The sequence below is a fragment of the Paenibacillus sp. FSL H7-0716 genome (assembly GCF_038002705.1).
GTDB lineage: Bacteria > Bacillota > Bacilli > Paenibacillales > Paenibacillaceae > Paenibacillus_AQ > Paenibacillus_AQ odorifer.
In genome coordinates this window covers 1-54,917 of sequence record NZ_JBBODA010000030.1, presented here as the reverse complement: position 1 = coordinate 54,917, position 54,917 = coordinate 1, and the positions used below count along the sequence as shown (strand labels likewise).

At 41.8% G+C, this 54,917-nt stretch carries 77 protein-coding genes (1 of these 77 running past the window's edge); 8 read left to right on the top strand and 69 right to left on the bottom strand.

Annotated elements, in window-relative coordinates; genetic code table 11:
* The 4 genes from plsX to MHH60_RS26570 form a co-directional block, all read right to left on the bottom strand.
* Positions 1-626, bottom strand: the 5' portion of a protein-coding gene (gene plsX, locus MHH60_RS26585; protein ID WP_076138633.1) for a phosphate acyltransferase PlsX. The gene continues 364 nt to the left of window position 1, outside the view; the window shows 626 of its 990 coding nt (coding positions 1-626); the start codon lies at positions 624-626; the stop codon falls past the left edge of the window.
* Complete coding sequence (fapR, locus tag MHH60_RS26580; protein ID WP_036686484.1) at positions 610-1,206, bottom strand: transcription factor FapR; 597 nt, start codon at positions 1,204-1,206, stop codon at positions 610-612. Before fapR ends, plsX begins: the two co-directional genes overlap by 17 nt.
* Before the next feature lie 358 nt (positions 1,207-1,564).
* Positions 1,565-1,738: a 50S ribosomal protein L32 gene (gene rpmF, locus MHH60_RS26575; RefSeq protein ID WP_019911234.1), complete on the bottom strand. Its 174-nt coding sequence runs from the start codon at positions 1,736-1,738 to the stop codon at positions 1,565-1,567.
* Positions 1,739-1,807: 69 nt separating this feature from the next.
* Positions 1,808-2,320: a YceD family protein gene (locus MHH60_RS26570; RefSeq protein ID WP_076138634.1), complete on the bottom strand. Its 513-nt coding sequence runs from the start codon at positions 2,318-2,320 to the stop codon at positions 1,808-1,810.
* Between the two features lie 209 nt (positions 2,321-2,529).
* Between MHH60_RS26570 and MHH60_RS26565 the strand changes: the two genes are divergently transcribed.
* Positions 2,530-3,768, top strand: a complete 1,239-nt coding sequence (locus MHH60_RS26565; protein WP_076138635.1) for a nucleotidyltransferase — start codon at positions 2,530-2,532, stop codon at positions 3,766-3,768.
* On the opposite strand, the gene MHH60_RS26560 is transcribed toward MHH60_RS26565, so the two are convergent.
* The gene (locus MHH60_RS26560) at positions 3,758-4,795 is read right to left on the bottom strand and encodes a SepM family pheromone-processing serine protease (protein ID WP_076138636.1); all 1,038 of its coding nucleotides are present in this window, start codon (positions 4,793-4,795) and stop codon (positions 3,758-3,760) included. The genes MHH60_RS26565 and MHH60_RS26560 overlap by 11 nt on opposite strands.
* Before the next feature lie 152 nt (positions 4,796-4,947).
* Between MHH60_RS26560 and MHH60_RS26555 the strand changes: the two genes are divergently transcribed.
* A complete protein-coding gene (locus tag MHH60_RS26555) occupies positions 4,948-6,174 on the top strand; it encodes a nucleoside recognition domain-containing protein (RefSeq protein WP_076138637.1) in 1,227 nt (408 codons plus the stop codon).
* On the opposite strand, the gene coaD is transcribed toward MHH60_RS26555, so the two are convergent.
* From coaD to MHH60_RS26540, 3 genes are all read right to left on the bottom strand, one after another.
* A complete protein-coding gene (gene coaD / locus MHH60_RS26550; protein ID WP_076138638.1) occupies positions 6,152-6,664 on the bottom strand; it encodes a pantetheine-phosphate adenylyltransferase in 513 nt (170 codons plus the stop codon). The two genes, MHH60_RS26555 and coaD, sit on opposite strands and share 23 nt — an antisense overlap.
* A complete protein-coding gene (gene rsmD, locus MHH60_RS26545; protein WP_076138639.1) occupies positions 6,648-7,256 on the bottom strand; it encodes a 16S rRNA (guanine(966)-N(2))-methyltransferase RsmD in 609 nt (202 codons plus the stop codon). Before rsmD ends, coaD begins: the two co-directional genes overlap by 17 nt.
* Before the next feature lie 411 nt (positions 7,257-7,667).
* Positions 7,668-7,907, bottom strand: a complete 240-nt coding sequence (locus MHH60_RS26540) for a hypothetical protein (protein WP_076138640.1) — start codon at positions 7,905-7,907, stop codon at positions 7,668-7,670.
* Positions 7,908-8,147: 240 nt separating this feature from the next.
* Between MHH60_RS26540 and MHH60_RS33365 the strand changes: the two genes are divergently transcribed.
* Positions 8,148-8,381 (top strand): helix-turn-helix domain-containing protein, encoded by a 234-nt coding sequence (locus tag MHH60_RS33365; RefSeq protein WP_076138641.1) that lies wholly within the window; start codon positions 8,148-8,150, stop codon positions 8,379-8,381.
* Between the two features lie 211 nt (positions 8,382-8,592).
* On the opposite strand, the gene MHH60_RS26535 is transcribed toward MHH60_RS33365, so the two are convergent.
* The 7 genes from MHH60_RS26535 to MHH60_RS26510 all read right to left on the bottom strand — a co-directional run bounded on the left by MHH60_RS26535 (position 8,593) and on the right by MHH60_RS26510 (position 11,218).
* Positions 8,593-9,000, bottom strand: coding sequence for a LytTR family transcriptional regulator DNA-binding domain-containing protein (locus tag MHH60_RS26535; RefSeq protein ID WP_081389184.1), 408 nt, complete (start codon positions 8,998-9,000; stop codon positions 8,593-8,595).
* 8 nt (positions 9,001-9,008) lie between these two features.
* Positions 9,009-9,152 (bottom strand): cyclic lactone autoinducer peptide, encoded by a 144-nt coding sequence (locus MHH60_RS26530; RefSeq protein WP_081389185.1) that lies wholly within the window; start codon positions 9,150-9,152, stop codon positions 9,009-9,011.
* Positions 9,149-9,676 (bottom strand): accessory gene regulator ArgB-like protein, encoded by a 528-nt coding sequence (locus MHH60_RS26525; RefSeq protein WP_076138642.1) that lies wholly within the window; start codon positions 9,674-9,676, stop codon positions 9,149-9,151. Before MHH60_RS26525 ends, MHH60_RS26530 begins: the two co-directional genes overlap by 4 nt.
* Positions 9,673-10,170, bottom strand: coding sequence for a hypothetical protein (locus tag MHH60_RS26520; RefSeq protein WP_143766791.1), 498 nt, complete (start codon positions 10,168-10,170; stop codon positions 9,673-9,675). The genes MHH60_RS26525 and MHH60_RS26520 overlap by 4 nt, the downstream gene beginning before the upstream one ends.
* 244 nt (positions 10,171-10,414) lie before the next feature.
* Entirely contained in the window at positions 10,415-10,660 is a 246-nt protein-coding gene (locus MHH60_RS33360; RefSeq protein ID WP_076138644.1) for a DUF7667 family protein, read from the bottom strand.
* Positions 10,661-10,779: 119 nt separating this feature from the next.
* Positions 10,780-10,980 (bottom strand): hypothetical protein, encoded by a 201-nt coding sequence (locus MHH60_RS26515; protein ID WP_076138645.1) that lies wholly within the window; start codon positions 10,978-10,980, stop codon positions 10,780-10,782.
* A gap of 34 nt (positions 10,981-11,014) precedes the next feature.
* Positions 11,015-11,218 (bottom strand): hypothetical protein, encoded by a 204-nt coding sequence (locus tag MHH60_RS26510; protein WP_076138646.1) that lies wholly within the window; start codon positions 11,216-11,218, stop codon positions 11,015-11,017.
* 158 nt (positions 11,219-11,376) lie between these two features.
* Between MHH60_RS26510 and MHH60_RS26505 the strand changes: the two genes are divergently transcribed.
* The 3 genes from MHH60_RS26505 (at position 11,377) to MHH60_RS26495 (ending at position 12,571) form a co-directional block, all read left to right on the top strand.
* Positions 11,377-11,544, top strand: coding sequence for a ribbon-helix-helix domain-containing protein (locus MHH60_RS26505; protein ID WP_076138647.1), 168 nt, complete (start codon positions 11,377-11,379; stop codon positions 11,542-11,544).
* Positions 11,545-11,648: 104 nt separating this feature from the next.
* Positions 11,649-12,062 carry a DUF6941 family protein gene (locus tag MHH60_RS26500; protein WP_076138648.1) on the top strand — a complete coding sequence of 138 codons (414 nt, stop codon included), beginning with the start codon at positions 11,649-11,651 and terminating at the stop codon, positions 12,060-12,062.
* A 2-nt stretch (positions 12,063-12,064) separates the two neighbouring features.
* A complete protein-coding gene (locus tag MHH60_RS26495) occupies positions 12,065-12,571 on the top strand; it encodes a hypothetical protein (protein ID WP_076138649.1) in 507 nt (168 codons plus the stop codon).
* Between the two features lie 260 nt (positions 12,572-12,831).
* On the opposite strand, the gene MHH60_RS26490 is transcribed toward MHH60_RS26495, so the two are convergent.
* Positions 12,832-13,758, bottom strand: a complete 927-nt coding sequence (locus MHH60_RS26490; protein ID WP_076104557.1) for a LysR family transcriptional regulator — start codon at positions 13,756-13,758, stop codon at positions 12,832-12,834.
* 129 nt (positions 13,759-13,887) lie between these two features.
* On the opposite strand from MHH60_RS26490, the gene MHH60_RS26485 reads away from it, so the two are divergent.
* A complete protein-coding gene (locus MHH60_RS26485; RefSeq protein WP_076104556.1) occupies positions 13,888-14,772 on the top strand; it encodes an alpha/beta hydrolase fold domain-containing protein in 885 nt (294 codons plus the stop codon).
* Positions 14,773-15,365: 593 nt separating this feature from the next.
* On the opposite strand, the gene MHH60_RS26480 is transcribed toward MHH60_RS26485, so the two are convergent.
* From MHH60_RS26480 to MHH60_RS26335, 30 genes are all read right to left on the bottom strand, one after another.
* Positions 15,366-15,812 (bottom strand): Panacea domain-containing protein, encoded by a 447-nt coding sequence (locus tag MHH60_RS26480; RefSeq protein ID WP_076104555.1) that lies wholly within the window; start codon positions 15,810-15,812, stop codon positions 15,366-15,368.
* A 63-nt stretch (positions 15,813-15,875) separates the two neighbouring features.
* Positions 15,876-17,768 (bottom strand): hypothetical protein, encoded by a 1,893-nt coding sequence (locus tag MHH60_RS26475; RefSeq protein WP_076104554.1) that lies wholly within the window; start codon positions 17,766-17,768, stop codon positions 15,876-15,878.
* 125 nt (positions 17,769-17,893) lie between these two features.
* Positions 17,894-18,244, bottom strand: a complete 351-nt coding sequence (locus MHH60_RS26470; protein WP_076104553.1) for a phage holin, LLH family — start codon at positions 18,242-18,244, stop codon at positions 17,894-17,896.
* Between the two features lie 2 nt (positions 18,245-18,246).
* On the bottom strand, positions 18,247-19,155 hold the full coding sequence (locus tag MHH60_RS26465) for a M15 family metallopeptidase (protein ID WP_341161176.1): 909 nt from the start codon (positions 19,153-19,155) through the stop codon (positions 18,247-18,249).
* On the bottom strand, positions 19,155-19,613 hold the full coding sequence (locus MHH60_RS26460; protein ID WP_076138787.1) for a phage holin family protein: 459 nt from the start codon (positions 19,611-19,613) through the stop codon (positions 19,155-19,157). The genes MHH60_RS26465 and MHH60_RS26460 overlap by 1 nt, the downstream gene beginning before the upstream one ends.
* Before the next feature lie 17 nt (positions 19,614-19,630).
* Complete coding sequence (locus MHH60_RS26455; RefSeq protein WP_076138788.1) at positions 19,631-19,843, bottom strand: hypothetical protein; 213 nt, start codon at positions 19,841-19,843, stop codon at positions 19,631-19,633.
* Between the two features lie 94 nt (positions 19,844-19,937).
* A complete protein-coding gene (locus tag MHH60_RS26450) occupies positions 19,938-20,381 on the bottom strand; it encodes a hypothetical protein (protein ID WP_076138789.1) in 444 nt (147 codons plus the stop codon).
* The gene (locus tag MHH60_RS26445) at positions 20,378-20,956 is read right to left on the bottom strand and encodes a hypothetical protein (protein WP_076138790.1); all 579 of its coding nucleotides are present in this window, start codon (positions 20,954-20,956) and stop codon (positions 20,378-20,380) included. The genes MHH60_RS26450 and MHH60_RS26445 overlap by 4 nt, the downstream gene beginning before the upstream one ends.
* Before the next feature lie 73 nt (positions 20,957-21,029).
* On the bottom strand, positions 21,030-23,237 hold the full coding sequence (locus MHH60_RS26440; protein WP_306082396.1) for a phage tail protein: 2,208 nt from the start codon (positions 23,235-23,237) through the stop codon (positions 21,030-21,032).
* 13 nt (positions 23,238-23,250) lie between these two features.
* Complete coding sequence (locus tag MHH60_RS26435) at positions 23,251-23,769, bottom strand: phage distal tail protein (protein WP_076138791.1); 519 nt, start codon at positions 23,767-23,769, stop codon at positions 23,251-23,253.
* A gap of 85 nt (positions 23,770-23,854) precedes the next feature.
* Positions 23,855-23,998, bottom strand: a complete 144-nt coding sequence (locus tag MHH60_RS26430; protein WP_162636801.1) for a hypothetical protein — start codon at positions 23,996-23,998, stop codon at positions 23,855-23,857.
* A 68-nt stretch (positions 23,999-24,066) separates the two neighbouring features.
* Positions 24,067-24,639, bottom strand: a complete 573-nt coding sequence (locus tag MHH60_RS26425) for a hypothetical protein (protein WP_076138792.1) — start codon at positions 24,637-24,639, stop codon at positions 24,067-24,069.
* 13 nt (positions 24,640-24,652) lie between these two features.
* Positions 24,653-27,436, bottom strand: a complete 2,784-nt coding sequence (locus MHH60_RS26420) for a hypothetical protein (RefSeq protein WP_076138793.1) — start codon at positions 27,434-27,436, stop codon at positions 24,653-24,655.
* Positions 27,437-27,465: 29 nt separating this feature from the next.
* On the bottom strand, positions 27,466-27,861 hold the full coding sequence (locus tag MHH60_RS26415; RefSeq protein ID WP_081389200.1) for a phage tail fiber protein: 396 nt from the start codon (positions 27,859-27,861) through the stop codon (positions 27,466-27,468).
* An 18-nt stretch (positions 27,862-27,879) separates the two neighbouring features.
* Positions 27,880-28,431, bottom strand: coding sequence for a phage tail domain-containing protein (locus tag MHH60_RS26410; protein WP_076138795.1), 552 nt, complete (start codon positions 28,429-28,431; stop codon positions 27,880-27,882).
* A complete protein-coding gene (locus MHH60_RS26405; RefSeq protein WP_179088970.1) occupies positions 28,432-33,636 on the bottom strand; it encodes a phage tail tape measure protein in 5,205 nt (1,734 codons plus the stop codon).
* Positions 33,637-33,732: 96 nt separating this feature from the next.
* Complete coding sequence (locus MHH60_RS26400; RefSeq protein WP_143766804.1) at positions 33,733-34,080, bottom strand: hypothetical protein; 348 nt, start codon at positions 34,078-34,080, stop codon at positions 33,733-33,735.
* On the bottom strand, positions 34,010-34,342 hold the full coding sequence (locus MHH60_RS26395) for a hypothetical protein (protein WP_256715254.1): 333 nt from the start codon (positions 34,340-34,342) through the stop codon (positions 34,010-34,012). Before MHH60_RS26395 ends, MHH60_RS26400 begins: the two co-directional genes overlap by 71 nt.
* Before the next feature lie 70 nt (positions 34,343-34,412).
* Positions 34,413-35,195, bottom strand: coding sequence for a hypothetical protein (locus tag MHH60_RS26390; protein WP_076138798.1), 783 nt, complete (start codon positions 35,193-35,195; stop codon positions 34,413-34,415).
* A 42-nt stretch (positions 35,196-35,237) separates the two neighbouring features.
* Complete coding sequence (locus tag MHH60_RS26385) at positions 35,238-35,426, bottom strand: hypothetical protein (protein ID WP_076138799.1); 189 nt, start codon at positions 35,424-35,426, stop codon at positions 35,238-35,240.
* Between the two features lie 73 nt (positions 35,427-35,499).
* Complete coding sequence (locus tag MHH60_RS26380) at positions 35,500-35,934, bottom strand: hypothetical protein (protein ID WP_076138800.1); 435 nt, start codon at positions 35,932-35,934, stop codon at positions 35,500-35,502.
* Positions 35,931-36,509, bottom strand: coding sequence for a hypothetical protein (locus MHH60_RS26375; protein WP_076138801.1), 579 nt, complete (start codon positions 36,507-36,509; stop codon positions 35,931-35,933). The genes MHH60_RS26380 and MHH60_RS26375 overlap by 4 nt, the downstream gene beginning before the upstream one ends.
* Complete coding sequence (locus tag MHH60_RS26370; RefSeq protein WP_076138802.1) at positions 36,506-37,075, bottom strand: hypothetical protein; 570 nt, start codon at positions 37,073-37,075, stop codon at positions 36,506-36,508. The genes MHH60_RS26375 and MHH60_RS26370 overlap by 4 nt, the downstream gene beginning before the upstream one ends.
* Positions 37,075-37,509 (bottom strand): hypothetical protein, encoded by a 435-nt coding sequence (locus tag MHH60_RS26365; RefSeq protein WP_076138803.1) that lies wholly within the window; start codon positions 37,507-37,509, stop codon positions 37,075-37,077. The genes MHH60_RS26370 and MHH60_RS26365 overlap by 1 nt, the downstream gene beginning before the upstream one ends.
* On the bottom strand, positions 37,499-37,888 hold the full coding sequence (locus tag MHH60_RS26360; RefSeq protein WP_076138804.1) for a hypothetical protein: 390 nt from the start codon (positions 37,886-37,888) through the stop codon (positions 37,499-37,501). The genes MHH60_RS26365 and MHH60_RS26360 overlap by 11 nt, the downstream gene beginning before the upstream one ends.
* Positions 37,889-37,902: 14 nt before the next feature.
* Positions 37,903-38,916, bottom strand: coding sequence for a major capsid protein (locus tag MHH60_RS26355; protein ID WP_076138805.1), 1,014 nt, complete (start codon positions 38,914-38,916; stop codon positions 37,903-37,905).
* Positions 38,917-38,931: 15 nt separating this feature from the next.
* Positions 38,932-39,312, bottom strand: coding sequence for a head decoration protein (locus MHH60_RS26350; protein WP_076138806.1), 381 nt, complete (start codon positions 39,310-39,312; stop codon positions 38,932-38,934).
* 1 nt (position 39,313) lies between these two features.
* Complete coding sequence (locus tag MHH60_RS26345) at positions 39,314-40,603, bottom strand: hypothetical protein (RefSeq protein ID WP_076138807.1); 1,290 nt, start codon at positions 40,601-40,603, stop codon at positions 39,314-39,316.
* Between the two features lie 75 nt (positions 40,604-40,678).
* Complete coding sequence (locus MHH60_RS26340) at positions 40,679-40,891, bottom strand: hypothetical protein (RefSeq protein WP_076138808.1); 213 nt, start codon at positions 40,889-40,891, stop codon at positions 40,679-40,681.
* 5 nt (positions 40,892-40,896) lie between these two features.
* Positions 40,897-42,357, bottom strand: a complete 1,461-nt coding sequence (locus MHH60_RS26335) for a hypothetical protein (protein WP_076138809.1) — start codon at positions 42,355-42,357, stop codon at positions 40,897-40,899.
* A 97-nt stretch (positions 42,358-42,454) separates the two neighbouring features.
* On the opposite strand from MHH60_RS26335, the gene MHH60_RS26330 reads away from it, so the two are divergent.
* Positions 42,455-42,691, top strand: a complete 237-nt coding sequence (locus MHH60_RS26330) for a DUF2188 domain-containing protein (RefSeq protein ID WP_076138810.1) — start codon at positions 42,455-42,457, stop codon at positions 42,689-42,691.
* Between the two features lie 153 nt (positions 42,692-42,844).
* Here MHH60_RS26330 and MHH60_RS26325 read toward each other — a convergent pair whose 3' ends face one another.
* The 23 genes from MHH60_RS26325 to MHH60_RS33355 form a co-directional block, all read right to left on the bottom strand.
* Positions 42,845-43,651, bottom strand: a complete 807-nt coding sequence (locus MHH60_RS26325) for a TRADD-N-associated membrane domain-containing protein (RefSeq protein WP_341161177.1) — start codon at positions 43,649-43,651, stop codon at positions 42,845-42,847.
* 222 nt (positions 43,652-43,873) lie between these two features.
* Entirely contained in the window at positions 43,874-44,341 is a 468-nt protein-coding gene (locus tag MHH60_RS26320) for a hypothetical protein (RefSeq protein WP_076138811.1), read from the bottom strand.
* A gap of 13 nt (positions 44,342-44,354) precedes the next feature.
* Entirely contained in the window at positions 44,355-46,166 is a 1,812-nt protein-coding gene (locus MHH60_RS26315; RefSeq protein WP_076138812.1) for a hypothetical protein, read from the bottom strand.
* A 2-nt stretch (positions 46,167-46,168) separates the two neighbouring features.
* On the bottom strand, positions 46,169-46,843 hold the full coding sequence (locus MHH60_RS26310; RefSeq protein WP_076138813.1) for a hypothetical protein: 675 nt from the start codon (positions 46,841-46,843) through the stop codon (positions 46,169-46,171).
* 237 nt (positions 46,844-47,080) lie between these two features.
* Positions 47,081-47,404: a hypothetical protein gene (locus MHH60_RS26305; protein ID WP_076138814.1), complete on the bottom strand. Its 324-nt coding sequence runs from the start codon at positions 47,402-47,404 to the stop codon at positions 47,081-47,083.
* Positions 47,405-47,565: 161 nt separating this feature from the next.
* Positions 47,566-47,952 (bottom strand): hypothetical protein, encoded by a 387-nt coding sequence (locus MHH60_RS26300; RefSeq protein WP_076138815.1) that lies wholly within the window; start codon positions 47,950-47,952, stop codon positions 47,566-47,568.
* A gap of 310 nt (positions 47,953-48,262) precedes the next feature.
* A complete protein-coding gene (locus tag MHH60_RS26295) occupies positions 48,263-48,427 on the bottom strand; it encodes a hypothetical protein (protein ID WP_179088971.1) in 165 nt (54 codons plus the stop codon).
* Between the two features lie 203 nt (positions 48,428-48,630).
* Entirely contained in the window at positions 48,631-48,801 is a 171-nt protein-coding gene (locus tag MHH60_RS26290; RefSeq protein WP_076138816.1) for a DUF3797 domain-containing protein, read from the bottom strand.
* Positions 48,802-49,553: 752 nt separating this feature from the next.
* A complete protein-coding gene (locus MHH60_RS26285; RefSeq protein ID WP_076138817.1) occupies positions 49,554-50,207 on the bottom strand; it encodes a hypothetical protein in 654 nt (217 codons plus the stop codon).
* Between the two features lie 24 nt (positions 50,208-50,231).
* On the bottom strand, positions 50,232-50,387 hold the full coding sequence (locus MHH60_RS26280) for a hypothetical protein (protein ID WP_179088972.1): 156 nt from the start codon (positions 50,385-50,387) through the stop codon (positions 50,232-50,234).
* Position 50,388: 1 nt separating this feature from the next.
* Positions 50,389-50,724: a hypothetical protein gene (locus tag MHH60_RS26275; RefSeq protein WP_076138818.1), complete on the bottom strand. Its 336-nt coding sequence runs from the start codon at positions 50,722-50,724 to the stop codon at positions 50,389-50,391.
* Between the two features lie 300 nt (positions 50,725-51,024).
* Positions 51,025-51,213 (bottom strand): hypothetical protein, encoded by a 189-nt coding sequence (locus tag MHH60_RS26270; protein WP_076138820.1) that lies wholly within the window; start codon positions 51,211-51,213, stop codon positions 51,025-51,027.
* A gap of 13 nt (positions 51,214-51,226) precedes the next feature.
* A complete protein-coding gene (locus MHH60_RS26265; RefSeq protein WP_076138821.1) occupies positions 51,227-51,406 on the bottom strand; it encodes a hypothetical protein in 180 nt (59 codons plus the stop codon).
* 14 nt (positions 51,407-51,420) lie between these two features.
* Positions 51,421-51,774, bottom strand: a complete 354-nt coding sequence (locus MHH60_RS26260) for a YopX family protein (RefSeq protein ID WP_076275290.1) — start codon at positions 51,772-51,774, stop codon at positions 51,421-51,423.
* Between the two features lie 272 nt (positions 51,775-52,046).
* Positions 52,047-52,424 (bottom strand): BC1872 family protein, encoded by a 378-nt coding sequence (locus tag MHH60_RS26255; RefSeq protein WP_076139101.1) that lies wholly within the window; start codon positions 52,422-52,424, stop codon positions 52,047-52,049.
* Positions 52,421-52,600, bottom strand: a complete 180-nt coding sequence (locus MHH60_RS26250) for a DUF3797 domain-containing protein (RefSeq protein ID WP_076139102.1) — start codon at positions 52,598-52,600, stop codon at positions 52,421-52,423. Before MHH60_RS26250 ends, MHH60_RS26255 begins: the two co-directional genes overlap by 4 nt.
* Positions 52,597-52,758, bottom strand: coding sequence for a hypothetical protein (locus MHH60_RS26245; RefSeq protein WP_179088995.1), 162 nt, complete (start codon positions 52,756-52,758; stop codon positions 52,597-52,599). The genes MHH60_RS26250 and MHH60_RS26245 overlap by 4 nt, the downstream gene beginning before the upstream one ends.
* A complete protein-coding gene (locus MHH60_RS26240; RefSeq protein ID WP_076139103.1) occupies positions 52,755-52,964 on the bottom strand; it encodes a hypothetical protein in 210 nt (69 codons plus the stop codon). The genes MHH60_RS26245 and MHH60_RS26240 overlap by 4 nt, the downstream gene beginning before the upstream one ends.
* Entirely contained in the window at positions 52,964-53,281 is a 318-nt protein-coding gene (locus MHH60_RS26235; protein WP_076139104.1) for a hypothetical protein, read from the bottom strand. Before MHH60_RS26235 ends, MHH60_RS26240 begins: the two co-directional genes overlap by 1 nt.
* Entirely contained in the window at positions 53,278-53,676 is a 399-nt protein-coding gene (locus MHH60_RS26230) for a hypothetical protein (RefSeq protein ID WP_076139105.1), read from the bottom strand. Before MHH60_RS26230 ends, MHH60_RS26235 begins: the two co-directional genes overlap by 4 nt.
* A gap of 385 nt (positions 53,677-54,061) precedes the next feature.
* Positions 54,062-54,493, bottom strand: coding sequence for a hypothetical protein (locus MHH60_RS26225; protein WP_076139106.1), 432 nt, complete (start codon positions 54,491-54,493; stop codon positions 54,062-54,064).
* Positions 54,486-54,755 (bottom strand): hypothetical protein, encoded by a 270-nt coding sequence (locus MHH60_RS26220; protein ID WP_076104504.1) that lies wholly within the window; start codon positions 54,753-54,755, stop codon positions 54,486-54,488. Before MHH60_RS26220 ends, MHH60_RS26225 begins: the two co-directional genes overlap by 8 nt.
* Positions 54,756-54,757: 2 nt before the next feature.
* Positions 54,758-54,917 (bottom strand): dUTP diphosphatase (locus MHH60_RS33355; RefSeq protein WP_445667988.1); only part of this gene is annotated, 160 nt, incomplete at its 5' end.

Genomic DNA, 54,917 nt, shown 5'->3' with positions numbered 1-54,917 from the left:
TCAACATTACCGATAAAATGAATGCCCGGCAAGTTCTCCAGCAGTGGATAGGCTTCTTTGGTCAGTTCGTTGCCTTTCCCAGGCTCCGTCCCTACATTTAGAAGTCCAACCCGCGGCTTAGCAATGCCATGCACTTTATTCCGATAAATGCTGCCCATCAGCGCATATTGCACCAGATGTTCAGGCTTCGCATCCATGTTAGCGCCAAGATCAAGCGCAAGCACGCCAACATCATCCAGCGTCGGAATCATAGGTGCCAGCGCTGGACGTTCAATCCCCTGCATACGGCCTACTACTAGTAACCCTGTAGTCATAAGCGCCCCCGTGTTACCTGACGAAATCATAGCATCTGCTTCGCCCTCACGCACCATACGTCCAGCTACAACCATGGATGAATCTTTTTTGCGGCGAACCGCCTTAACCGGCTCTTCATCAGAACCAATAACATCTCCTGCATGCCGCACACTCAGGTTGGATGGCTTGTCCTTCAGCAGTGGCTCTAGTCTGGCTTCGTCACCTACGAGCACAATCTGCGTATCTTTCCATTCCGCGGCCGCGGACAACGCCCCCTCGACATTACATTCAGGAGCGTTGTCCCCGCCCATGGCATCAATGGCGATCAGCACTACGGTTACCCCCTTCACTATACTCTTCATTAGCGGAACGATACACTATAAAGTGGCCTTGAAATACCAATTCTTCTCCGACATAGGTGAATACGTCCACCTCTGCTTTGCCGCCTCTGCCTGCAAGTGACCGCACTTGAGCTTTAGCAATGCACTTCTCACCAAGCAGAACCATACGAACAAACCGTATGTCGGCTGAAGCAGTCAAGGCAATTTCATCGTTAATCACAGCAACCGCAAGCGAGTTGGCTTGAGCAAACACGTAGTGGCCACGGGCGATCCCATTTCTGGAAAAGACATGATCCTCACGAATTTCAAAGATCGAAATCCCGCTCTTATCGAGCTGTAAATCCACAATATCTCCGATCACTTCATCCGCAGGCAAAGAACGCACCTGATCATAGGAATGCTCTGCCATTTGTTTCATTCTTTCACGCAGTTCTGGTATTCCCAGCTCCATCCGGTCTAACCGAATCGTCTGAATGCTCACCTTCAGCTGACGGGTCAACTCCCGATCAGTTACAAAAGGATTGCCTGCAATTATATGTAGCAGCTGTTGCTGACGTTCTTTCTTGGACATCCGCTCGATAGCGGCTCACCTCCTGGCACATGCCAAGCGTAAACGCCTTCGTCGCCCTAATAAGGACGGTAAGCGTTTAAGCGAGAAATATAAGACATAAAGTATAGGTGTATAACTTATACTTCCTTATATTTTAAAGAAAGCATCCGGCCGCTTGAATGGCCGCTGTTATATTAGGTCAAACAATCATAAACATTATTTAGAACCAGGTACTAATATGTAGTATAAAGCATGCCGCAGCAAAAATAAAGCATTGACTTCTGAGCGGAACATAAAGTATAGGTACAAACCTTATCTTTATTAGATTTGGACAAAAAAATAGTACCTCACCGAAGTGAAGTACTACTTATTTTTGAAACTATTGTTTGATGATTTCTCTTGCTTTGTAAGTTCCGCAAACTTTGCATACGTGGTGAGCTAGTTTCAACTCTCCGCATTGTTCACATTTCACCATGCCCGGCACAACCAACTTAAAGTGGGTGCGACGTTTGTCACGGCGTGTTTTAGACGTTCTACGTTGTGGTACTGCCATGTGTTCCACCTCCTCGTGATATTTCTGTCAGCCTGCTCCTCAGAGCAGGATGTGTTTTGTTGTAATGTTTCATTTGAAAAAGTCTTTCAACCCAGCGAGTCGAGGATCGATCACTGTGTTGTCGCAACTGCAGGTGCCTTCGTTCAAGTTCTGTCCGCATTTCTGACAAAGACCAAGACAGTCTGCCTTGCACAATACCGAATCCGGTAAGTGCAGTACGAAATTTTCTTCCACATACGGGATAAGATCCACAACCTCATCCTTGACGTAAATGAGTTCCTCATCTTCGTCATCATCTGGAAGAACTGGCTGCTTAAGCCACTTGAAAGTCTCAGCAAAAGGAATGTTCAAATCACTTTTGACCTCCGTGAGACAACGTGAACATAACATGTCCACATCTCCACTCAGTTTCCCCACCACGTTCACACAATCGGTTCCCGCGGGCAGCGCTTTAAGGTCTACTGAGAGCGGAGCAACAGTTAGAATATCCTTGCGCCCTTTGACTACCTCGCTGACATCCACAACATCGTGAATATGTAACGGTTCGTCGGCATTCGCTAATTTGCGAAAGTGAATCTGCATACTTATCACTCCCAAACAAACAAAATTTATTATACCTAGTATTCTATACCTTTGTCAACCATTTTCCCTTTATATTGTTTCAGAAAATGCGGTGAATTATGATATAACTATTAGTGTAAATCAAAAGATCAGCTTGTGCTAACAGTATCTCTAGAAATCTACCCTACTAAACTCAATAAATATACCTTACTTATCGGAGGGAAGCCACAGTGACAACGGTTGGAATCATCGCAGAATACAATCCCTTACATAACGGACACGTGCATCACTTCACGGAAGCCAAAAGACTTTCCGGCGCAGAGCGCACCATCATCGTCATGAGTGGTCCCTTTACCCAGCGCGGCGAGCCGGCGGCGGTAAGCAAGCAAGCCCGGACAGAGATGGCGCTGCATATGGGCGCCGACCTCGTCATTGAGCTGCCGGTGGCTTATGCCGTCCAGCCAGCCGAGTGGTTCGCGTTCGGAGCAGTTGCACTGCTGGAAGCGACCGGGGTCGTGGACAGCTTGTGCTTCGGCTCCGAAGCCGGCACTTTGGGCTCGCTGCTCCCGCTGGCCAGATATCTGGCTGAGGAAAGCAGCGAGCTTCAGAGTGAGATCCGCCGCCGCATGGCGCTCGGAGCGAGCTTCCCCGCCGCGTACAGCGCAGCGGCGGCGGTGGCCTTTGAAGGGACTCTCCCGGAAACGGAGAGTCCCGGAGATGCAGGCGAGCTGCTGCGCCAGCCGAATAACAGCCTTGGTCTGCATTATCTTATCGCCTTGCAGCGGCTGCATAGCAAGATAATGCCACTAACCGTTCCGCGCACAGCAGCAGGCTTCCATGACCCATTACAAGCCGACTCTTCTATTGCAAGTGCGACGGCCATCCGCAAGCTGCTGCAAGAAGGCGGATCTCCTGCTGCTTATATGCCGGATTATAGCGTGTCCATTTTGGAAAGAGAGCATGCAGCCGGAAGGGGCCCTCTGAGCTTGGAGAGCTTCAGTATCCCGCTTCGCCATCTGCTGACCACCCATACTGCTGCCGAGTTACGAACGATCCATGATATGAATGAAGGCTTGGAGAACCGAATACTGCGGCTTTTGCCTGAGTTGGAGCAATTCTCTGTTTCAGGCCTGCTTCACGCCCTTAAGAGCAAGCGCTACACGCATACACGGTTACAGCGTCTGCTGCTACATGTTCTGTTAAATCATTCTAAAAAAGAAATGACCCCTTCCATACTAGCAGAGGGGCCCGGATATATCCGCATTCTTGGTTTTAGAGAAAGTGGACGAGCACTGCTTAAAGAGATGAAACAAAAAGCTACGTTGCCCATCGTCACGCGCCCGTCCCTTTGTTCCCATCCGCAGCTTGAGCGAGATCTTCAAGCCGCTTCCGCTTTCACGGGAGCTTTTAAGGAACCCCGCAGACTGGATATGTACCGCGATTATTTGGAACCTCCGGTCATGGTTTGACCGGCAGTTCCTCCATATACTTCAGCGCCTCATCCAGCGTAGATACAGGCACCAGCTTCATAGATGTGCCGATTTTATCAGCTTTTGCTTTGGCTTCGTCATAATTCTTAACAGGCACGAAAAAAATCTCCGCCCCTTCTCGATCCGCAGCCACGATCTTGTGTTTCACTCCACCGATAGCACCTACCACACCCTCGGCGTTAATCGTACCCGTCCCTGCAACTCTATGGCCTTTAGTTAAATCACCAGAAGTAAGGCGATTGTAAATTTCCATAGTGAACATTAGCCCTGCTGAAGGTCCGCCAACATTTGTATCTACAAAGCTGACAGCTTTCCCTGCTTCTTTTGGTTTTACTTTTTGAACAGCGGCAATAGTGACTCCAAAGCCAGGTCGAACGGCAGCGCCCTCTTTATCCTTTATTTCAACCAGCGTCACTTGTTCTTTTACTTCCTTGCCATTTCTTTGCAAAACAACAGCGACTTGATCTCCGATTTTTTTAGAGGAGAGCAGTTTAGACAGTGCTTCAGGATCGGGCACTTTTTGTCCCTCTACGCTAATGATTTTATCACCCGGCAGAAATTGTCCTTTATTACTTTCTACAGGAACCGAAAAAACGTAGAGATAATCCACTACATCCTCATATGGAATTCCCGCCGCATGATAAGCGGCCTGAACAGAATAAGACTGTGAGCTATTCATATAAAAAACCTGCTCCGCAGCATATTCGTCTTCTGATTTATCCCCTAGCCGGGTTTCTTTTCGCACAACCTCTGAATTGGAATTAAAAGCAGAGGCGACCAATAAGGCCACATTAGCATAACTAGCAGACACCGTAGTCATCATAAACGTTCCTTCTTCAGCCGGATCGGCATTCTCCACCTTAATCATAGGGGCAACTTCAGATGCACTGCCTGGCTGATATACAATGTACGGGGTGTTCATAAAGACAAATACATACGCGATAACTACAAACGTAAACAGATAAGCTGTGGCGCGGAAACCCGGCCGATGCTTCAGTTGCTTCACTGCTCTTCCCTTCTTTCCCGCGGCACATTTAGGATATGAATGATCGAACTTCATTACCGCTTCGACTAGTGGTTTGGCATGATGGTTGTCTACTCTGCATAAATTGATAACACATCGTCCATGCCTTAAGTTATGAAGAGGTGATCTGAGAAATGAAAAATATTCAAATACGCCGACTAGCTACACGCTCCACACCATTTATACCCGGGATTATGGCAATCCTGACCGCCATTGCGATTATTATCTCACCGGAAAGCTCCTTTGAGGCTTCACTCCAAGGATTGAAGCTTTGGTGGACACTCGTATTCCCTGCCCTGCTTCCCTTCCTGATGCTGTCAGAAATGCTTACTGCTTCGGGCTTCGTTCATGGTTTTGGAGTACTTCTGGAGCCATTAATGAAAAAGGTCTTTCGTCTGCCTGGTGCCAGCGGCTGGACCTTGGCACTCGGAATCACAGCCGGATTCCCCGGTGGAGCTGGAGGGGTCATGCAGCTACATAAGCAGAACAGCATCTCTGACAAGGAAGCCGCCCGGCTTGCTGCACTTACACACTTCGCCAGCCCGGTAACCATGCTTATAGTAATTGGCATAGCTTTTCTACACAGTACTTCAGCAGGTTATTTTCTGCTGGCCATCCACTGGATCTCTGGACTTCTAGCCAGCTACACCGATGCTCTATTAAAGGGGCGGTCAGCGAACACGAAACCAGTTGATAAGATCTCCGCGGACACCAAACAATCTTCTTTATATAGTCGCGTTCAGCTTGCAGCAACAGATGCCAGAGCAAAAGACGGACGCAGCTTCGGCAAGCTTCTCGGCGAGTCCGTCGCTAATGCCGTGCAAAGTCTGATGGTCGTGGGCGGTTACATGATTATGTTCGCTGTAGTCATCAATATTATCACTACTGTGCTTCCCGCATTGCCAGCTGCTCTGCCTGCAAGCTTGCTGGAAATTCATTTAGGTGCCGACGCAATCAGCAAAGGGCTAGCAAGCATAGGAACAGGACCTTCTAGTATGCTTGGGATAGCTTTATTGTCTGCTGCACTGGGCTGGAGCGGACTCTGTGCGCAACTACAGGTGCTGACCATGCTCAAACAAGCCAGAGTCAGATTTCTACCCTACGCTACGGTTCGTCTGATGCATGGATTTTATGCTTTTCTGTTAACTTTATTGCTCTGGAAACCATTGCTGGCTATCCCTAAAGCTACTTTACCAGCACTTGCAGACTCACGCCCGACTCCAAGCGGGACCATTAATGTAACGGATATATGGAGCTCTTTCCCACAGCTGCTAAGTCTGCAAGCCCTTCTGCTCATCATCCTGTTGGGATTATCTGCTGGAACTTATCTGGTAAGTACTATTCGCCACCGGCTCGGTTAAATTTACGCTTCATCGCTTGTTCAACCTCAGGCGTCACAAAATCAGTCACATTCCCGCCGAAATGGGCGATTTCTTTAACAACACTGGAACTTAAGTAGGAATATTTCGGATTAGTCATCATAAAAATCGTTTCCGCATCGGGATCCAGGCTATGGTTGATCGATGCGTTTTGCAGCTCATATTCAAAGTCTGTAACGGTACGGATACCCCGAACAATGACCTGAGCATCTTTTTGGCGAACATAATTCACTAACAGATCACGGAAGCTGTCAATTTCCACATTGGGAATATCAGCAGTCGCCTGTCTTAATAGCTCTGTCCGTTCATCAACAGTAAACAGCGGGTTTTTACTCAAATTATTAAGCACCGTTACAATCAAACGGTCGAATTGCTTGGATGCGCGCCGAATAATATCCATATGTCCCATAGTCACGGGATCAAAGGTACCTGGATAAATGGCAACACGTTCTTTTCTAATTTGCTGACTCATTCTCTACCTCCTCACCAGCTTCACTTTCCTCTGCAGGATTTGCTTCATACTGGTAAATAGAAATTGTCGTTTCTCCGTATACGGCCTGACGCAGCCTATAAAATCCTGGAATGTCTTCAGGATAGGCATAACTTGATTCATGCTCCAGAACAATAATTGCGTCCTCTTGCAGCATTCCTTTTTCAACCATCATAAGCATAAGCTCATCCCCGTGCTTCAAGCGATAGGGAGGATCCAAAAAGACCAAATCAAAAATTTTCCCCCGCTTCTCCAACGCACTTAGCGCCCTTCCAGCTTCATTACGGTACACCTGTGCCTGTTCTTCCAGCTTGGTAGCCTTCAGATTGGCGCGGATCGTGTCGATACTTTTAGGCTCCATATCAACAAATACGCCGCTTTCCATCCCTCTGCTTAAGGCTTCGATCCCCAAACCGCCAGTACCGGCGAACAAATCCAGCACCGCTCCACCTTCGAAATATGGGCCTATCATGCTAAATACAGCTTCCTTCACCTTATCGGTCGTAGGCCTTGTCCCACTTCCCGGAACACTCTTCAGTGGCCTTCCTTTTGCACTTCCCGATACCACTCTCACTGTTATTCACCCGCTCTATATCTCTGTTTGTTATGCCCAAAAGGGCATAAGTCCACGCCTATCGTAACACATTTGCGCGATGAAATAAAAAATTTGTCTAGATGTGAAATAAGAAGGCGAAACAGCTTATTCAGAGAAATAAGTTATCTTAATGTATAAGATTGGACTTCCAGGGACATCATGTAATTATCGACACCACAAATGTCGTAGACAACCGCGGAGCAGGCTTACGTTTCCCCATAAGCTCTTCGTCCGGTTTCTCCTCTCCCATGAAAGGGGCCCTAGAGATAGGGCCCCGAATTTATGTTCATGAATCCTTATAGATAAAGGATTTCCTGATTGATATCATTCTTATTAACTACTTAAAAAGATCTACTGTTGACGAATTGTTGACGTTTTTTTATTTCTACTTCATAATAAATGTCTTAAAGCCGATGCTTCAGTTACTCCACTTCTATAAGAAGTTTTTACTGCTTCCAGTACACTATTTAAAAAATAGTTTTCCAATTCATTACGTAGGACTGGTTCTACTGATTGAAGAAGCATAACAAACTGTTGATAGTCATCATTCGTTTCACCTTTTAAAACTACCTCCACGATCTCTTCGGTTCTCTTTTCAATAACTGGCTCTAAAAATTCTATGATATCCATTAAGTTCATCCTCTCAGATTTACATGCTGCATTTCTGGTGTTTTATCTTTGTCAATAACTTTTCGAAAAGAGAATCAAGTATAATAATTGTTATTTAATTGTGCTATGCTATTAGTGAAAATTGATTTTTTAAGATTAGGGGGTGTCTGCCAGGACCCGCCCTTTATCTTTTTTATGTAACTGTGATATAATTCCAACGATATTCATCACCTCTCTTTGATAACAAAATAGGAGGTTGTTATGGCGCTTCTGATTCAAGGGAAGTGCCTACTGCGTACGCTCCGAGAATCTGCTCGACTAACACAAGCGGATTTGTCTAAAAATCTCAGAACGTTTTACGGAGTATCCATTTCAGTTAGTCACTTATCGCGTATCGAACGAAGCGAACGGCCAATGAACACAATACAAATGCGTGCCGTTTGCTTAGCTCTTAAATGTGAAGAAGCTGAACTCTATGAATGGATATTGCAGTAGGTCGGAGTGATTCACGCTCCTCCCGAACGAAGAAATAGCCCATAGCACGCAACCAAGTAAAAGGTCAATACTGTTTCATAGCGCGAATATACTTATATTAAAAACCAAATTGTGTATTTTGTATATTGCAAATGGCTGGACAGATTGCATATACGAACATGAGTTTTTAACTTTACATTTTATGAATATTGTGGTAATAAAAAAAGAGCCTTTAATAAAGACTCTCACTTGCCGTAATAATTATATTAGGATTGACTAACATCAAACTTTCTGCAACCTCTTTAAAGCGGTATCTTGCAATCATACAGCGTTTTGATTTACTCGTGAAATCTTTTTCGAAATACGCTATTTTTAAAGTTTTATCTAGCACTTCTATTTTTTCCAAATTCACACAATTACTTCTGTCAGCAATTCCAAATCTGTACCCACTGTTATTTAAAGTTTTATTCCAATATTTTAGAGTTCCTACTGTAAAATAAATTTCCTCTGCAGTATGGACAGCGACTTTATCTGAACTCATAGCAAAATCCAACATTAGTATACTATCAACATCTATATTGTTTAATCCAGATTCTCCCTCTGGATCACGAGTTACGGATAGTTTCAGCACACCTATCACCTACTTCTCTATTTTAGCAACTCCTCCGGCACTTCTCCATTATACACGTACCAAGCACTTGCCGTGCTTACTGAAGATAAAGCTACAATTCCAAGAAGAGCAGCCACGTTTACCAGCGCCTTACGTTTAACACTTGCCATTATTTTTTTCATTTGTTATCACCTCCTTTCATGTGAATTAAAGAGATACTTTGCGCGAGGAATGCAGCGCCGATTACTGGTGAAGCTATTAAAAAATTAGACGATACGATCATCAATGATACAATCTTTAAAGCAGGATAGTAATTTTTAGGGATTCGGGATTGTTTCTCGATATTCGACGGCGCAAATAACCCCACAAGAATAAAGCTTACAATACCCAATGTCATGATCGTCCAATATTCAAAGTCAGCAAGGGAAATTGAAGTAATCAATACAGTCGAAAACAGAACACATTTCATTCCGGACCGCATGTGATACCCACCAGACGCCTGTCGTAAGAAAGGAAAAACAGTAAGTGCTATCGTTACCTCTAGTGTTCTTCCCGTTAATGTTGATATCAGTAACGATAGGACGATTATCATTAACGCATTTATAATGATTGAAAGTGCATATTTCATCACAGTAATTGTAATAGGGCTATCGGGGACACTCTTCTTTATTCCTTGAGCGATTCTCAAGGAGAGAAAATCAATCATTTATCCTTCTCCTTTTTAACTGCGTAATAAGCGAAGAAGATAAATGCGATGGATACAGAGATAACATCAATTAATGTGTTGCCTCTGTATAGAAGCCAGATCGTTAGTAATAGTGCACAGCCGATAAGTGTGTATACATAGATAGCCTCACGTTTTAGTCTTAACTTTTCAAAGTCAAAAGTGAACCCTCCACCTAGCATATAAAAAACACGAGCTCCACCTATGCCTAATACACTGCTGATTGTTTGCAACAAATACCCTTTTTCGGGATGTAATGTCAATTCATTTACGGATAAATATCCAAATGATACTTGGACTAGAGCGACTTGCAGGAGTACGTAAGCAAAATAACCCATTACAGATATAACAGCAGACCAGACCAGTGGGATTCGCATCACAACTGTAAATAGCAAGACAAACAGTAGAATATTGATAAAGGGTACAATTGCGGTTAACTGTAGGTCTTCTCTAAAAAAGAAACTCTGTAAATCCATTAACAAGATTATGAATAATGCTGGGAATATGATTTCCGTTGGTTTCAATCTAAATAAAGCACAAATAATAAAATAGATAGCTATAAACTCTAATGTTGAGAAAAACACAAACCCCACTGGCTCCCACGACAAAACACAACACCGCCTGTCATAATTTTCATTCATTAGGTTAATTATATAACCCTACCAGGTACTGAGTATACTACTTATTTACTACGTAATAGGTCTATCAGGCGGCATTATCTTAATACCCTTTCACCAACCTTCCTGAGCGTCTAAGCCAATCCATCTTAACCAGAAGATCCATTTCCCAATTAGTATCATGTGTAGATCTAGCTTGGATAAGTTGATTATTGAGAGTATTGTAATCCCAACAATACTTTGCGTTCTCATGGAGACAATGCTGCAACTCTATAGCTAGTTCCTCACTTAATGGTCCCTTCAAGTTCTCATGAAAAATTTCAGCTAATCTTTGGTGAGCTGCCAACATATCTATCACTCCTATGCATGTGAGGACGCGCGCTGCCCTCTTATGACGGATACCGCGACCATCCCGGCATAATTGATCCGGTAGGTTTCGACCAGTCCCGCAGCTGGTCCAAGGCGCTCTCAGCGCTCATCAGGCGGATATTGTATGAGTTCGTTGTGAAGTGTATCAAGTGCATCCAAGACGATTTTCACATTTCTTATTTTAGAAAATGGTGAATGTTTGGCATGAATTTCATTTCGTATAATTCCTATTGCAGTTGCATAATGAGATCCGTCTGATTCTCGCAAAAACTTGAGTACAAAGTTAGGGTCAATTTTCATGTCAGTCCTCCTATATAGGGGTAGTATCCCCGCGTTATTTGCCTACCAGCACACCCAGCGCTTTCAGCTGCCGCCGATATCCGTTACCGCGACCAACCAGGTCGATAACATCAGCATCCAGTTCCGTCTTTCCTGCTGCCTTGTAACGAGCAGCCAATTCCATGCAGTTCGTAAAGAGTTCCAGCAGTAGTGCGATTTCGCGACCATTTAACTCTTGTTCAGTGCGAGTTTGCTTCATCCCTTATCCCTCCCGCGTATACCCGCCGGAAATGTCGTTGTTCTTGTTCTATATGTTAAATATACATTCAACTACATTCAATTGCAAGATGTTTTTTTGAAATCAATTGCATTCAATTGCATTTTACTCTAATATGTTATGAAAGGAGTTGTTTTTATATGGACAAGCCAGGAAACCGAGGGCTAGTGAATAGGAAAGCCTTCTCGAATTCATTAAGAAATGATCTTTCTCAAGCTTTTAACGAACTTCATAAAGAAACCGAGATACCAAAGTCGAAATTGTTGGATCAGGCAATTGAATTGTTGCTGGAAAAGTATTCAAAGTAGTTTGATTTCATCAAAATTGAATAACAGTTTGGAAGGACTTTGAAGAACAGTGTAGAATAAGTCCCTTGAGCAGAATATACTTAGAATGATGAGGGTAGCATATTATGGATAAATCCAAACCACTTCTTAATTATTTGATCCTTTGTGAAGATGTATCAATCGGAAGAAACCTGTTAGGAGAGGATAAATTAACAATTATCCAACCTCTTAGCAACATCTTGACAGACAACCTTCCTTTAGTAGTTACTTTAGGAATTGTTTTCTCGGTATCTAATTTACTTCCCAGATCTAAATACAACGTTCAGATGAGGATTGTTAATGAACGTGGAACAGAGCTTTCTAGTCAAAGTTATGAAATGCCGGCTGAAATTAATGGTAGCGAAACATCGAGCATTACTTCCGCAGGTGGTATAAAAGACATGGAGTTTGAAGGACCGGGTTTCTACAAATTTGAACTATCATTAGATGGAAACTTTATTGGTGAACAAGTGCTGGAAATAAAAAAGAGGCTCAATTAAATATGGGTAGTTTAATCGATTTCAAAACCCTATCTCAAAATAAAAACAATGAGGCTAATAGTCACTTAATAACATGGAATAATAATTTAAATACACAGGAACATTCATCAAAAGGCGGTGATCATATGGATGAGTCCACAAAACATTTAATCGATCGCATAGACCGTGATTTGAGAGATCACAAACAAGAGGTTCGGGATAGAGATGCTCGTCTTCAAAGTGAGATGCAAGAACGTGAAAACAGATACAGAGAAGACTTATTAGAACAAGAGAAACGGTTTAGACAAGAATCAAAAGAAAGAGAAGAGCGATTCATGTCTGCTATCGAAGGTATGAGGACTGATCTAAAAAGTGACTTCAAGGAAGTGAAGGACGAAGTATCGAGCAATGTCAAACATGTTCAAAGCCTTGTTCGTCAAAATTTCTGGGGGAATATTTCAGCTATATTGGCTATCCTCGGGATTTCCGCCACTATTTGTTTTACTGTTTGGGCAGCTCTTAACGGATAACTATAAAAAGCCTCGTCAGTATAATACTGACGAGGCTTTGTTTATCTAGTAACATCAATAATATCACCTATCTTTATCCATTCCCAATCATCATCACAACGAAACTTAATCTGTCCGAGCTGACGATCCACCCTCATAAGCGTCAAACCGTGTAAGGGTGATCCGTGGATTGTGCTAGTATCTTTATATCTCGTTCACTCAATAAATCCTGTGCACTATGTCTGGCATTACCATACCTCGAAAAAAATTACCAACCAAAACTAACATTTGTTCTCATCTCCAAGTCTACTTTGAGTTCCTATAAATAACTCAATTAAACGGGCTGTGAACTCCTCAGCCATCCTCGTAGCACGTTCTTGTTTTCTAGTAATCCGCCCTAAAACTACTGGCTCGGAATTGTACTGTTTCAACGGAACAGTTACAATCTGTTTTTGATAACTTGAAGGTAAAGAGTGAATGATAAAATCAGGTCCTATCGTAATGGTATCTCCTTTGACAACCATTTGATATAAGGCATCCATATTATTGGTAGTTAGCGCAATTCGATTAGTAGGATGTGCAGATATCAAATTATGAGCAATTGATTCAATATATTCATCTCTATATAGGACAAACACTTCATTTCTTAAATCCTCAGCAGTTACTGCGTTTAAAAACCGTAATGAGGAATTCTTGTTCACGATCAGTACAGCCTTGCCTTGTATCATTGGCATCCAATCAAAAGAAGTTTCCTGTTGCTCAGAACTGTAAGAAATTAAACCCATACTTGCATACCCTTGATTAACGTGATTTAGTACTGTCTGCGTATCTCCCTCTAACATTTGGACATTAAGTAAAGGATATCTTTTAGCGAATTCAATAGTTGTTTGGACAACCTGTGGAACCATTCCTGGTATCGTGGAAATGATAATATTTTCTGAAGCTTCTTCTTTTAAAAAAGATAGTTCTCGTTTCATCATCTCCACACTTTTGAGAATGGATGCAGAATGTTGAAGTATAAGATATCCTTCTTTCGTAGGTGCGATGCCTTTCTTCGTGCGATGAAAGATAACTGTATCTAATTCATCCTCCAGTTGACGTACCGATTGACTAATCGTAGGTACTGTCACATGATGCACACTAGCAGCCTTAGTAAAAGTTCCATGACTGGCAGCTGCAATTAAATACTGTAATTGTGCGATATACATAATTCCCATCCTTAAATATTTTTTTATAAATCTTAATTATTTTTAAATATATTTTATCATAGTGAATTGGTATTATACATATATCAGTTGAACATTTTCAAATGCTATCGTCAATGGAGGTCATGAGGAATGAGGAGTTGGCAGAGTTTTCTTGTCGAACGATTATTTTTACTAAATAAAAAAAAGACCGACACATCCAATTATATTGAACAAAAAAGAATAGCTAATGACACCTCTTATGTAATACCAGCTAAGCTACGGCAAAAATATAATATACTGAAAGATACAAGCTATTTCCGAGACACATTTATTTTAAAATCTGCTTCTCAACCAGAAACACGACAAATTCTATATTTGCATGGTGGAGGATATATCGAACAACCACTATCATGGCATTGGCGTTTTTTATATAAATTAATCCAAAATTTGAATGGAACAATATGTGTTCCTGTGTATCCTAAAGCCCCAAATCATGATTACAAAGAAGCCTTTAAAAAGGTTCTTCCTATTTATAAAGACTTATTAACCAAGGTTCCGCCTGAAAATATTGTACTGATGGGTGACTCCGCAGGTGGCGGCTTTGCACTAGCCCTAGCACAATTTTTATTGAAAAATGATATTTCGCAGCCAGGCAATATTATACTCCTTTCCCCATGGCTAGACATCACACTCAGTCATCCGGATATAGCAACAATGGCGAGAAAGGAACCTATGCTTGATGCAAAACTTTTGATCGAGGTCGGTAAAATTTATGCCGGGGAAGCAGAAACTAGTAATTATTTATTAAGTCCGATGAATGGACCTATACAAGGCTTAGGTAAAATTTCCTTATTTGTAGGTACTCATGAATTATTCCTACCCGATGCTCGAAAATTTAAGGGATTAGCCGAAAAAGAAAAGGTAAAAATCAACTATTTTGAGTATCCCCAAATGAATCACGTGTTCCCTGTATTTCCTATTCCAGAAGCAAAGAAGTCTATGCAACAAATGATAAACATAATAAAGGATACGTAAATTCTACTAGGTAGGATTAACCTCAGAACTCAAACAAATCCCCACCTACCATTTAAGGTTGACGGGGTATTTGTTTATATAAATGCTTATGCCAAAACCATCCTAAACTCAAACTCATTTCTCATGTAATAAGCATCTGCAATTTTAATGCTCACTGGACTCCATTTCTGTACTGAACCCTCACAATCAATTATGCAGCTAGCTAGATCACCACGGCGTTCAAGTATATCCACTTTAGATTGTTTAAGGGCAGCTGTTAGAAATCCAGAGTTTGTCTATAGGCCTTTGTATACATTACTCAACAAGATCCTCCTATGTAATAAATACCTGGCCTCATTTTCTCTGCTTTAAGTATCTCTTAATCAAATAAAACAATACACATCCCAGTAGCACCAAGCCAAATATAGAGATCCATAGAATTGCTGGTTTCCCCACAAAAAAGTATGTATCTCTATACTGATAGTTTTCATTATCCATAAGTATAGATTAATTCATTTGGAACATTATGTATACATACTCTATATACTGGAAAGGCGGCTTTTCCTGAACGCAAAGAGAAGCCCTACCATTAATGGTAGGGCTTCAACTAATCTTCAGAGTTTTGAATAGTATCTCTTCATTGTTTTCTCACTAATAGGATTGTTTGAGTAATCGTCTTCTGCCAAACCTTTTCTAGCCTCAATCCAAGGTTCCTCTTGGTGAGTTAAAGATTCCAAAAATTTTGCATCATGATGACCATAAGCTTCCCAAACTTCATTCAATATACTTTCTTGGTCATCATTAAACCGCGCTTTACTTTTTTCACTTTTGATTGGGTTCCACCCGTAGTTTCTATACTTTGAGAATATCTCAGTATTCACAGGTCCATGCACCCAAGCTTGAAATTCAGCATCAAACAGCCGCTCTTTTTTTGAAGACAAGACTAGATGCCATGATTGCGCGTAATAACATAACTTTTGGAGTTTTAAATGCGTGATAGGTATTCCATCTTTGTATGACCTTTCAATAAAAAAGGACGCTACGTCTTGGATAGTTACCATAGTATCACTCCTTTCTCCATTATATCTAGATTAAAGCATAACGTTCCCATTTTGTATATACAATTATACTTCCCTATTCCTTTTTTTCCCTGATACATTTCCGTTTCTTACTGTTGTTCTGACTTTATTATGTTGTTTGCTTGATTTATATACACTCGTAAAATTAATCACTTCAGCTTTTACGACACTAATAAATTTTAAATCACTTACCACGAGTAATCCATATTTATCCCCTACTTTTAGTATTTTTTTATACAAGTAATTAATATTATTTTGTAATTTAGAAATATTGATATAAGGTTCAATTTGAATGGATTTATCAATAGCTATGTTATAGTATTGAACAAATCGTTGTTGGGAGTAGAGAAGCACAGACATTTTTTCAAAACAATACCTCAATGAACTGTTATTAAAATTAAAAGATGCCGATATATTTGAATTTCTATTATCTTTTAAATATGGATTTTCATGATTTTTATCCCTTACTAAGTTATCCACTGATGTAGCATAGACTTCTTTAATAAATCCACCATTGAAGTTTGAAACAATAAATTTTATTAAAAATCCTGTACATGAATAATGAGACACCTCAACACTCTTCACAAGAGTCTGTATCATCATATAGAGAATACATTCACGTAAGGCCTCATCTTGGTTTGCTGATGTTAATTTTTGTACCGGTATTCTTCTTTGGGTTGTTCTATTAGTTATTGGCATAATTTTTATATTTTTCAATAATGAATGAGCAATATCAGAAAGATCCCTAATGTCATTTTTCTCAACCGCTAAAATGAGTAATTGCTCATAGATCGAATTCACACTGCTTATTTTCTTGTCTTTGCTCTTTTGATTTTCTATTAAGGAATTAAGTTTTCTTAATACTAGACCAAGATTACCTTGTCTATAACACAAGATTGCTAATTCATGAAGTGCGGTGTAATATTCCTGTTCCCCAGATTCCAGTCTAAGAAATACATTAAAGGAGTAATTAGCTTCTTCAAGTCGATGCGAACTTAACAATTTACTAATTAAATTAACTTGGTTTTTAAGTATTGATCGTTGTAATGAAATATATCGCGAATCCATTTTCCCTTGTTTTAAAATTAGTCGCTTTAGTATTTCTGGATTTTCCTCAGTTATTAACTGTAATGCATTTTCCCATTTTATTAATGCTTCATTATAAAAATCAACTGTATTTTTCTCTATACCGAGAAGTAACAATTGAAAGAGAGCATTAATATTATTATTAATTCGTTTATATAACTGATCTTTCTGAAACTCACCTAAAGAATATGGGAGCAGATTCCAACTTTGTTGAATCTCATTTAAAGCGAATCTGAATTGAGAAGATAAATTTAAGTTTGAAAGATGAACTTTAATCGCTTCAACCCCATTTATTATTGCCAATAAACTCAATACAATAAGAAATATTACTCTTCCAGAAAACTCTTCGTTTAATTGTGACAAAGTTATTGATGATGTATTTGAGTAGTAGTAATTCAACGCTCCTCTCAAATGTGTTCCGAAAGCAATCGATAAAACTGAGGTCAAACCATAAACTACAGTCGATCTATTCCAAAAAGAAACGCTACTCATGGCAAGCGCCTTTTGTTCTTTGTAACTGAAGTAAAAAAAAGTTAAACTCAAAGGCAAGGCGATAATTAGTATTTTTGTCAATCTTTCAATTATTGATAAATCAGTGCTAATTGCTTGAGTTAAACTAATTTCACCGTATAGCGAATAAGTGAAATTAAATAAAGGAATATTGATCCCCTTGGCAGAAAACCATAAAAGGAAATGTATTAACGGAGTAATTAAGACAGCAATCCAAGTTTTGCTAAAAAGTCTTTTAGCACTAACTGTAATTAAATCCACGAAATAATTTAACAACAAAAATGCTAAAAGCTTAGTTGTGCCAAAGGACTCACTGAATGATCTCTTATTATTCTTTGTCATTTACTTAACATCCTGACGTATTGGAGTAAACACGGAATAAATTATTCCATATTTACAGTTAATTCTCAAGAACGTTTTTTATTAAATCCCCATCCTCTACTAGAAAGACGGGGATTCTTTTTATTTTACTTATTCTTCACATAGCTTAAGTAAGCATGTTCTATGGCTGATGTTATCTCAACAGAAGAGAAACTAATACCTTTCTTATCTAACTGTTCCTCGACATAGAGAATTGCATTTCCCATTTTCTTTTCCCCATCAGCTTCCCGAAAGAGAGTTTCTGCATACGCAAAAGCTTCAGTTGTTATCTTGTGTAGTAGCTCCCGCTGAGATACGGATAGCTTTGCATCAAACCATGAATTCGCCTTTTGTTGTAGCAGTGCTACTGCCCGTAGAATTACTGTTGCCAATACACCGAAAATAGCCAAAGCAATGGCAGTAATATAGGGTTGAGCTTGATCAATAATTGGTTGCATGGTTATTCAGCCTCCAATCTTGTGATGAGTAATCCAGCTGTATACAAAACCTTAAGCATCCGGTAAAAGTCATAACTTCCACCCGTTGGTGTGTCTACCAATCCCGCATCAAATGCAGCTTGTACAGCATCATTTGCCCAAGTAGGTATTTCAGTTAGACTCGCCTTACTCTCCAGCTTATCTAACCTAATTAAAACATTAGCATTACTCTTTCCTTGCTCTGTTGCAGCTTGTTTAAGTACATCTTTGCTATTAGTAAGCCCAGCCACCACCTCAGACAAAGTTTTAACCTCCGACCGCAGTGCAGTCAGTTCCTTTTTTTCTTCTGCTGACAATTCGTCCGCCTCCTCTTTTAGTCTATCTATAATAGCCGTTGCTTTTGCCATAGCGATCTCTGACGGCTTAGCACCCGCACGTAGTTGTGAGGTTGTCATTCCAAAAGTGATTTGAAAATGTGGTGCATCCTTAATCGAGACAAAATCACCACCCCATTCAAAACCAAGAGCTTTAGCCTCCTGAACTACCTCCGTCCAATCAGCTACCTTGTCACCATCACCGTCACGTTTTAAATCCCATGATACCTGTTTCCCATCTGGTAGTAATAATGCGAAGTCGATGGCTAGTCCAAAGTTATGATAACTGGTCCCGCCCTTGGCATTGGTGACCTTTGGCTTGTCCGGCTGTGCCTTAACGCTCGATAATCCAGCTGCATTAAGCTCTGCTTGCGTCCGTCCCTGAGCAAATAGTCCATTCTGCTCAGCTGTTGTCCGCAACCCCTGAGTTATCAAGATAGGCACTCCCCGAGTGTAACAGCGCTCAATTAAAACTGTCGCAGCAGCCATTACTACCGGGTGCAATCCTATCAATCTCGTAGATGATTTACTCTTTACTTGATCCAGCGTCAGAGACATTACTCATCGTCCCCCTTTCTGTTGGCAGCGCGTTTAACCTTCTTATCCAACTCACTACCTACCCACTTAAGTACTACATCCAAGACTGGCAATGGGAGTGAATCCCCCCAACCTGCCCGAATTGAGTTTGCCGTCATACTCTGTAAAACGTGGTACAAGGTTCCAATGGATAATGCACCAAATATCGCTCCAGGCAACCCAAACACCATATCAAGCAGATGTCCACCTGCGGGTAGTAGCAACATGAAAAACGTACGAAAGACTCCATCAATTCCATATTTACTGGCATATGTGTTATCCTTTTTGGCAGCTCGAATACCAGATAACCAATCCATGATAATAAAAAATAAAAGTGCGACCATGATGGTTACGACAGCGTCCGCCTCCCCGTATAAAAAATCAAATGTTGGAATAAGCACAGCGCCTACTGTTGACGCAGCAATTTGAGATTTAGTCATTACAATTCGCCCCCTTTCTATTGTTTTTCCGAATGTACTGCTGGTTCTAATTTTGAATTTTCTTTTGGTTGCAATGCGCCTAACATTTCACCGACTTTATGATCAACTTGCTGCAAAATCTCAAATTGTCGCCCGGGGTAAAATTCTAATACTGTTATAATCGCTTCAATCAACTCTTCAGCTGGTCTCGTTAGATCAAGTGCTAATTCAAGTTTTTTTATAATTACCAATTCTGTTCCTCCTTCCGGACAAAAGTAAAAGCCCCTCCAAAATATTGGAGAGGCTTTCTTAGTTATAGAATATATTTGTTTATATACTGTAGTACTACGGTTTATTTGTCTTCAAACCTTCAAGATAACTAAAGAATGATGTGATTGCTTCATTAGCTGTTTTTATATCTTCTTTTTCTTTACTGTCTTTAGAACTGATGAATAAATAGTAACTTGTCTCTAATACAACAATCTTTGAATATATACTTTCTTGTTCACCACTCAACCTAGGATTCCTTGAGTAATTGTTATAGTAGTCATTTAATATGGTTTCTTCATCCTCGGTTAATGGAAGAAGATCTTTTGACTTTTCATCGTAAATCCGGACAATTTCGAACGTCTCCTTTTCGAAAAGCTCCACTGAAGATGTTGGGACTGGTTTACTCATTGCTCTTTCATATGCACTTTTCTTAGGATCATTTGTTAAATGGTCTATCACTAAAAATGCGATAAGCAACGCAATTACAGTAGAAGTTAGAATTATGATCTTTTTCTTCATTTCTTACTTGTGCCTTCGAGATCTTTTATTTGAGTTTGTAGTTTCTCTATATCTGCTTTCGCTTGATCAATTAGTTTTTGCTGTTCTGCAATGTGTGCTTTACTTTCCTTAATTCGTTGTTCAATACTAGATATTACCAAAGCGCTTTCTGGTGTTCCGTTGTCGGAAATCTTTGCCTTAACTAAATTTTCCTCTGCAGGTTTTATTTCATTTTCTTGTGTTCCTTTGATATTGAATTCATACCACGCAATATTCTCTTTTAATGTATTAATTTCGCCTGTAATTTTAATTTTAAGATCATACTCCACTCCATCAATCATAACTGAGGAACTTAAATTACCCATGATTATTTTCTTCCCTTCAACAGTCAACTTTGTACCTGTTGCCTCTGCCAACGCTCTAACTGGAGCATAAGCCGATCCGTTAATAACGACAGCTTCGGCTATTTTATTCCCACTCTTCTCGATCGAAAATATACCTTGGACTTTTTGACCCACCAAACCACTTGAAGCAAGTGCAGGCACTGCACCGAATATCAATCCTCCGATAATTATTCCTGAGATGAACTTTTTCAACTAAAACACCCCTTATTAGTAAATATTTCTTATCTGTATTATCGCAATAAAGGGTTAGAAGTTTCAATATAGTTTATGAGGGAATGTTTACTTGTGCAAGAAGAGCTCCTGTGTTGCTAAACATCTTTAAGTTACGACTTGTATTGTCAAATGCAAGATTATATCCCGCTTGACTCTTTTCAGCCTTACTGCCTAACGCAATTTGTAATCCATCTAAAGTTGACTGGAGGTTTTCTATACTGGGAATTTTAAGCCCATATACATTGGCACTTGAAAAATCAACTGAACCAGCAAAGAACACCCGATCTCCAAAGGAAAGAATTTGAAGTGGTCCCTGAGCATATAGAAAGGAAAGATATTCTTCAGCATACATTCCCGCTCTCTCTATTCCACTCGGCGACCAAAAACCAATACCTGAATATTTGTGTAAACCATCGTTTGAGATCGTTACACGCTTAACTCCATTGGAGTCATAGGATCTTAATCCTCCTGAACTCATCTCTACTCTTTCTCCGATCGCACTTGTTCTCAGAAGAGCACCTGTAATAATCCCCCCAACGATTTCTCCACCTGCATAGATTGTCCCTTCAAAACTTCCACCTTTAGCATTAATGGTTCCTTGGAAGGTTCCATCAGCTGCATAAACACTGCCCGAGGAATTAACTACAAATTTGCCATTGCCTACATTGATGGATGACCCTACAATAGCCCCACCAGAAAAGTTAGAATTCGCTATTGAGGCATAGTTTGCTGTCAATTTATTAGCTACCAAGTTGCCAGCCATATCTACTCGAAAAGGCGCTTCGGTGAAGTTTGCGTGTCCTGCTGCTATACCATTAGTATTAATTTGAGTAACGGCATTTCCAGTTCCGATCAACATTGAAACAAAGCTACCAAACTGTCCAATCACAGTTTCAGCTAAGACACCGCCTGCCGTTACAGCAGAACGCACAGTTTGCCATCCATCCGTTGAGATGCCCAATCCCGCCGATGTAAGGCGAACTTGTCGTAATGGATTTGTTTTTTCCCTTGCCAATATCCCGCCATCTTCTGGATAGATAAGTTCAGTTTTCGAGTTATTAATATCTGTAATTACTTGCTTGGCCCCAGCTTCAAAAAGCTCTGTTCGGATGCGTCCGTTAGAATATAAGTTATCTACTAGCTTCTTGCTTTTATCAAGGTCAGCTATGATATCGTCATAGTCTCTTAACATCACATTTGCTATGGTTGCTTGGGCGTGTTTCTCTTTAGTGAAAGGATATTCTGTGAGTTCAGTTATTCTAGCCTTTAAATTCTTCATTTCCATATCTGGATCATAGCAATAGGCGGTATCTCCAAGATTGGGTTTAGGCTCTTCTTTATCAATCTTAAATAAATCCGCACCATCAGCAGTGACTTCAAATGTTGGGATTTCCTTTTCTCTTAAAGTCTTTCGTGATACTTCCAGAAGATCCGAGACACTTTCTATATCTTGTTCGATAATTTCACCATCAAAGTATGGAACTGAATTGCTCGCCCAGGTGGAAGCATAAGGAGAAATTAAATAATTCACTTGTAACACACCATTAACAATTGCCCCAGGCACAACCTCTAGTAGTGCCCTCTCCTCATTTGTTAAGATAGATGCTGATTCACCTATCCATGTTCTACCATCTTTCATTTGACAAAATAAGCGCGTTACAAGCGAACTTGAATCATCCTTAAATTGATCTGAAATAATGTTCTTCTTGATGCGATATTGGAGACCGTTATCTCTGCCGATTCTTTTCTTAAGGTGGATTACAAAGTTATCCGGCTCAATTTCGCATCCATACATCTCCACGATCTTATTTAGTGCTTGAAGACAATTTCCTTGTCCAAAATCTTTTACGTCATGAAGATCGAAAGTATCATCGATTGAAAAGGTGAATCTTCCACCAGTTGCCTCAGTAATTAGATTGGTCAGTCGAGAAATAGGAACACCGTAAGCCTCATCAATATATAAGGAATATGGAAACTTGAAATCTGTTAGTTTAAACATCACATGTGTACACATGATTGAGGCAGTTAATTTACGATCTTCTCTTACTCTGGATCTGCTATTGACAACGTAAAATTGACCCCGTTCGTCCTTAACGTGACCCTTAATCAACAATTTTTCTTGGTAATCCTCTGAATTCATGGGCACCAAGAAAGATATCTCGTAATCCGAATTGATCCGTCTCTTCCGTTGGATATCATATGAATCATTTAAAATCCCCACACGCTTCATGTTCTTATCATAAGACTGAAGGTAGTCCAAAAGTGCACCTCCTTTAATATAGGTATTTATCTCGATGAGTAACGCGCGCAAGTACAGATCTAGTTATTTCTTGATCGGTATATGTGATCTTGTTTTCTCCAAATACGAGATCAAAAAAGTCACCATCCATCAAGTGAAGTGCGTTTTTCCCATTCTTGGTTATTTTCATTTTTTTGGTATCAATAACTATTCGCTCACCTGGTGCGAACCCACCCGTAAAAATGATTTCATTGGTATGTGTATATTTCACTGTTGCCTGAACCTCAAGCGCAAGTTCGAATAAAGCATTATAGGACTGTTCTCTAACCATAGTTGTTTCAAAATTAAGCATAGTCTCAAACTCTGCTCGAAATGATTGTTCACGTATCATTTCAGAATTGAATTCTGCGATAAACTCAACAACTACAGGAATAGCCATATCTAGATTAAGCTTAGATTCAACTTCAGTGATGATGTCGAAATTAACTGAGAAAGATAGTTCCTGTTGAAATGGTCTATCAAAAGGTAATCGATTAAACGCACCCCCGAACATAACCCCTCTCCTTTCTGGTCAGGAAAATTTTCCATACGTAAAAAAATGCCCCCGGAAACTTCGAGGGCTTGTGATGACTCAATATTTATTCTTCTATTTTTAACGGCGTGCCATTCTCGTCATATCCAAGAGTCGCGAGCCGCGTCTTTACAGCAGCCTTGGAGCCAGTTGGAACTTGAGCAATTGTAATATCTCCATAGATAATGAGCGATGCCATAACGATAATCATTTGTATTCCACCTCCTTTCCCGGACTTCAACAATAGCCATAATAAAAGGCGGCTGATGACGTTCAACGTCACTCACCGCCTAACAAGATAGAGTAAATTTCAAAAAGTGCATTTTTGTTCTCCCGGTCTTTATCTTCTATCAGCTTTTTTAAAGCTTCATTTTCAAACTTCAGCTTTTCAACTTCCGTCTGTTCCCCGGGCTTCGTCAACTCCGCAATCTCTTCTGGTGTTAAGCCTTCGACCCAAAGGTTGTCTGGTATCGTAGGTAACGTATAAATAGGCTGCTCGCCTTGCTCTACGCCTTCTGCATAACTCTCCTGCCAATCATGCATTGCATCTACATAGTCACTCTGTGCCTCTAGTACAGCGTCCTGATATGCATCCCATGCTAATAGATCAAATTTCGGATGATACAACCCGGTCGGCAATGGAATGCCTACTAGATAACCGATGATCTCTCTTGGCTGTTCTGGTTCTTCTGGTACGTCCGGCTCATATTTGATCTCTTCGTCTTCCGGCAGCTCAGGCACTTTTTCTGGCTCTGGCTGGGCATAAATAGGGACGACCCCTGTAAAGGAATCGTCCACTGATACATCATCTATATACTGACCTTCTAGCTCTGTTCTAGGTACTAGTTTCAATTTCATCCCTCCTTTATACTGTTGAAAAACTGAAATCTAAAACTAATAAACCGTTATAAAAAACTCCCCCTGAAGCTCCTAAACTTACTCTACCGCTTGTAGTGATGTCCATAATACCCGTAGACATCGCGGTTCCGTTAGAAGATGATGCAGTTACTACAGTCTGGATAGCAGGGCGATATCCTACAGGCAACATAAATAATAGGGTATCAGCTGCACTCACTCCACTACTGATGGTTCCTCTAACATGTACTATTCCAAAACTATCTTTGTAGAAACTAGCACTAGAGATAATTGAGGTAAATTGCACCCATCCATTAAGCAATGTAGGGTATAACCATGCAGGAGTGTCTTTCTCTGCTTTCTTGGCAGCTAATGCACTAACGGTTGAGCTTATCTCTGTCACTGCGTCTGTTAAATCATGCAACTGTGCCTTCTCAGAGGCTGCGTAGAATCCTGTAACTGAAGGTATTGGTGATTTATCCAATTTGATGTAAGAGACGCTGTAAGGCTGCGATGAATCATAATCCGCTTGCGCAATGTTAAATCTCTCGCCGTATAACGTATCTGCTAGTCCGAATGTTATTCTCCGCCACTTCTGGAATAGGCGTGATGACTCGTAAACGGACATTATGCTAAAAACTTTGTACTTGAGCTTTGCTGACTCCATACCTACGATACTAATGTTAGACTCGTAGTAACTATTCCATAGGTACGGTGTTATCCGCTCCCGCGATACATACCCACTACCTACCTCTATAAAGTTATCTCCTTCAATTAGTGATAGGCTGCCATCCTCCTGCACTGTTTCAGTTACAGGAGTTGCAAGGCGGTATAGAAGTTGATAAGGTTTCCATCCTACATGTCCGTAGTTCTGGTCAGTAGGCAAGGTGCTCGTTCCTGTACTGGTATCTCCCATTACAAATCGCCATGCTTTTGTACCACTGACATACGGAGTAGTAAACGTCGCACCTGACACACTACCCATCTGATACCCGTTAAAATAAGCCTTCATCTCGTCAACACTCGGTGTATAGGAGTCTCCCCAACCGGAATCGGCACTAGCTATAGTTAGCGTAAGAACTATGCTTCCTGTTGTCGTTCGAAATACATCTGCCGCGGAATATGAAGAGGCATCAGATAACGCTTGGGCTAAAGGCACCCCATTAAATTTAGTGATAGCAGAAGAAGAAGTATTTGATAGAACGTTAACTCCACTCGCTAACTTGACTCGTTTAAACCCTGTCCATCCCTCCTGAAAAGCCCACGGCAGGGACCCATCCAGCACTAACTTACGCCATAACCTCGATACCTCATACCGCCCGTTAACCTCACGCAGGATATCCGGTTCGCTGCCATCCGTTGGGTTAGCGTGTAACTCTACTCCGCTAAAGGCGATAAGGCTGTCTTCGCGTGGCTGGAACGGGGTGACCGTGCTGCCGATTTCGAGTTGAATATTATCGTAGCGCTTCGTTTGGACTGCTGAGGTATTGTAGGAAGCATAGAGTAAGAACTGAACCTCCGTTTCCGCTCCAGTATTGAACGTTACAGACTTTAACCCCGTCCCACTTACTCCTGAAGATATTCCCGTTCCGTCACTGCCTTTTCGCACGGATATGACTGGTGCGTCTATCCCTGAAATAATTGAAGCAACGTAAGATAACGTATAGCTCGTGTTAGGTAAAACAGGATATTTCTTTGTAGTTGCATATCGAAATCCATTTGCATCTGACGTTACAGAAACGCTATTAGAATCATTTTCAATATAACTTACGCCCGTTAAAGTGCTTGCAATACCACCGTTGTAGAGATTCCTACCATATCGCCGCACATAGAGTCCATCTACTCCATTAATACCAGGAGGTACATAAGGTAAGAGACGGTCTATAGCTTCACCTGTGATTGTGTTGCCAATGGCCGCATAGTCTGTTGCGGAGACAGCGTAAAGGCGGATATCATCGAAATAAACATCAACATCTGGCGTGGCAGTTGCACCAAAATACAATCGAAATCCATTACCCACCAAGGTATTTGATGTAGGGATTTTAATATAAACAAGCTGCCATAAGCCCACTTTTGTAGTATCTACATTTACTTGATATCTTTGATTAACAATTCCTCCCACATCATAGAATCGAATAGGCACTATACCGGACACATATCGTTCGATATACACCCATGCAGTAAGAACATATGATTTTGATGTTTCAAGAGCAAAAGGAATATCCCTTGTTGCATATCCTCCAGCTAATACTTTAAAAGAACTATTGCCACTTCTTTTCTGTGTGCTCGATACACTGACACTAGCTCCTGTTGGAGTCCACCCCGTTAAACTCTCTCCACTCCCAGCCCCACCAAGTAAATCTATTAACGTCCTACCCTGTACCTTTAATCCTTGTAGTCTAGCGTTCTTTGTTGCGTTTAGAATTTGCTGACCCGCTGATAGGATGACATCGGTTGTAGATTCCGAGGTTACTCCGGAAAGGTCCGTTAGGTTTTTGCGAAATGCTTCGTGATCGTAGGCGGTGTAATAACGGGCAACGCGTGAAGCTACCGCCCATCCTTTTGCTGTTGTTCCTCCAAATCCGCGTGTACAACCGATTAAACTATTTCCGCTTTTGGACGTATAGAGAACGGTCTCTGACGTTTCATCTACACCAATCGTAATGATATTAGGACCTTCTGGTAAAACACTCCCGGTTACAACGGGTATAGTCGTCACTGCTGCCGTTATTGCCGCGGATAATTCCGTGCCCGGCGAATTGGCTATCGCAGAATACATTTGCTGTTGTGCCATTAATTAGCCTCCTTCCTTATTGACCTTAGTTATTGTGCGAAACGAATTAGAGTTGATCCTGCATAAAATCTAGGTTTATCTCCTATCAAAGCAGACCGCGGAATGATGGCTTGAGAGCATAATAAATTCCCTCCTGTTAAAGCCGTTCTCAATCCGACATGTGTCACCAATCCCCAATCCGCCGTAGCTATTGGAAATTCCACATCAGTAGATGACCTAACCGTCATTTTTCCATTCTCCAATGATGCTACAGCAAAGGTGATCGCTTTTCGTGCATATGATCCACCAGATACTTCTGTCCCTGTATCGGCCTGCGTAGGATCAGAAGTATACAAAGCTAGATAGACTGTTGAAGGTTGGGAAAAAGCCACATTTCGAAAGGCAGCATTTAAAAGTGCCGCTGATAGCCAGTTAGATATTTGCATTGCCATTTTTCTCAGCTCCTATAGTTCGTATTCGTTAATGATTTTAAAACCCTGAATAGTATTTAATCCGGTATTGGTCAGAACGATCAATGGTGTGGCCCTTTCGTCACCATCAGAAACAATTTTTAGTGTCTGCGGAGATTGTGTAATGGTTGTCTCATAAACTTTTTCATCTGATTCTGGAAAAGGGTTCTCAGACATGGTAATAGGAATCGTTAATTCCCCATCAAAGATAATCTTCTGGATATCCATTGTTCCGGCATATCGTCCGATATATCGCTTCCCCGGTCTATCCGAAAAAGTAAATACAATATCTCCTTTTCGGATATTAAAAAGAGCCGCCACTTGGGCGACTCTGTTGTGATAGTCTATAGTTGAATCATCAGCCATAACGATGCATTCGAGGTTAAATGTTCGTGGTCCATAGGTACTGCCAAAGTCTAACGCTCCATCTCGATCTGCTAGTTCTAGTGTATTATCTTTTGTTGGTGGTAAAACAGGAATGTTATGAGATTTCAAACCTAACCCAATAGATGATAGTGGAACACCGTCTGCTGTAGCTACAATCAATTATTTCACCCCTGTTCTGGATTGCGCCCTGCGAACAAAATTATCTCTTTCGTTCCAATACACGCGTGCTGTGGACGAATCTTCAATATAAGTATCCCCTGAGAATGTTACGCTGGTCGTACTTGTATGCTGCGGATTCGAAGACCCTGACGCTGCTGGCATTGAAAATTGAGGCAGTGAATAGTTTATTGAAGGCATTTTAAATTCCGGCATTTTAAAAAGATTGTCATGCTGCTGTTCAGTGTAAAATCTCTCACCAACCTTAGCCTTTACAATAACTTCTTGCCCTTTGAAATCACCTTTGACTTCACCACCGGTATGGAATGATTGCAATTTCCCGGTATCCTTTGTTATTCCATACAATTTACGTAATTCTTCATTTCTTGCCGTTAGCTTAGCCGCCTCCGTTGTATTTCCTGACGACTGCGCAGCTGTCCAAGCATCCTTATTGGCGTTGTACTCAATTAAATCTAAATCCTTCTTAGATGTACCCACTACTGATAAAGAGGCTGTGGATCCGCTCACAGTAGGTGTTAGTGCAGTAATAGAGCTCATCTTTGATTGATAGTCAGCAATAAACTGATCCAACTGAGCTAATATCTCAGCATTCTTCTCGGATTCCTTCAGTACTTGGATGTTTTTCATCAATTCCGCTCGATTGGCAGTATCGGAAGAAAAGTCCTCAAGTGCTTGGAGCAACTCATCGTAATGTGTTTTAGTAGCTTCGATGTCCTTGTCATAGGCTTCCTTCTTAGCGTCCTTTTCATCTTGAAGGGCTTGCTTCTGCTCTTCCAGGCTTCTCTTAGCTAAGGTGCGCTCATGATCGAGTTGCAACTTTTCAATGTCTTTTTGAACCTGTTTCCGTTCTGCGATTCCATCCGGTCCTACGGCTGAGGCAAGCAAAGCTAATCTAGCTTGCTTTTCTGATAGTGCACTCTCGTAGTCTTGGTCTTCATTTAATTCCTGTTGCTTACTAAGTAAATCATCAATAGCTTGGATCTCAGCATCCTTCGCAGCAACATAAGCATCCCGTTCTTCCTCTATTGCTTTAATAGCTGTGTTTTTAGAGGCTTCGATGCTCGTTTTATAATTTTTCGCCAACGTCTCAACGGCCTTAGTTTCGTCTTCAATCAGCTTCTGACGTAGTGCATAGACTTGTTCGTCCGCTTCCATCCGTTGATCTGTACCAACACGATAAATAGCCTGAATTTTCAACCAGTCCTGCAATTCACTTTCGGTAGTAGTCTGACCCATAGCCTTTCTATGGTTCAAATCCTTTTGAAAGTCAGAATATTGTTGCTCAAGCAAGCTTTTCTTTTGCTCGTAAATCAGCTTTTCTAACGCAAAGCTCTGCTCGGCAGTTCGATTTTTATCTTTTGCCATGCGTTCATAGGCTTGTAGTTCCATGGTGATGATATTAATCTTACTTTTTCCAGCCATCTCCATCTTAGTGGCTTCTTTATCAATCCATGTCTGGGAATTTTGGTAACGAAGCTCATTATATTTCACCGCCAGATCAAATACTTGTTTTTGAGCTTCCGCTTTCTGTTCTGTAGTTAAATAAGACTTCGACAACTCTTTATTATAAAAATTAAGTGATGTCTTCACCATTTCGATTTCTTGGAGATTTGCCTGTCTCATTTTTTCGATTTTTTTCTCAAGAATCGAGACATCTTCGTTGTACCTACTATCATTAAGTGCCTGAATGTCTCTAGTCCATTCTTTTGAGGCGTCTTTATCTTCGGCAAGGTATTGCTTATGACGATTCTTAAGCCGCTCGTAACCCGAAATCTGTTGTTCTATGGACCAACCTTGCCGTTCTGCTACATACTGGAAGTTATCCATTTCCTCATCATATGCTTCCTTGCGTGCAGCAGCCGCTTCTTTTGCTGCCTTTTCTGCCTTTTCTGCATTTGATGATTTTGATTTATCCTTACTACCACTTTTATCTTTAGAATTTTTACTAGAAGATACACCAAAGGATGGATCTTGATACATACTGCTAAGTGCAGCTATCTTATCATCGTAAACTTTAGCCGCTGTATCGTAATCATCAATAATGCTCTGAATTTCCGCTTCTGCTGCTGCTTGAGCAATACCCGCTTCTCTAAACTGGGATTTAAAGTATTTGAGATCGTCTCCGGTTTGAGTAACGTTATCTCCTGTGATAGCCTTACTACCATTTAACTGAGCCTTTAGCTGTGCCAAGCTCTTAATAGCATCTGCTTCAATTTGATAGGCAGATAATCTTTCGTCGGTAGCTACTTTTGTATTAAATGCTGACGATTTCTCTGAATTTAAGTCATCAATAGCTTTCTGGATTTTCATTTTCCGTAGATTGTTAACCGCATCCGTCTCAAATGCCCATCCATCTGCAGTTTTATAAATCGCTGATGCAAGTTCAGGATATTTGTTAATTAGATCTGTAGCGTTTGAAGCATTTAAGGACTGACCTTTTGCCAGTTCATCTAGTACTCCGTTTAGTTCCGAAACCGTTTGACTATTTCCTTTGACTGTTGATGCCCATTCTTCTTGCGCTTTTATGAGGGATTTAACTTCATCAGATAGTTCTTCTGTTGATGAGGAGGCAGCGTCCGTTGAATCTGAGTAATTCTCCATTGAATCCGCTGAATCTGCTGCGGCTGTGGCCAATCTACTATTCGCCGCTACACTTGCCTCTGTGACACCATTAAGGGCATCAATGGCTGATTTACTTGCAAGGATTTTTTGCTCTTCTTGGGACAGTTCTGTTCCCAAAGAAATCATTTCATTCCCCCACATTTCCCGTAGGGTTTGAGCTGTTTTTCCTAATACCTTATCAACTAAACTCAGGTCGCTCTCTGAAGCGTTTTTAATAGCAAGGTCAGTATAGGCAATCTCCTGCTCTAACTCTGCTTTTCGCTTCGTAGCAGCATCCAGATTCGCTTGTTCGACGATTTTGATACTCTCAGAATATCGAGTCTTCCATTCTTCAATTTTTTGAATATCCAGCTCTTTCGCATTACCAAGTTCATCCCATTGTGATACAAGACCAGGCATCGTGGCACTGAGTCGATCCATTACATTCGCCAGTTCTGATTTCGCAGCAGAAACTTCTTTGTCCGATTTAGTGTTATCGTCAACGATAGATTTCAGTTCGTCGTATCTAGCAACTAGTTCAGCTGTTTTTCGATTCTGTTGCATAGTCTCATCACTCACTTGACTTTGTGTACCTTTATAATAGGCCCATGCTGTTGTAGCAGCACCTATGACAACTGCTAGTCCTGCTAAAGCAGCACCTATTGGCGTGGCAATAAAAGCCTTTTGTGATACGTTAGCTGCATCGGTTGCAACCTTCATCCCGAGCATAGCTTTAGCCGCTCCTGCAACACCTGTAGCTAAAGAGACAAGGGTTTGTCCGGTTAGAATCCTTGTACCTGCATTTAAAACAGAAATTGCGCCTCCTAACAAAAGGATCGCCGTAACGGTATTTTTAATTGGACTTGGTAAATGGTTAAATCCATCCAGCAAGATAGTAGCTTGGCCAACGATTAACTTTAATCCTCCAAGTAATCCGCTATCACCAATAGAGACGATCATCTCATCCCAAGATGCGCGTAATTGCTCAGACTGCTTCGTTAAGGTGGACATAGTCAAAGTATTTTCTCTTTGTGCAGATCCAAATGATTCCTCTGAAACCTTAGCTACATCCATAACCTTACTGTAGTTATTCATTAATGCGATAAACCTTGATGCTTGATCTCCCCGAGCGATCGCTTGCGTAATTTCGTTACGTTCAACATCTGAGAGGTTATCCCACTGAGCTGCGATCTTACTAAGTAATTCTGGGAACTTCATCATATCGCCATTGGCTTGTTTCATCACTCCAACATACTTTTCTAGCTTGTCTACTGCTATAGGTCTACTGGAGAAACTAATAAAGGATTTTATAGCATTACCAGCTACAGAACCAGAAAAACCAGCTTGATTCAGTGTAGTTAAGTATCCGATGAGTTCGTCAATGTCCACTCCAGCGTTTTTAGCTGTAGCACCCACTCGGTTTATACCTTCTAAGAGCTTCTTAGATGTTGTTGGAAAGTTGTTGGAAACTTCATTGAGTTTATCAAGCAACTTTTCGGAGTCTTCAGCAGCCATCCCGTAGTTGAGAATTGCTCCTGTCATTAATTCTTGAGCCTGGGATGCACTTTGGAAGGATTGTTCAACGTTTTTAGCCATAAGTGCTGTTCTGGCCAGTTGTTCAGTTTGCTTCTCGTCAAAACCGTTCTGAGCGATGAGTGTATAAACACTCGCGACTTCTCGAAGTGCATACCCATATTCCTTGGCGCTGGATATCATGGAATCTTTGACATATCCAACGTCCGCGGATTCGCCCATGACCCGCTGCACGTTAACTAGTTCATATTCAAAGTCTTTGAGGAGACTGATTGCCTCAGTGGCTCCTCTCGTAAAGGCATAGTACAAAGTTCCCGTCATAGCAAACTGTGCGGCTGTACTCGTAATTCCGTTGATCTGAGTCTGTGTCTGAGTCAACGAACGGCGAATACGCTGTTCTTCTTGTAATGCCTTTTCGCGAACCTGTGTTTCTTTACGTTCTCTAGCCTGCAATGCATTCAACCAAAACTTCTCGTAGTTCGCTGCATATTTCTGAGATTGTTGACTTTCTCTCTCAGCTAATTGAGCTATTTTTTGCCGGATCACTTGTTCCTGCATTAATACACGTTCTCGTGTACTATCTGTTCCTGTAGATGACGAACTTCCTGTTGTTAATTTGAGAGCACTAGCGGTGGCTTTATTCTGTAATGTTTCCATCCGTTTTTGATGTTCTCGCTCTTGTTGCTCAATAGCATCATATCTTTTTCTAATGATAGCTTCTTGTGCAGCCATTTTAGCATCAACTAATTTATTAGCTTGTTCCATCTGGCTCTTCTTTGTCTGTATCAGCTCGGTTTGAGCTGTTCGTTGTTTAACAAGAGCTTCCGACTCAGCCATGATCTTCTTTCGCCGCTCTTCAGAAGTGAGGGCAAGTTTATTAGAAGCCGTTGCTAACGCTGTATAGTTTTTAGTGGTTACCGTAATTTCCTGATTTAGCACTTTAAAGGTTTCTGCGTTCCCTTTTACTCCTTGGTCAATCGCCTTAAATGCTGGGATCATTTTAGAAGTATCTAAACTTATTCGAGCACCAACTACATCTTTGTTGTCTGCCATTGCCATCACCCCTTGATTGTTAAGGAAAATTTTCCTTGCTACTGACACGTCTACATACAGAAAAAGAGGTCCCCGGCATCATGCGGAGACCTCTTTTTATTTTGGAAAGATACCTAAATCAGATAAATACTTTGCTTTCTTCGGCTTTTTGGTGATTTCTCCACCGTGAAGAGCAATTTGGAACTCTTGATTCCTCTTTCTAATTCTTTTGAGAGCGTATATCTTAGGGAAAGTCATGTTTTCCCATTCGCTATCTGGAATGCCTAGAGTTACACATAAGGCCCATGCATCAAGTAGTGTTTGTTCTCTTCCCTCTTCCGTCCCTTCGCTCTCGCTTTCTTCCTCAGCGTCCGGATCAGGAGGGAACGATTCCTCATAGAAATCGGGTAATGAGTTTTTCCAACTCCTCGATACCTTCGAAATCGACCTGATCATATTCATCATCTGGCAGACCGTCTTCAAAAATAAGATTGAAAGATTCGCGATAGGCAGCTTCTATCTTAGGCCAGTCCACAGCTTTTCCTAGATCGTTTTCGATCCATGGTTCCCGGCCGATAGATACAGAAAATTGATAAGGTATCTCCTTCATGATTCTTCGAACCTGTCGTATAGTTCCAATAGTTCCGATTTTCACATTCTTAACAAGTCCTTCAGCCAGTCTGACTTCTGAACCTATATTTAACGTTTCATCGATTTGCTTTTGCATTGTTATTCCTCCTCAAAATAGATAATCCCCCGCTATAACAGCGAGGGACCGTCATTGTTAATTGTTGCTTCTAGTCTACGAAGATAATCGTTGCTGCAATACCTTCTGGATTATCTGGAGTGACATCTGGTTCCAAAACCTCCAGATTAAGAGTGCTTGTGCTAGGAGTCTTACGTGCAGCTCCAACATTCAGCGTACCGCCACCCACAGCTTTGTATACCGTCAACTGCACCTGCACCGGTTGACCTGTTCGGTCATTTATCAATTCAAAACGGTGAACAAACTTAAATGGTTTAGGACGCCGTGTTCCTTTGAAGTTGCTGGATGTTCCTTGTTTGGACCATTTATAGGTCACAATCACATTTTTGTTCAAATTCCCTGTTGCAGATGTAATAACACCGTCCGCCGTAATTGCATATTGCCCAATGGTTGGTGTTGAAGCCACTCTTTCAAGCTTGCTTAGCGTTCCATCTACCGCTTTAAGATAGACCTCGTCGCTATCCTTAACAAACGTACCACCAAAAGCTTCAATTCCTTCGATGGCATATCCAGTAGCACCGAGAATGCCCTCTTCGTTCTCATCGATTTCAACAGGACCTGTTTTTGTCTCTGCCCCTTGAGAAATCTCAGCAATTACAGCAGAATAACGCGGCAGCTCAATTGTAAGCACATCTTGCAAATCTTGTGCGGTCAAGTGAAATGCATAACCGGACTGTCCACCAAATACCTTCGTCCAGGAGAACTGCGGTGCGAACATAACACTGTTAATTTTTTCATCAATGTATCTTAGAGTCCCATCGTAATCTCTCATCCATATCTTACCGACTCCATCAAATACTAATGGTTCCTGCATTCGTATATCCCTCCTTGGGTAATAAAAAAGGAACTGATCAGTTTATTTGATCAGTTCCCATAGTTTTAAATCAATTTCTTGAATTCGTTTGTAATCGTTCGTTTCTTTATATCCTTCAATCGGTTGTGTACCTTGCTCCATTAGTCCGAGCCTTTTAGCCAGCTTAACTTTTTCTTTCACAAGTTCCTCAAGCTCTGTCGGCTCTTTCTTAAGTTCGGGTTTCTCTGTCACCGTATCACCCCTTTTCCTTATTTCTATATTACTTCAATTACACTTTACAATCACGTTCATACTTTAACCCTGCTTAATTAATACGGATATAGTCGATATCGTAGATACCTTTATAACTCTTAACACCGCTGATCCCTGTTGCAAAGTCGCCATCGTAGGCTAACACGCACAAAAATGAGTGGAACTTAGGCTGAACGATCCGCTTATCATGCAAAAGTTCAAATGACCGCTCGAATAATAGCTTCGCCTCATAGCCAGTCTTACCGTAAAAGTCTATACAAAACTTACCTTGAAAAACGAGTGGGTTTCGTCCGTATTGCCCCGGCATAATGTACTGGCAGATATGTGGTACGGTTTCTTTTGTCACTACTATTTCAGGCTCTACACCTTTTGTGAAGCGAGTTGCCATTTGTTCGCCATTTGCAGTTGGCGTAAGCTTTAGCATAGTCATAAGCGCCGTGTCAGCCTTATGCGTGTTCTGAATAGCATCAATCAGATGAAGGCTCATGTCTTATCCTCCAAAAAGTACTTGTGGTATGGAAAGTTTTCAATTACCTCCGTAATCCCTTGTAGGATTCGATTACGATTGGACTGGATTGCGATACGTAGAAAATAGGTCGGTGGTGTTGGCTTGAACTTCGGGTCAATATCTCCGCGTTCTGCTAGCTCCTCCAGGTCCACTCCAGCATAGCCACCGCCTGAGAAACGCATCGTACCATCTATGCTTTTGTAATTCCCTTGTCCACGCCCTACAACCACCTTACTGCTGCGTGATCTTAGTCGATTCCACGCATCAGAATTCATGTAAGTAACTAAACCGGGGTTTTGTGAGGCATCCGCCATTAAAGATCCCTTACCAAACTGTTCAAGCCATGCCTGCCAGTAATCTGCTGTAATATCTCCTGAAATCATCTGATTAGCGAGTACGAACATTTCCATTTGAAGTTTATCTCGTACTGCTGGATAGTAGCGAATGCCACCTTTAGCAGTCAGTAGGACAATCTTTGTTAACCCGGTAATTTGGAGAGACAGCTTGTGTTCTAAATCCTTAGACGCCCTTGTAGCATCATATCCAGTGATCATCGTACACTGTCCGATAACTGCACATGCAGTAGATTTGGGTATTTGACTACATCAACGGCATCCACCTGATAAGCCTTACCGTGGAGAATGACCTGATCTGGATGGATGGCGTCCTGCGGGTCTTTTATATTAACCGTTGTTTGTAATTGCAACGTGTAAGTTGTGGAGGGTAGTAACCCAGGATCGTCTTGGCGTAGTCGCGCAGTGACGTATTGAGCAAAAGCGATAACATTCTCTGCAACTGGCTTGTACTCTTCGTCACCGATAGCATTATCATTTTCGTCATACTTTTGCGAGTAACGTTCGACTGTTATTGTTGCATTGGTTTTGATCAATGAACAGTATTTATCCTTCTCAGTGGTTGGACGCAAGGTTTGAACAAAGAAAGTATCACCGTTTTCGATTAAGTCTCCCGGTTTCACAAGCGATGTTGGAGCAAATAAACCATTGTACATGTATTCTTTGCCGACAATCGTTGTTGCTCGGGTATCCCTAGAAAGTATAACTACATCCGGATCGCCGTTTACAGAACACGGAGAGTGGCGGTGAGCGAATTGTTTGAACATCAGTAACGCCGCCTTTCCTTGTATCGTGTTGGTCCAGCAACGCCAAATATCGGGGCATCTGTTCCTGGTGTCACAGTGGATATCAAATCAATTAGCGCATATGCATCGTCAATTAATTGAATTCCAAATGCACGCCAATCCACAACTTGATTTTCAATGGAGTAATCGAAGTCTTTCTTGGACTTGGCAATTCTTGCAGTCATAGATGGAGCCAGTATGGCAGCGACCATGCTTACAGCCGCTGCATATACATAGTTCCTATCATCATCAATCAGTTCAGCATAATCCGGAACTGCTGTAATAACCTTCGCTTCAGCTATGGGTAAAACAGAAAGAGCGTCTATGTCAGCATCGGATAATACATCCTCACCGACTCCTAGACGCCCTCTTATTTCCTCATGATATGTTTCCGTGGTAAGGATTTTATTTGCCATCACCGTCACCACCAGCAGCTCTGATAGCCTCTTTCAGCTCATCAGCATCCATTTTGGTGTAACCAGGAATCTTCAATTCCTTAGCAGCAGCTTTAAGTTCTTTGAACTCTCCATCTGCTTGGATCATTGCAATTTGTTCTTGTAGCTCCGCTTCTCGTGCTTTAGATTCTTCAAGTTGAACTTGGAGTTCTAGTTCGCGTTCGGAAGGATTATCACTGACAATTTCATTGCTATTTACGAAAATAGCCAGCAACTCACCCGTAGCTGCGTTCCGAACTTGTCTCTTTACAATATCAACAAGACCTTCGGGGGCATCTGTTACGATGTCCCCAGCATTATATTCCCCTACAGCATCAACCAACACTTTTACGATTGTCATGGTATGCCCCTCCCTTACGCCACTGTAGCAAAGATATGCCAGTTGACGTATTTCAGACGCGGTAGAACCGTTGCACCGTTAATTGCTTGCCATTGGTCAGGATCGCCTTTAATCAATTTTGCCATTGCGAACTTACCTATATGACCAGTGAAGATATCTTCATAGTTGTTCGGGCTGGTTACTAGATCCATAATAGAACCAGTCATACCTTGTCCTACAATGATGCAGGCGTTATCAGGGATGAAAGGATAGAATGTTCCGTTATCGTCAATGTATCCGCCATCGTAAACTTCATACTGAAGACCGTTCAGGTTCTGACTGATGATTTCAGCAAGAGATCCGGATGTAACTACATCCTTGCCATAGGTGTACTTGATTAACTCACGAATTTTGGCATTCTGTTTCAAATAAATATCTACCTGCTTGTTAACGACAATTCTCACTGGCCGAGCACCACTACCGCGGAATCTGAGAATCCAAAGATCGAGGTCTGCCAGAGGATCAGCCGTCGCTACATTACTCCAAAGCACTGATGCAGTTGGTTTGTTGTTGGATGGTACGCCATAATCAATTGTTCGAGCCGGCTTATTTGCTGTAGCTGGAACTATAAGACTGCCCGTAAGTGACTGCCAACGCATCCACTCAAACCGTGTTTCCAATCGTTGGTTGAGGTTAACCATTTGGTCAATCATGTATTCTTCGCCCCATGTTTGTTCAAGGGTTGTTCCTGGCTTGCGGAGGATTGCAATCTTCTCACGGTCGATAATGACTTTTTCACGCCATTCTTGGTTAGTGAAGTTCATGTGCTTCACAACAGGCGCTGAGTGGATCGGCGAAGGATCATTTAAGCCGGTAGGTGGTGTCATACCAGTATCGTCATACTTAATATCGTATTCGATGGTCAGTCCAAGTTCCGGTTTGAAATCAACGCCGTTGGTCAAAATTTGAGCGCCACGGAAACTGTTGACGTCTGTTCTGATATTCTCGACAACTTCAGTTAGAAAATATGGATCAAGTACATTTGGCATTTATGTTTTTCCCCCTTATACAAAGTAGCAAAGCTTAAGCGCTGTCCTAGCCGCTGCATCAATGCCTGTCAATTTAGATTCAGTGAATATGCCGGCAATCCACGCTGAGGCGCCGATATCAGCATTAGTTGTATCATGATCATTATCAAGAATGCACAAGGCAACTTCAGATCCATCGCTCGCTGAAGCTTTGTAAGCTACCGCCTTGTCTTTATCTGCACCTGCTGTTGTTATTTTTCCAATAACTGTTCCTTTTTTTAGGACTCCTTGTCCTTTTTTGAGCATGATTCCTCCGGGCAGTTTGGCCTGTAGATCCGTCGAGGCAAGAACTTCTGTGAATTCTTGAGTGTAAATTGGACCAGGGCCCGGAGCGCCATTGTATTGTGAACCATTCATACTACTTGTCCTCCTTCAGCAGATTTCCTCTGCCAGTGTTTTTGAGGGCTGCAATTGCAGCCGTCTTAGCTGCTTCCTTCTCAGCTGCCTGAAGTTGCTCTGGTGTCTTTTGAGCCGCTGCTTGCGCATTGGCAGGTGGTGTTCCGTTGGCTGCACCGGCAGGAAGTTCAGGGTTATCACCTTCGGTATGTCGTCCACCACCGCCCAGTGCAGCCTGAGCCTGTGCTTCATAGGTTGCATTGATCTTTTCGATTTCAGATACCGGCAAGTGAGACAGCATAGCTTTCATGGTTTCAGTATTAAATGCTTCGCCCAGCGCCCGGACACCAGCGCCACAGGCTTGTTCTGTTACTTTAACTTTGTACGCCGCGCCATCAGCAGCTTGAGCACTCAAAGCCGTCAGTTTCGCCGGGATATCAGCGTCATGTTCAACACCCAATGCTGCTCGGACTTGTCCGAGTACACCATTTGCAGCCGCTAGTGCAGTTGCTTGTGTTTGTGATGCTGCTAAAGCAGCTTTTTGTTCATCTGTCACAGTGTCATCTCCTTTGGCCTGTGTTTCAGGCTCATTGTTTTTTTCTTGCTTGATTACAAATCCATCAAGCCCAGATTTTCCGCTAAAAGAATAAAAGACGCGTCCGCCACTTGGTAGTGACTTCGCATCTTCAGATAAAGACTCCCATTTGGCACTTGCTTGAGTTTCCGTGGTATTACTCATCCCTACTACCCCAGCACCGGGATAAGCTCCGTCAAAGACAAGTGAATTCTCCATGAGATCTCCGTCATTGATATCAACAGTACAAAGTTTAGTATCATACTCTCTACCGCGAATGTGAGGACAATTCCCACCGAAATACTCCTGACCACAGATCGAACACGTCTGGCTGCTTACCGTGAAGCCAATTGAAGTATCAAAGATAGTTCCGGCATCAATGCCATCTGCTATTTGGTCAATCTTGATATCTCCGACTTCTTGGCCAAGTTTCATGTAATGATCTGCATACAGTGCCAGTTCATCACCATCCATTTGTAATCGACTTTCAAAGGTTCTTCCTATTGGAACTGTTAGAATACCAAGGTTAGCCCATGAGTGATCCAACAATAGTGATACGCCTGCTTTAGCTTGGACTGCCATTTTCCGCAAAAAATTAGGAGTAAGGCGATAAAAACGATTAGGGATCATTTGATCACCCACTAGCTTTGCAGGAAACACGTAAGTTTCATCTTCCGTGAGTGGAACACGGGCAAGTTGATTGATTAATGCTAATTGCTCAGTTGTTGGTTTAGCCATTTACTAATTCTCACCTCCCTCTCGTAATGAACAATTAGATATTCGATCACCTCCGCGCTCATTAGCGCATCAGAATTACAATCTTTGTGGCCAGTCCCATTTACCTCCGTCTTGACCTTGAACAACGTTTTGATTGAAGAACATGCCAGTTGGATTAAGCACACATAAATCAACGCATGTAGCATTGTGAACCTGAGTGATGATTGCAGCTCTCGGTTCGCTTTTGTATTCACCGCCAGGAGTACCATAACTATAGTAATGAACCATACGACCTACTGTTGGTAGCATATTGACTACTCACCTCCATTCGGTGGAATCTGTTCGTTTGGATCGGTTTTATACTTTTTTTCAAGCTCTGCCAGAAGTTCTGGTGGAATTTTAGGATTAAGCCCCATTATCCAACGTGCTTCTGTTGCAGCCTCTATAGTGGTGATGTAACGCTCTTTTTCAGCCAGTACGTAGTTATTAAGCTTAGCTCTCAGATCTCGCTCTCGCTCCATATCAGAACGCAAATCAATCGGTGCATAATCAGCTTCAACCTGTGTTTGCACTCCACGCACTCTCACAGCCATAGAAAAAGCCCGCTTCCAGAAACGTTTGGTTACGCTCCGGGCGGACTCTACGGACTTGATATATATTTGGGTATCCACTGAGCTGTAAGTCTCTGTGGAACCTTGATGCCGTGACAATAAGGTGAGCAGCGTCTTCAAGCCGGTTGCCATCTGGGTATCAATGATGTCGATCAGCTTCTTAATGTCGATCATTGGGCCGCTGTTGCCGCCTTTCAAATATTCGACCTTTACACTGTCCCAATGGACTAAGGCATCGTCAGGGTTGAGTGAATTGAAGTGGTTGAGCATTTCATCCATTCGTTCCTTAAGCCATGTTTGCTGAGCTGCAGCGTTACCTTTGATGCTTGTCGGCATATTCTTCAGCATGATTTCTTCCAACATCGAAATATCCAATCGTGGATAGCCCTGGTTATGAACAACCGCTTTGAGATCCTGAAGCACCTGAAGGTGAAAGAATACGACTTGCAGCACCGGCAGGAATGGTGTTCGACCATATGGATCATCTACCATTGGATCGAACTCTTCATAGATGAAAGTCGGAGTGTCAATCTTTTTGTATTGTCCGAACCATTCCTCACCAGTTTGCCTGCTGCCAGGGTTCTTGACGTATTGCCATGGCACAAGCCTGTTCGTGACCGGCTCCCTACGGAACCATATCAGCGCCGGATCTACAGGCACAATGTCGATCACATCATTACAACGCTCATTTAAGACCACTTCACCAGCACAAGCCCCGCGAACCATGATCATCATACGTTGGATCGTATCCAGCTTATCCAATGACCGTCCATGTTGGTAACCTGGTGAAGGCAAGGGTGTTTCAAGCATTTCCTTAATTGCGTCCAGCTCTCGTTGCCCGGACTTGTTATCACTACCTGTCTTTTTCTTAGCTGTGAAGGTTAACTCGGTATCTCCCATTCTGAGGTATGTGTATAATGCATGAGAAATGTCCGGATGAACGGATATAAGTAGTTCCAGCAGTTCTTCTGCCGTGTAGCTCTGTAATTTGGTCAGATCAATGTTATGGGCACTCTGATATTTCTTCGGCAACCAGTTGAATATGCCCCAATTGTTTGAGTTGCTGGTTACCGTCGACCTGCCCACACCCATCATCTGGCGCTTCACCGATACCGGAAGCACTGCGTTTGCAAATGAATATATGGCTTTATGATACCATTTCAAGTTTTCACCTCCTCTTAACATACTCAATCAAATTATTGGAACAATAGTTTTGGTTTATCGTATTAATGTTAAACCCAAATGAAGGAAGGTAAACAATATGACAAAAGACAAGAAACCACCAGTTCATACAGTACCGAATCCTAAAGGAGGTTGGGACAACAAACAAGGAGGCAAAACGGTGAGCCACGGAGATACAAAGACCGAGGCACAAAAAGCTGGTAGAGATCAAGCGAAAAAAGATTCTACCGAACATCGTATTCATAACAAGGATGGTAAAATCGCCCAATCCAATAGTTATGGCAACGACCCCAATCCTCCGAAGGATAAAAAATGAATCCTTAAACCGTCTACGATAATATAGACGGTTTTTTATCTGTAAACATAAAATAGAAGGCAGGAAAAGTTTCCTGACCTTCTGTATTCGTTCATACTTCTATGGATTAATAATATCATTGGTTTTATTCGGGGTTACTACGGATAATCAGGATTACAACTTAGACTTTGACACTAATAAATGTTCAATCATTTGTTTCATTATCTCTGTACTGTCAATCGACTCCTTGTGGTCCTCAAACAATTTGAATGATAATAACATATTTTGAACACTTAACAAACTGTCGTGATATTCTTTTAGTTGCATTATCGTCTTACTATAAAGATAAAACATCAAACCCGAAACGATTTCTATTACGACTCCTGAAGCCCCTGCAATATAGGCTATATCTTTAGCTCCTTCCACAACATAAGAAGTGATCAGTCCAGCCGCTATAATTAAAAAACCAGCTATACTGACTATTAACGAAGCGTTAAAAGACTTTTTATTGCTTATTTTTACCAACTCATAATAGTCCTCAAGATTTTTCAGATTTATACTGACCAATGTATCAAAGTAACGATTGGTATTATTTTGAACGGCATGTCCAGGAGCGCCATATAAAATAGAGCTACTTTTACTGCTTTCTAGCCTATTCTTCTGCCTTTCAAGAATCTTTATCTCAGATTCAATGGCTACCTGTTTACTTTGTCTGCCAAAGCTAGCAGCAACCATAAGAGCACAAAAAACAGTTACTGGTATGGAGACATAATTAGTAACCAATTCAATTAAGGTAGTTATATCAGCCAATCCCACTACAGTGATAATAACAAATACTATTCTCAAAGCTAGTGTGTATCTTTTATCTACAATCAATTCAGCATTTAACTTCCCAATTTTTGATTCATAGTAATCCATTCCAATAACTTCGATAGAGGCATTTATATCTGAGTTTACGTTTTTAACATATGATGCTTCCATTTCTTCCAATCAAAATCACCTACACCTTAATCTATAATATTGAATTGAAAATCAATTCCTCTTTATTGTAACACCTCCAATACTAGGAAACATCAGATTGAATCGCAAAATAAAAAAAACAGATAGTGAATTTCATATGTTCACCTTCTGCTTTTTTTGGCTTATAGATATTTTATCCGGTATAAATACGGTGTTTGAATTGATGAATTACGTTAAAATAATTCAAGCTTGGATATCGTGTTTTCTTACGAATTTTTTTAAATAACTATCGCGGTTCTTTCTATTGTAGATATAAACGTCTGCAAATTTTATCCTCCACGAATCGTCAATCACACTCAACTTTTCAATTTCATAGCCTAGAAATGCATTTAACTGTTCTCTTGATATATCAATATTGAATAATGTTGCATTAAAAGGAAGTGCAAGATATACATTATTCACGAAAGGGAATTCTCTCAATATTCTGACCGGTTCTCCAACTAATATTTTGTCGATCGTGCCTTGAGTAAAGTATTCATCATAATCCTTTTCCGATATTAAGGGGTTTTCATTGTTTGTTTTGTAGTCTTCATAGTTTGAATAATAGAAAATATTCACAACTCCATTTTCAATAGCCACGCTCTTGATGAATGTTCGTCCAACAAGATTACCGATGTATCTTTCAAGGTTTTTCAGCACTTCATTTTCCACTGCAAATCCCCCTTTAGTTTCTCTTTATTGTAACACTACCAATGCCTGGAAGCATCACATGTTTATTGCTTGGTGGACGGCGTAATCTCATTTGATGGGCTATCCCGTATCCTAAGACTCTATCATCTTTGCAGCCGCCTAATGTTCCCTTGCCCATAGCCTGCGGCTTTCCCGCTCTATTGCGGACGAACGTCTTCATTTCGCTGATTAGGTTAGCATCATTGATACGCCATACTCCCTCTCGAATGCCTTCTATAAGCGCGTCTACGAGTATCGGACGCGTGACAGTTGTTGTAGGCCATCCGGGTCTATTCTCATTCGTTCCAGCTTCAGCGTTATAGGAATCATGATGATAAAGGTTCGGATAGAATGTCACGTTCAACAGCGTGTTAATCACACTGTGCCCCACATTGTTCGTTTCTACGCCTAACAGCGCATCGCCATACAAACGCCCTACGTAGTCCAGTTGCTTGGCGTAGATATCCAGATCCATTTGTCCGTAAACTGCTGCAACGTCCTCGCCGGTATCTGCATCAATGATATATGCTGCTGAAGCATCTCCACCTTCAAGCCCTTCAGCTACGTCAGCTCCGATGCAATACTCTCTGTCTGGATCAAATTCACTAAATACTTCAAACTCCCCACGCTCATCCTCAATGAATTTGACCGATGTCCAGTCATAACCCGCACCTTCAATTGCCGGAGGAATGACTACTGAGTATTTGATTCCTTTTTTGGTATGCTTGGTCATGGCGTCAAGCTTGTCTTGATTGAACACCGTCCGGCCTGTGACCAAGAATGCCTCTTCTGGTGTGGAAGGATACTCCTGCCGGAATAGCTTTTCATCACCTTCAAAGTCATTCCTGATTGTATAGCGTCGCCATTCTAATTGCTCATCAGCTAAATTGAACTTTTCTTTTAACTCGATCTCTTCCTTGGTGAGTTCAAAGTCAACCGGAAGCTTCATCCGATAATCCGGCATATCGAACCATGGGAAGAACAGTGGAATGTAGTCGTTCTTACCGGCTACAGCGTTATCCCACATTTCTTTATATATCTCAATGCCGTTTGCTGTGGATTCGATGATACCAACTGTGCGAGGTTCCTTGGAAAGGGCGGCGAATAGGGAAGCAAGATGTTTCTTCTTACGGTTCTCCGGCCAGAACGCCAGCTCTGATATATGGAGGTAATGAATCGTCTCTGAACGGGCAAGGACTCGGTTCTCTGCGGACTGCACTGTGATCTTGGATTTAAGCCCCGGCTCCTTTTTACGATCAACGTCCTTCATTGCCGGGCTTTCGAACGTAAGGCGGCGGCTGTTGTTCCGTTTGCGCATTGGTTTAATGTGCTCGGGTATATAGTCATAGTAAAGCCGAAACATATCGTAAAGGTTTTCTGAGGCGCTCGAGTCTTGAGCTACAATAAATGCATTCTTCGCCTCCTGCAATGAAGACAAATAATAAATAATAGCTTCTGTTGTCGTGGAGAATCCCATCTGCCGTGCTTTCAGAATGATTATACGTACAGGCTTGCCTAAATTGATCTGTTCAAAGACAGTCTTTGCAAGTTTCTTTTGAGCCTTGTTAAGCGTGAGTGGTACGATATCCCCCGTCTTAGTCTTAATCCGGAGGAATTCAAAACAAAAGGCCTCAAAGTCATCAAGGTTTCCCTTGAGTTCTTTAAGGCCTGCTGGATTATCTCTATATTCACTTTCGATCTTTCTGTTTATTTCTCCAGCCAGATCAATGTACTTTAGTTTCGGACCTTTTGCTCCTCCGATTGCTTCAGCTGCTTTACGGATCTGTTCATGCAGTTTTGCCAGCACATCTATTCACCGCCTCCTGTATAAAGCTTCTGCTGATCAATCAATTGCTTCATTCGTGGGTTGGCGGATATACGGATGATCGAACGGTCATAAGCTCCATCACTAGACTCTTCCTGGAATATCTCCATGAAGATGTTAATGTACTCTTGTACCAGCTCGAATTGGAACGCCTTCTCCCTTAATGCAACAAGGAACTTCATGTTCTCGCGTACCTCACGGTTAAGTGATACTATTTCAACTACCTTCCGACGCAACTCCACTTCAAATGAATTCTGCCAGCCTTCAATAAAGCTAACGTAGTTGAACTCCTCACCGTCTTCCATGAGTTTATTTATGAGTTCATCCATTTCTTCTCTGAACAACTTCGGTAGATCGTCCACCAGTTCAAAACGATCAATGAGGCGTTTGGTTGCATCAAGGTTGGTTTGAATAATATCTATCTCCTGATGAACTGTCTTAATCACACGCCTGCGGTCAGCCACAATTGCGTCTTTCTTCTTGGCTTGTTCTGCCGTCCCCTTCTCTTTGACATACTTCGCTACAGCTGTATGCGATACTTGCTCGTTAGCCCATTCAGAACATTCTTCAGCGATTGCTCGTACAGTCTTTCCGTTCCTCACACCAGCCCACACAATTTCCTGACACCCTAATGTTTCTATCTTCGATGGCTTTGCCACTGAGCATACCCCTTTTCTATTCTTGAAACGTTTGTAACGTCTTGTAACGCTTGTAATGGCATTTTGTAACGTTTGAAGCGTTACAAGTTTGAATGCATATAATGAAGAGCCTTATTCTATAAGGGTTTAACTTGTAATTCTTGTAACGTTACAGAAGGCTTACAAGCAAACAATTGGTTAAGGAAAATTTTCCTTAACAAATAAAAAACGCCCTTCATCGGCGCTGTCGGTTGTTGCCTATATGATTTGCTGACCTTCGTTAATCTGGAAGTTATCCAGTGTAATCCGATCATCATGTTTCCTTGCCCAAGCTAATGCCCTCGGTACATCAAAGTGACTGTTACCATAGCATGTGATCAGCACAACCTTTCCTTCGCGAATAGTGAATATCCACCAGGCATCATAGATCTTGATGAAATCTCCATCTCGTCTGTAGTCCCCTACTGCCAATTGTTCACGTCCGGCATCCCGAATCTCTTCAAACGTCGCCGGCCCTACCCTTTCAGTGAATTGCTCATGTGCATGAATAGTCAGCTCTAATCGCAATCCATTTAGTATCATTGTTATCTCTCCTTAAGTATAATTTTGTTTCATAGAAATAGAAAAAGCGCCCAAAGAGGCGCTACTTGATGAAGATATACTGGTTGTATGTACAATGTAACATGAATTTAATTCGAATTTACTACGTCAAAAGTCTATGAAAAGATAACTTTGCGATTTTCCTATTGATTATCGTAAGCCTGAATGAATCTCTCCCAATACTCTCGTTCAACAATATGTGTCCGCCCCTCAACCATAACACTCCGTTTCTTACGGTCAACTCCTCGCACTCGCCGAAGGTTGATATGTAGTTTATTGGATATACGTTGCATATCTGCTTTCTCCAATTCCTTAGGCATTAGCATTGCTGCTACACAATCTTCGTTTAGTATGCGGTAATTCCCATTTGCTGTAACAGCTAAAATCGTGTCGCTTGCTCCTCGCATCACCTTATTAATATCTTTTCCGTTGATTATTATGATTTGATCACTCCCAGTGGGAATAGCAAATATCTGTTCTTGCTTCTTAAGCCATCCTTTCATTACCTTCAGTAATGGATCAGAATTCATAGTTATTCCTCCGCTGATGTTTCAGAGAGTCTTCTATGCACAGCGGGAGTTATCCTCTTGGTAATTTATTCCTATGTACATTAAAAAGCGGTATCCCATCCAATGCCTCCAGGACATTGTCAGCATACCGCTCGTTTGTTTTGATGTAGGCAAGGATTCACACCTTGCATGGTAAATTTAGCGGTATCTCGTTTCTGCCCGATATTGCTGAAGCTTCAGCGCCCTTTTACCGAAGGCCATTAGCTACACCGCTACATTGCGTCTACCTATTCCGTCACCACATCAATAAAAAAAGCACCCTAAGGTGCATTTATCTATCCAATATATTTTTTTTAATCTTTTCAACGTCATACTCAATGTTTTCTAGCGATTTTTTAAAAGCGTGAAGATTATCAGAGTTATTTTCAATGTTTTTCAGTCTGCTGTTTATTTCGGATAAATACTGAAGCATCTCTTCCGCCTGTCTTTCATTCACTTTCTCACCCCCGTTCTAATATGAAAGTTCGGCGTGAGAAAGCATTTCCCTTTTTTGGCAAGGAAACTTTTCCTGCTTTGCGAGCAGTACAACCATTTCCCCGAATTACCAGGTATTTAACAACCAATATCCCATATACAGGAATATCACTTTACAGATCAGCACGTTTTAGGCAAATTGCTTTACACGCAAAATGTAAAGCACTATGAATTCTGTTCATCCTTCACCGTTTTGCTCCAGCCACACTTACAGGTGCGTTCAAATGAGTTTTCGTCAATGTTGATTGTTCCTTCACCTGCTCCAATATTTCCATTCCCACACTTTGGGCACTCAGCATACTTCTTTGAAAGCCTAATCGCCTCTGCGAACTTCATAGATATTACCTCCAAATTTCCAAACGCTTGGTAATATGAAAAAGCAACCGATGGCGCATATCTACAAGCCCATGTTCCAGAGCCTCCCTTAGCGTTTACCCTTAAAAAGGCCATCAATTGCCACTAAATAACGCTCATACAAACCGTGAGACGTATACGGTGATTTGCGCTCTTTACTGAGCCCAGCAGTTACGCTGAAAAGCTGAACCGCTAACGATTCGACCTCATACATAATATACCATATTCAAAACATAAAAACAGCCGATGGTGTTCAGACCTCCGGCTTCTCAGGCCATCCCCTTCACACATACCCCCTAGGCGGGTCATCGACTGTTTTTATGGTGCGCCCATTTATCCGTGAGCACAAACGGTTTATTGTTGGGCGGTAATTTATAATATGCGGATACCGCTAATCCGCCATGCCCCGGCTTGGGCAACAATGTGCACCTTTAATGCTTCGGGGTATTCCCCTCTGTGCACTGTCTCCAATTAGTAGTTCGACCCGGTTATTTATTTACGTATCCGGTTCACATTCTCGATCCATATCTTTAGCCGCTGAGATCACGGTTGCCCAGGAGGTGTTCGGGTATGAGCTGCGGTGTGATGTCCCGTCACAGATTGCCGCAACCAGATATAGAGTAGTACGGAAGCTCTCGCCTCGGTATCTTTATTATATTTGGGGTATTGTGCTGCTACGCTACGGAAATTACGCCTTATTATGTGAATGGGCAAAAAAATACCGCTCCAGGTATCTACCCTTCGCGGTTGAGTTGTCTTAATCCGATTTCGCCTTCTTTGTTTCGTCCACGCCCATAATCTATCGTCACATGATCCAGCGTCCCATTAAACAATAACGTGTTAGCAAGGGATGCGATGACCCTCCGGCGCTTCTCGGCAAACGTAGTAGCCTCTATGCTGTAGATTCCTTTTTTCCTTTCATGTCTCATGTACTCTACTGCGTCTTTGTATCTGAACTTCCTTTCACCAGTGAACAGTAATTCTACGATCTTGTACTCATGTGGATCAATGATGTTATTTGCCGCGTGCATCACAGCCTCTGTAACTCGTTTATACAGCATGTAATTAAGATGGCGTGTCTCTTTAGCAATGAGTACGTTGGCTGGCAAATTGGAGACGTGGTCGCTTGTGCTGAGGCGTTTGACTGCTCCTTCTGCTCCCGCCATATCGAAATCATTAAGTCCGTGTTCCTGCGGCTGCTTGAGGACGAATTCATAACTGTCCACCAGCCCCTTGATGGTCCGATAATTGTTTAGCAACCACAGGGCTTTCCTGATATCCTCCTGGTCAGCGTTGGTGAAGAACTGGACCTGATAAGCTCTTGTTATATCTGCGAGATCATTCTTAGGAGTAAAATCTTTATGCGGTACTGGAATTATCTCAATCATGGACATAACCTCCTTGCGGTTGTCTTACATATTTACGATTAGTATAGAGTGAATTTCATCCATGTTTACTACGGATTCTCGTCCTTCTGGTATGCCGTAGGATTCGAATCCTCGTCGTAGAAATTCTTCATAATCTTCATCCATTAGATTGTAATCATGTATCTCAAGTGCTGTCTTCAAGTTAGTTCAACTCCTCAAGTACATATTCTTCTGCCATAAGTAATTGCTTTGTATGTTCCATTTCACTTTCTGACGGACGTACAATGTACTCTTCAACATAAATTGGAACGATATGGTTTCGGCATCTATTATAAGTAACCTTGTAATTTGGTCTTGGTTCAGTTGTAAGATCGAATTCGCCTTTCTCCAACTTCCTGATGTATAGTTCTAAAATGTCCTGCTGTGCATCATTGCGCTGGAAGCGAATTTCATCGTTGATAGGTAATTGACCATCTAACTCTTTGAGATGTTCCTTCATATCCTCCAACAACTTTTCTGCGTCTATCAGTTTAGGCATTGTCTGTTTCCTCCCATTCGACTGTAGGGTAACGCTTTGTCAAATTGACTACAGCTTTGCATTTATTGCATTCGTGTGGATACTGTGGAGGAATGCTCATAAGTATATGACTTGATGGTTTCATTTCTCCGCCGCATTCACATCTGTAACGAACTCCGTAAGGCTTAACCTCAAATCTTTCTTCACTCATTGTCTTATTCCTCTCTTTATGGGGAGCAGATTATAATTAAACCTTATCCGGCCCCCGTTATCACTGGGATTATTCGGTCTGACTCGATGGCCTTCGGCCTGTACTGCCACTTAAACTAATTCGTACTCACCTTGATCTAATCCATCAGTCACATCGTAGAAAGGGCTGTACCCTGAGACATTTCCATTTGCATGCATTACGCCATCATAAATCTTTCCTTTTTCGAATACTTGGCGCATGTGCCCCCAATCATCCCAATAGATATCTTTCAAAGCTCGAAACTTAATCGGTTTACCCATCCTCTTCTCCCCCTTATACCTCATCTATCAAGTCATCAATTTTTTGAATTGATTCTTTCACTTCAAATGATCCGCTAGTGGTATGAATCATGGTATGTGTCTTGCGAGAAATTTCTGTGTACGCAACCAGATGCTCTACATTAATGCAAAATGTGTGTCCGTTTGGTTGATTCAGCTTTATAAACTTTGCCATCTGTTATCCTCTCCTTATACCTCTATTAGTTCTGGATTCTCGTAGATGTTGCCGATAATTTCTGTTAAATTGAGTTGTCCATCAGATTCTAAATAGCGATAAAAACTAGGATTTCGTGTGAACGCCATGAATGCACAATGCTCTTGCACCCATTCGATTTCACCAATCGTATTCTCGTTTTGAATAAAATCCCCTTCGTATATTTCCCGACCGTTCTTGTCCTTTAATCCGGTGTATTGCAGCCAAACTGTGTCCTCCGAAAAATCTTCCAAGTGTGGGAAGTCCAGCAACCATTGTTCTAGCGTATGACCATAAGTCATCTTTTTGATTGTCGGCAACCATGCCTTGTATTTAATCTCTCTGCCCATCGTGTATCGTCTCCTTTGATTGGGGTCTCAGCCCCCTACTTATAAATCCATCCTTCTATGTCAGGCGTTTTACTTTTGTAGTGAGCGCCAATACCATAATGCTGTATTACAAACACTCCGCATTTCTTGCATTTCCACAGGTTCGATTGTGTGCTTCTATGGTTTGCGATGATCTTATGATCATGTCTGCATAAATACTGTTTTAGTTTTAACGTGTGTCTCAGCCCCCTTATAAGTTCAGTACAGCCACCAGAGCTGCTTTACAGATTTCTTTACACATCAGTTGCCCATTCTATGGCGTCTAGGTTGGCAATGAGGGCAGATTTGCAAATCGCCTCAGGCACACTTTTGCTAACTGCTTGCCCACGTCCAATACGCACCTCGACTTCTTTCGCCAAATTGTTCATCTTCATATCCCACGACCAACCTGAGTCTTGCATGTGTTCCAGCACTTCCCATGCTGCGGATATGTCGGATGAATATAAAGGGACATCTCTATGAATTGTTCTGTCGTATTCCGGTAGGTAGTATCTAGGAAGTTGTAGTTGTGTATCTTCCACTAGATCCATACCAATTACTTTATCAGCCACTAGAGCATCCAGTTCCCGTCCCGGCTCCATCGCCAGTATCTCTTCCCTTGTGAGTGTCATTGGTCCACCTCTGCCTCAGTGGCATCCGTTTCTACTTTCCAGCCGCATTTACATGTGCGTCGAAAGTTGTCACCTTCAATTTGTAGCGTACCTTCACCATTTCCGATATTTTCATTACCACATTCTTGGCAAGCTCCATACTTTTTCATCAGTATCATTGATAAATTGAGATTCATTGGGTACCACCCTCCTGATTAACGTGCTTCACGACTTCTTCAAACGTGAATTTCTCCGTGATCGCTGGATGCATATATTTCTTCCATGCCTCTTCATAAGAGCAGTTGAACATTCGGCATATTCCTCTAAGCGCTTTTGATGCAGATTCTGGTGTCAATGGTTATCTCCTTCCCTAATCTCCATTTTCCGGTTCCACTCCATGATGATGAAATGCCTCAACAACCTTTTTGTTGTTTTTTCATCAAGCCCATTTACGTATTCTTTTAAATCTCTCAGGTGCCACCCTTCTCCATCCGTATCTGTGAATCGTGTTCGGATTTCTTCGACCTGTTCCATATACTCACGCATCATAGATTCAAGCACTATCTACTCCCCTCCTTGGGTGCTGGGGTATCTGGGTAAAGGGATAAAAATGAATTTATTCTCAGTACAATTTCGCTGTCTGTATCGGTCAGACTGTATATAGAACCGTAATAGTCCTCTACGCTGGCCCATGTACTGTGCAACGTGAATACACTTAATAGTTCTTCAAGCGCCTCTTTCAACCGTTGTTCCCGTTCTCCGCGCTCTTTGGCTTCTTGGAGCCAGTAAAGCATCGGTTCTGTCCAAGCAGGAAATGCATCGTGCTTAATTGTGCCCTGAACCAAGTCCATATCCTTTTTCCAGTCCCTTTGTGTCATTGGGGGTGTACCTCCTCATTCCTCTCTATTTTTTCGATAACAATAAAGTCACTTTTGTCGAAATGCATTGCAGTTACTGGTTCGTACTCTCCGTTTTCCCAATCAGTGTCAAAGCGATCACGATCATCAATGTAACCTCCGAAAAAACTATCTTGTTCTATCCAGTAAATAAGTTCCTTGAATTTTTTATCATCTTCACCATGCCATCCGTATAGGCTGTAGCTATCAGGGCTATATGGCCAAGCTGCACCAACAACCTCAGTGTCATGCAAATTACGAAATGCTTCGGCCATCTTCTCTAGAACTTCATCCGATGGAGGTGCCGGATCATAATTAGCTTTAATTTCATCTGCGCTTTTGCTCGCAGTATTGAATCTCAATTTATAGATTTCCATGGTTAGTTCCTCCCTTAGTGGGAGAGGAGGGATACTCCTACTCCCTTAATGATCTGGTGCGGCCCCCGGCTACGCCTGGGCTTATGCTGTCGGACGATGGCCTCCGGCCATAAATGTACCTGTATCTACGAACTGGCTATTTTTTTGAATAGTCGGTGGATAGGTCTGGCACTTTACGCTCAATAATCTTCAGTTCCATGCATGTGGGGCATGGCTTTCTCCCAAATTCCCCTGGCCCCTTTGGTACATGCTTGACCCCGTTGCATGTGCTACACCGTTCTTTCGGGTCAGTCCCCGTTTTCTTAGGTTTCATCTTTGTGACCCTGAGATAGCGTGATATATGCCGCCTCTGCCCTCTCTCGGGGGCAAATGTTTGTCTTATCCTTTACCTGTGGCATGACTTGTCGCTCCCTTCCTTATTTCCTACAGGCTCCCACTCACTAACCCCTATAGCAACCTTTAAGCTTTTTTTCATCATTTTGTGATGACTTTCCCAACTGAATGAACCATCCGCATTAAATATAGGTAACTTCGGACGTTCTAAAATCCCTTTTACATTGGCTATGGTCTGCTGTGCCTCTGCTAGCTTTCCTTTAACAAATATCAGTTCGTTGTAGTATTCAGAGGATCTGGCACACTGTTCATCGTGTACAGCGAATATCTTGCGTTTATCCTCTTTCAGATCATTAACCTGTTGTTGTGACTCTTCTAGAGCAGCCAGCAGGTCCATAGAGATTGATTGCAACGTATCGTTTGATGCTATGGATAACAGTTTTTTAGTTTCTTCGATTTCTTCTGGTGTCATAGGATTAGTCATCGTCCGTATCATCCTCCTCGTTATATAGATTGTCTGGGTGTTGGCGGCTGTGGCGTATGTCCTCAAGCATACAAAGGATTGTCGCGTGCTCGGATAGCATGCCGGCGCGCCCAGAGTATTTGAGCCTATTCAGTTCGTTTCCTCCACCGCGCCGCGGCTTCGTACCATGCTTCTCAATCCTACGGAGCTTCCGACGTAGATACTGCCGCCGCTTATCCATACCTTGCAGGAGCAGTTCAAGTGTTTCTTCAGCCGATCTCATTCCTAATATCCGTTGGATTGACGATCGTGGTTTACTTTGTTCTTGGCTGTATATGCTTCTGCAATCTGCTCGAAGGTAAATCCTAGTCGTTGCTCCCCGAGGCTATAAAAAACGAATAGCGCCGACCGGAAATGTTCACGTTGAAACTTAGCGTTATCATTA

Bases quoted from the DNA above. Each gene is read 5' to 3' on its own strand.
- fapR (WP_036686484.1), bottom strand. From the start codon at position 1,206: ATGTCCAAGAAAGAACGTCAGCAACAGCTGCTACATATAATTGCAGGC.
- rpmF (WP_019911234.1), bottom strand. From the start codon at position 1,738: ATGGCAGTACCACAACGTAGAACGTCTAAAACACGCCGTGACAAACGT.
- MHH60_RS26570 (WP_076138634.1), bottom strand. From the start codon at position 2,320: ATGCAGATTCACTTTCGCAAATTAGCGAATGCCGACGAACCGTTACAT.
- MHH60_RS26555 (WP_076138637.1), top strand. From the start codon at position 4,948: ATGAAAAATATTCAAATACGCCGACTAGCTACACGCTCCACACCATTT.
- coaD (WP_076138638.1), bottom strand. From the start codon at position 6,664: ATGAGTCAGCAAATTAGAAAAGAACGTGTTGCCATTTATCCAGGTACC.
- MHH60_RS26540 (WP_076138640.1), bottom strand. From the start codon at position 7,907: ATGGATATCATAGAATTTTTAGAGCCAGTTATTGAAAAGAGAACCGAA.
- MHH60_RS33365 (WP_076138641.1), top strand. From the start codon at position 8,148: ATGGCGCTTCTGATTCAAGGGAAGTGCCTACTGCGTACGCTCCGAGAA.
- MHH60_RS26530 (WP_081389185.1), bottom strand. From the start codon at position 9,152: ATGAAAAAAATAATGGCAAGTGTTAAACGTAAGGCGCTGGTAAACGTG.
- MHH60_RS26525 (WP_076138642.1), bottom strand. From the start codon at position 9,676: ATGATTGATTTTCTCTCCTTGAGAATCGCTCAAGGAATAAAGAAGAGT.
- MHH60_RS26520 (WP_143766791.1), bottom strand. From the start codon at position 10,170: ATGGATTTACAGAGTTTCTTTTTTAGAGAAGACCTACAGTTAACCGCA.
- MHH60_RS33360 (WP_076138644.1), bottom strand. From the start codon at position 10,660: ATGTTGGCAGCTCACCAAAGATTAGCTGAAATTTTTCATGAGAACTTG.
- MHH60_RS26515 (WP_076138645.1), bottom strand. From the start codon at position 10,980: ATGAAAATTGACCCTAACTTTGTACTCAAGTTTTTGCGAGAATCAGAC.
- MHH60_RS26510 (WP_076138646.1), bottom strand. From the start codon at position 11,218: ATGAAGCAAACTCGCACTGAACAAGAGTTAAATGGTCGCGAAATCGCA.
- MHH60_RS26505 (WP_076138647.1), top strand. From the start codon at position 11,377: ATGGACAAGCCAGGAAACCGAGGGCTAGTGAATAGGAAAGCCTTCTCG.
- MHH60_RS26500 (WP_076138648.1), top strand. From the start codon at position 11,649: ATGGATAAATCCAAACCACTTCTTAATTATTTGATCCTTTGTGAAGAT.
- MHH60_RS26495 (WP_076138649.1), top strand. From the start codon at position 12,065: ATGGGTAGTTTAATCGATTTCAAAACCCTATCTCAAAATAAAAACAAT.
- MHH60_RS26490 (WP_076104557.1), bottom strand. From the start codon at position 13,758: ATGTATATCGCACAATTACAGTATTTAATTGCAGCTGCCAGTCATGGA.
- MHH60_RS26485 (WP_076104556.1), top strand. From the start codon at position 13,888: ATGAGGAGTTGGCAGAGTTTTCTTGTCGAACGATTATTTTTACTAAAT.
- MHH60_RS26480 (WP_076104555.1), bottom strand. From the start codon at position 15,812: ATGGTAACTATCCAAGACGTAGCGTCCTTTTTTATTGAAAGGTCATAC.
- MHH60_RS26475 (WP_076104554.1), bottom strand. From the start codon at position 17,768: ATGACAAAGAATAATAAGAGATCATTCAGTGAGTCCTTTGGCACAACT.
- MHH60_RS26470 (WP_076104553.1), bottom strand. From the start codon at position 18,244: ATGCAACCAATTATTGATCAAGCTCAACCCTATATTACTGCCATTGCT.
- MHH60_RS26465 (WP_341161176.1), bottom strand. From the start codon at position 19,155: ATGTCTCTGACGCTGGATCAAGTAAAGAGTAAATCATCTACGAGATTG.
- MHH60_RS26460 (WP_076138787.1), bottom strand. From the start codon at position 19,613: ATGACTAAATCTCAAATTGCTGCGTCAACAGTAGGCGCTGTGCTTATT.
- MHH60_RS26450 (WP_076138789.1), bottom strand. From the start codon at position 20,381: ATGAAGAAAAAGATCATAATTCTAACTTCTACTGTAATTGCGTTGCTT.
- MHH60_RS26435 (WP_076138791.1), bottom strand. From the start codon at position 23,769: ATGTTCGGGGGTGCGTTTAATCGATTACCTTTTGATAGACCATTTCAA.
- MHH60_RS26430 (WP_162636801.1), bottom strand. From the start codon at position 23,998: ATGATTATCGTTATGGCATCGCTCATTATCTATGGAGATATTACAATT.
- MHH60_RS26420 (WP_076138793.1), bottom strand. From the start codon at position 27,436: ATGGCACAACAGCAAATGTATTCTGCGATAGCCAATTCGCCGGGCACG.
- MHH60_RS26415 (WP_081389200.1), bottom strand. From the start codon at position 27,861: ATGCAAATATCTAACTGGCTATCAGCGGCACTTTTAAATGCTGCCTTT.
- MHH60_RS26405 (WP_179088970.1), bottom strand. From the start codon at position 33,636: ATGGCAGACAACAAAGATGTAGTTGGTGCTCGAATAAGTTTAGATACT.
- MHH60_RS26400 (WP_143766804.1), bottom strand. From the start codon at position 34,080: ATGATGAATATGATCAGGTCGATTTCGAAGGTATCGAGGAGTTGGAAA.
- MHH60_RS26395 (WP_256715254.1), bottom strand. From the start codon at position 34,342: ATGCAAAAGCAAATCGATGAAACGTTAAATATAGGTTCAGAAGTCAGA.
- MHH60_RS26390 (WP_076138798.1), bottom strand. From the start codon at position 35,195: ATGCAGGAACCATTAGTATTTGATGGAGTCGGTAAGATATGGATGAGA.
- MHH60_RS26380 (WP_076138800.1), bottom strand. From the start codon at position 35,934: ATGAGCCTTCATCTGATTGATGCTATTCAGAACACGCATAAGGCTGAC.
- MHH60_RS26375 (WP_076138801.1), bottom strand. From the start codon at position 36,509: ATGATCACTGGATATGATGCTACAAGGGCGTCTAAGGATTTAGAACAC.
- MHH60_RS26370 (WP_076138802.1), bottom strand. From the start codon at position 37,075: ATGTTCAAACAATTCGCTCACCGCCACTCTCCGTGTTCTGTAAACGGC.
- MHH60_RS26365 (WP_076138803.1), bottom strand. From the start codon at position 37,509: ATGGCAAATAAAATCCTTACCACGGAAACATATCATGAGGAAATAAGA.
- MHH60_RS26360 (WP_076138804.1), bottom strand. From the start codon at position 37,888: ATGACAATCGTAAAAGTGTTGGTTGATGCTGTAGGGGAATATAATGCT.
- MHH60_RS26355 (WP_076138805.1), bottom strand. From the start codon at position 38,916: ATGCCAAATGTACTTGATCCATATTTTCTAACTGAAGTTGTCGAGAAT.
- MHH60_RS26350 (WP_076138806.1), bottom strand. From the start codon at position 39,312: ATGAATGGTTCACAATACAATGGCGCTCCGGGCCCTGGTCCAATTTAC.
- MHH60_RS26345 (WP_076138807.1), bottom strand. From the start codon at position 40,603: ATGGCTAAACCAACAACTGAGCAATTAGCATTAATCAATCAACTTGCC.
- MHH60_RS26340 (WP_076138808.1), bottom strand. From the start codon at position 40,891: ATGCTACCAACAGTAGGTCGTATGGTTCATTACTATAGTTATGGTACT.
- MHH60_RS26330 (WP_076138810.1), top strand. From the start codon at position 42,455: ATGACAAAAGACAAGAAACCACCAGTTCATACAGTACCGAATCCTAAA.
- MHH60_RS26325 (WP_341161177.1), bottom strand. From the start codon at position 43,651: ATGGAAGCATCATATGTTAAAAACGTAAACTCAGATATAAATGCCTCT.
- MHH60_RS26305 (WP_076138814.1), bottom strand. From the start codon at position 47,404: ATGATACTAAATGGATTGCGATTAGAGCTGACTATTCATGCACATGAG.
- MHH60_RS26300 (WP_076138815.1), bottom strand. From the start codon at position 47,952: ATGAATTCTGATCCATTACTGAAGGTAATGAAAGGATGGCTTAAGAAG.
- MHH60_RS26290 (WP_076138816.1), bottom strand. From the start codon at position 48,801: ATGAAGTTCGCAGAGGCGATTAGGCTTTCAAAGAAGTATGCTGAGTGC.
- MHH60_RS26285 (WP_076138817.1), bottom strand. From the start codon at position 50,207: ATGATTGAGATAATTCCAGTACCGCATAAAGATTTTACTCCTAAGAAT.
- MHH60_RS26275 (WP_076138818.1), bottom strand. From the start codon at position 50,724: ATGCCTAAACTGATAGACGCAGAAAAGTTGTTGGAGGATATGAAGGAA.
- MHH60_RS26270 (WP_076138820.1), bottom strand. From the start codon at position 51,213: ATGGGTAAACCGATTAAGTTTCGAGCTTTGAAAGATATCTATTGGGAT.
- MHH60_RS26265 (WP_076138821.1), bottom strand. From the start codon at position 51,406: ATGGCAAAGTTTATAAAGCTGAATCAACCAAACGGACACACATTTTGC.
- MHH60_RS26260 (WP_076275290.1), bottom strand. From the start codon at position 51,774: ATGGGCAGAGAGATTAAATACAAGGCATGGTTGCCGACAATCAAAAAG.
- MHH60_RS26255 (WP_076139101.1), bottom strand. From the start codon at position 52,424: ATGACACTCACAAGGGAAGAGATACTGGCGATGGAGCCGGGACGGGAA.
- MHH60_RS26250 (WP_076139102.1), bottom strand. From the start codon at position 52,600: ATGAATCTCAATTTATCAATGATACTGATGAAAAAGTATGGAGCTTGC.
- MHH60_RS26235 (WP_076139104.1), bottom strand. From the start codon at position 53,281: ATGACACAAAGGGACTGGAAAAAGGATATGGACTTGGTTCAGGGCACA.
- MHH60_RS26230 (WP_076139105.1), bottom strand. From the start codon at position 53,676: ATGGAAATCTATAAATTGAGATTCAATACTGCGAGCAAAAGCGCAGAT.
- MHH60_RS26225 (WP_076139106.1), bottom strand. From the start codon at position 54,493: ATGACTAATCCTATGACACCAGAAGAAATCGAAGAAACTAAAAAACTG.
- MHH60_RS26220 (WP_076104504.1), bottom strand. From the start codon at position 54,755: ATGAGATCGGCTGAAGAAACACTTGAACTGCTCCTGCAAGGTATGGAT.